Annotated in this window: 59 protein-coding genes and 1 other RNA gene (1 of these 60 only partly in view); 26 read left to right on the top strand and 34 right to left on the bottom strand. The window is 63.5% G+C overall.

What is annotated here, in order from left to right; translation table 11 throughout:
- Window positions 1-22: the 3' end of a thiamine phosphate synthase gene (locus O7A60_RS07180; protein WP_027141782.1), read on the top strand. It extends 626 nt beyond the left edge of the window; the window shows 22 of its 648 coding nt (coding positions 627-648); its start codon lies beyond the left edge, outside the window; it ends in the stop codon at window positions 20-22.
- 46 nt (window positions 23-68) lie between these two features.
- The gene (locus tag O7A60_RS07175; protein WP_415926806.1) at window positions 69-1064 is read left to right on the top strand and encodes a tetratricopeptide repeat protein; all 996 of its coding nucleotides are present in this window, start codon (window positions 69-71) and stop codon (window positions 1062-1064) included.
- 15 nt (window positions 1065-1079) lie between these two features.
- Here O7A60_RS07175 and O7A60_RS07170 read toward each other — a convergent pair whose 3' ends face one another.
- Window positions 1080-2096 (bottom strand): zinc-dependent alcohol dehydrogenase family protein, encoded by a 1017-nt coding sequence (locus O7A60_RS07170; RefSeq protein ID WP_337105672.1) that lies wholly within the window; start codon window positions 2094-2096, stop codon window positions 1080-1082.
- Between the two features lie 106 nt (window positions 2097-2202).
- Here O7A60_RS07170 and O7A60_RS07165 point away from each other — a divergent pair, with 106 nt between their 5' ends.
- From O7A60_RS07165 to O7A60_RS07135, 7 genes are all read left to right on the top strand, one after another.
- Window positions 2203-3072 (top strand): LysR family transcriptional regulator, encoded by an 870-nt coding sequence (locus tag O7A60_RS07165; protein ID WP_337105671.1) that lies wholly within the window; start codon window positions 2203-2205, stop codon window positions 3070-3072.
- A gap of 137 nt (window positions 3073-3209) precedes the next feature.
- On the top strand, window positions 3210-3776 hold the full coding sequence (gene efp / locus O7A60_RS07160) for an elongation factor P (protein WP_027141779.1): 567 nt from the start codon (window positions 3210-3212) through the stop codon (window positions 3774-3776).
- Window positions 3777-3862: 86 nt separating this feature from the next.
- On the top strand, window positions 3863-4663 hold the full coding sequence (locus O7A60_RS07155; protein ID WP_337105670.1) for an inositol monophosphatase family protein: 801 nt from the start codon (window positions 3863-3865) through the stop codon (window positions 4661-4663).
- A gap of 82 nt (window positions 4664-4745) precedes the next feature.
- Window positions 4746-5432, top strand: a complete 687-nt coding sequence (gene trhA, locus O7A60_RS07150; protein WP_337105669.1) for a PAQR family membrane homeostasis protein TrhA — start codon at window positions 4746-4748, stop codon at window positions 5430-5432.
- Between the two features lie 120 nt (window positions 5433-5552).
- Window positions 5553-6578 (top strand): MotA/TolQ/ExbB proton channel family protein, encoded by a 1026-nt coding sequence (locus O7A60_RS07145; protein WP_027141776.1) that lies wholly within the window; start codon window positions 5553-5555, stop codon window positions 6576-6578.
- 1 nt (window position 6579) lies between these two features.
- Window positions 6580-7611: a peptidoglycan -binding protein gene (locus tag O7A60_RS07140; RefSeq protein WP_140508938.1), complete on the top strand. Its 1032-nt coding sequence runs from the start codon at window positions 6580-6582 to the stop codon at window positions 7609-7611.
- Between the two features lie 251 nt (window positions 7612-7862).
- On the top strand, window positions 7863-8288 hold the full coding sequence (locus tag O7A60_RS07135; protein ID WP_337105668.1) for a hypothetical protein: 426 nt from the start codon (window positions 7863-7865) through the stop codon (window positions 8286-8288).
- Between the two features lie 97 nt (window positions 8289-8385).
- On the opposite strand, the gene O7A60_RS07130 is transcribed toward O7A60_RS07135, so the two are convergent.
- The gene (locus tag O7A60_RS07130; protein WP_140752573.1) at window positions 8386-8739 is read right to left on the bottom strand and encodes a DUF1304 domain-containing protein; all 354 of its coding nucleotides are present in this window, start codon (window positions 8737-8739) and stop codon (window positions 8386-8388) included.
- Window positions 8740-8881: 142 nt separating this feature from the next.
- On the opposite strand from O7A60_RS07130, the gene O7A60_RS07125 reads away from it, so the two are divergent.
- The gene (locus O7A60_RS07125; RefSeq protein ID WP_337105667.1) at window positions 8882-10366 is read left to right on the top strand and encodes a carboxypeptidase M32; all 1485 of its coding nucleotides are present in this window, start codon (window positions 8882-8884) and stop codon (window positions 10364-10366) included.
- Between the two features lie 21 nt (window positions 10367-10387).
- Here the strand turns inward: O7A60_RS07125 and O7A60_RS07120 are convergent, their stop codons facing one another.
- Window positions 10388-12187 carry an ABC transporter transmembrane domain-containing protein gene (locus O7A60_RS07120; protein ID WP_337105666.1) on the bottom strand — a complete coding sequence of 600 codons (1800 nt, stop codon included), beginning with the start codon at window positions 12185-12187 and terminating at the stop codon, window positions 10388-10390.
- A gap of 205 nt (window positions 12188-12392) precedes the next feature.
- Between O7A60_RS07120 and rpmE the strand changes: the two genes are divergently transcribed.
- Entirely contained in the window at window positions 12393-12614 is a 222-nt protein-coding gene (rpmE, locus tag O7A60_RS07115; protein ID WP_010912060.1) for a 50S ribosomal protein L31, read from the top strand.
- A gap of 84 nt (window positions 12615-12698) precedes the next feature.
- Here rpmE and O7A60_RS07110 read toward each other — a convergent pair whose 3' ends face one another.
- A complete protein-coding gene (locus tag O7A60_RS07110) occupies window positions 12699-13328 on the bottom strand; it encodes a TetR/AcrR family transcriptional regulator (RefSeq protein WP_140508923.1) in 630 nt (209 codons plus the stop codon).
- 144 nt (window positions 13329-13472) lie between these two features.
- On the opposite strand from O7A60_RS07110, the gene O7A60_RS07105 reads away from it, so the two are divergent.
- Window positions 13473-13952: an anthrone oxygenase family protein gene (locus O7A60_RS07105; protein ID WP_337105665.1), complete on the top strand. Its 480-nt coding sequence runs from the start codon at window positions 13473-13475 to the stop codon at window positions 13950-13952.
- 41 nt (window positions 13953-13993) lie between these two features.
- Window positions 13994-14191, top strand: a complete 198-nt coding sequence (locus tag O7A60_RS07100; RefSeq protein WP_337105664.1) for a hypothetical protein — start codon at window positions 13994-13996, stop codon at window positions 14189-14191.
- Here the strand turns inward: O7A60_RS07100 and O7A60_RS07095 are convergent.
- The 3 genes from O7A60_RS07095 to O7A60_RS07085 all read right to left on the bottom strand — a co-directional run bounded on the left by O7A60_RS07095 (window position 14164) and on the right by O7A60_RS07085 (window position 15748).
- Window positions 14164-14460 (bottom strand): Rdx family protein, encoded by a 297-nt coding sequence (locus tag O7A60_RS07095; protein WP_337105663.1) that lies wholly within the window; start codon window positions 14458-14460, stop codon window positions 14164-14166. The genes O7A60_RS07100 and O7A60_RS07095 overlap by 28 nt on opposite strands.
- A gap of 17 nt (window positions 14461-14477) precedes the next feature.
- Window positions 14478-15227: a YebC/PmpR family DNA-binding transcriptional regulator gene (locus O7A60_RS07090; RefSeq protein WP_027141768.1), complete on the bottom strand. Its 750-nt coding sequence runs from the start codon at window positions 15225-15227 to the stop codon at window positions 14478-14480.
- 197 nt (window positions 15228-15424) lie between these two features.
- Window positions 15425-15748 (bottom strand): ArsR/SmtB family transcription factor, encoded by a 324-nt coding sequence (locus O7A60_RS07085; protein ID WP_027141767.1) that lies wholly within the window; start codon window positions 15746-15748, stop codon window positions 15425-15427.
- 51 nt (window positions 15749-15799) lie between these two features.
- On the opposite strand from O7A60_RS07085, the gene O7A60_RS07080 reads away from it, so the two are divergent.
- From O7A60_RS07080 to O7A60_RS07070, 3 genes are read left to right on the top strand one after another with little or no spacing between them, the layout of a single operon-like run.
- Window positions 15800-16282 (top strand): SRPBCC domain-containing protein, encoded by a 483-nt coding sequence (locus O7A60_RS07080; RefSeq protein ID WP_337105662.1) that lies wholly within the window; start codon window positions 15800-15802, stop codon window positions 16280-16282.
- A gap of 17 nt (window positions 16283-16299) precedes the next feature.
- Window positions 16300-16662 carry a hypothetical protein gene (locus O7A60_RS07075; protein WP_337105661.1) on the top strand — a complete coding sequence of 121 codons (363 nt, stop codon included), beginning with the start codon at window positions 16300-16302 and terminating at the stop codon, window positions 16660-16662.
- 25 nt (window positions 16663-16687) lie between these two features.
- Window positions 16688-17155 (top strand): SRPBCC family protein, encoded by a 468-nt coding sequence (locus O7A60_RS07070; RefSeq protein ID WP_140508910.1) that lies wholly within the window; start codon window positions 16688-16690, stop codon window positions 17153-17155.
- Window positions 17156-17280: 125 nt separating this feature from the next.
- Here the strand turns inward: O7A60_RS07070 and O7A60_RS07065 are convergent, their stop codons facing one another.
- From O7A60_RS07065 to ssrS, 4 genes are all read right to left on the bottom strand, one after another.
- Window positions 17281-18048, bottom strand: a complete 768-nt coding sequence (locus tag O7A60_RS07065; protein WP_027141763.1) for a TerC family protein — start codon at window positions 18046-18048, stop codon at window positions 17281-17283.
- Window positions 18049-18116: 68 nt separating this feature from the next.
- Window positions 18117-18941, bottom strand: a complete 825-nt coding sequence (locus O7A60_RS07060; RefSeq protein ID WP_337105660.1) for a TIGR00282 family metallophosphoesterase — start codon at window positions 18939-18941, stop codon at window positions 18117-18119.
- A 63-nt stretch (window positions 18942-19004) separates the two neighbouring features.
- A complete protein-coding gene (locus O7A60_RS07055) occupies window positions 19005-19592 on the bottom strand; it encodes a 5-formyltetrahydrofolate cyclo-ligase (protein ID WP_027141761.1) in 588 nt (195 codons plus the stop codon).
- 83 nt (window positions 19593-19675) lie between these two features.
- A non-coding RNA gene (gene ssrS / locus O7A60_RS07050) (6S RNA) lies at window positions 19676-19831 on the bottom strand.
- A 165-nt stretch (window positions 19832-19996) separates the two neighbouring features.
- Between ssrS and O7A60_RS07045 the strand changes: the two genes are divergently transcribed.
- The 6 genes from O7A60_RS07045 (at window position 19997) to msrB (ending at window position 25235) form a co-directional block, all read left to right on the top strand.
- Window positions 19997-21145 carry an ISNCY family transposase gene (locus O7A60_RS07045; protein ID WP_337105659.1) on the top strand — a complete coding sequence of 383 codons (1149 nt, stop codon included), beginning with the start codon at window positions 19997-19999 and terminating at the stop codon, window positions 21143-21145.
- Between the two features lie 183 nt (window positions 21146-21328).
- Complete coding sequence (locus tag O7A60_RS07040) at window positions 21329-22168, top strand: AAA family ATPase (RefSeq protein ID WP_337105658.1); 840 nt, start codon at window positions 21329-21331, stop codon at window positions 22166-22168.
- Window positions 22169-22260: 92 nt separating this feature from the next.
- Entirely contained in the window at window positions 22261-22707 is a 447-nt protein-coding gene (locus O7A60_RS07035) for a GNAT family N-acetyltransferase (RefSeq protein ID WP_337105657.1), read from the top strand.
- Window positions 22708-22713: 6 nt separating this feature from the next.
- On the top strand, window positions 22714-23904 hold the full coding sequence (locus O7A60_RS07030; protein WP_337105656.1) for a vWA domain-containing protein: 1191 nt from the start codon (window positions 22714-22716) through the stop codon (window positions 23902-23904).
- An 18-nt stretch (window positions 23905-23922) separates the two neighbouring features.
- Window positions 23923-24720 (top strand): MBL fold metallo-hydrolase, encoded by a 798-nt coding sequence (locus O7A60_RS07025; protein ID WP_337105655.1) that lies wholly within the window; start codon window positions 23923-23925, stop codon window positions 24718-24720.
- Between the two features lie 110 nt (window positions 24721-24830).
- Complete coding sequence (msrB, locus tag O7A60_RS07020; RefSeq protein WP_027141754.1) at window positions 24831-25235, top strand: peptide-methionine (R)-S-oxide reductase MsrB; 405 nt, start codon at window positions 24831-24833, stop codon at window positions 25233-25235.
- A gap of 63 nt (window positions 25236-25298) precedes the next feature.
- Here the strand turns inward: msrB and O7A60_RS07015 are convergent, their stop codons facing one another.
- From O7A60_RS07015 to O7A60_RS06955, 13 genes are all read right to left on the bottom strand, one after another.
- Window positions 25299-25598, bottom strand: coding sequence for a hypothetical protein (locus tag O7A60_RS07015; RefSeq protein WP_337105654.1), 300 nt, complete (start codon window positions 25596-25598; stop codon window positions 25299-25301).
- The gene (locus O7A60_RS07010) at window positions 25595-26038 is read right to left on the bottom strand and encodes a hypothetical protein (RefSeq protein WP_337105653.1); all 444 of its coding nucleotides are present in this window, start codon (window positions 26036-26038) and stop codon (window positions 25595-25597) included. Before O7A60_RS07010 ends, O7A60_RS07015 begins: the two co-directional genes overlap by 4 nt.
- Before the next feature lie 191 nt (window positions 26039-26229).
- Window positions 26230-26490, bottom strand: coding sequence for a DUF2312 domain-containing protein (locus O7A60_RS07005; protein ID WP_015315223.1), 261 nt, complete (start codon window positions 26488-26490; stop codon window positions 26230-26232).
- 158 nt (window positions 26491-26648) lie between these two features.
- Window positions 26649-30107, bottom strand: a complete 3459-nt coding sequence (gene pyc / locus O7A60_RS07000; protein WP_337105652.1) for a pyruvate carboxylase — start codon at window positions 30105-30107, stop codon at window positions 26649-26651.
- 284 nt (window positions 30108-30391) lie between these two features.
- Window positions 30392-31510, bottom strand: a complete 1119-nt coding sequence (locus O7A60_RS06995) for a branched-chain amino acid ABC transporter substrate-binding protein (protein WP_027141750.1) — start codon at window positions 31508-31510, stop codon at window positions 30392-30394.
- Between the two features lie 137 nt (window positions 31511-31647).
- On the bottom strand, window positions 31648-31995 hold the full coding sequence (locus O7A60_RS06990) for a DUF6867 family protein (RefSeq protein WP_337105651.1): 348 nt from the start codon (window positions 31993-31995) through the stop codon (window positions 31648-31650).
- 16 nt (window positions 31996-32011) lie between these two features.
- Window positions 32012-32740 (bottom strand): ABC transporter ATP-binding protein, encoded by a 729-nt coding sequence (locus O7A60_RS06985; protein ID WP_140509918.1) that lies wholly within the window; start codon window positions 32738-32740, stop codon window positions 32012-32014.
- Entirely contained in the window at window positions 32740-34212 is a 1473-nt protein-coding gene (locus O7A60_RS06980; protein ID WP_337105650.1) for an ATP-binding cassette domain-containing protein, read from the bottom strand. The genes O7A60_RS06985 and O7A60_RS06980 overlap by 1 nt, the downstream gene beginning before the upstream one ends.
- On the bottom strand, window positions 34212-35807 hold the full coding sequence (gene livM, locus O7A60_RS06975; protein WP_337105649.1) for a high-affinity branched-chain amino acid ABC transporter permease LivM: 1596 nt from the start codon (window positions 35805-35807) through the stop codon (window positions 34212-34214). Before livM ends, O7A60_RS06980 begins: the two co-directional genes overlap by 1 nt.
- A gap of 4 nt (window positions 35808-35811) precedes the next feature.
- Complete coding sequence (locus tag O7A60_RS06970; RefSeq protein ID WP_337105648.1) at window positions 35812-36714, bottom strand: branched-chain amino acid ABC transporter permease; 903 nt, start codon at window positions 36712-36714, stop codon at window positions 35812-35814.
- A gap of 334 nt (window positions 36715-37048) precedes the next feature.
- Window positions 37049-38050: a 4-hydroxyproline epimerase gene (locus tag O7A60_RS06965; protein WP_337105647.1), complete on the bottom strand. Its 1002-nt coding sequence runs from the start codon at window positions 38048-38050 to the stop codon at window positions 37049-37051.
- A 14-nt stretch (window positions 38051-38064) separates the two neighbouring features.
- A complete protein-coding gene (locus O7A60_RS06960) occupies window positions 38065-39378 on the bottom strand; it encodes an NAD(P)/FAD-dependent oxidoreductase (RefSeq protein ID WP_337105646.1) in 1314 nt (437 codons plus the stop codon).
- A gap of 39 nt (window positions 39379-39417) precedes the next feature.
- Entirely contained in the window at window positions 39418-40311 is an 894-nt protein-coding gene (locus tag O7A60_RS06955; RefSeq protein WP_337105645.1) for a dihydrodipicolinate synthase family protein, read from the bottom strand.
- A gap of 69 nt (window positions 40312-40380) precedes the next feature.
- Here O7A60_RS06955 and O7A60_RS06950 point away from each other — a divergent pair, with 69 nt between their 5' ends.
- Entirely contained in the window at window positions 40381-41073 is a 693-nt protein-coding gene (locus O7A60_RS06950; protein WP_415926801.1) for a GntR family transcriptional regulator, read from the top strand.
- A gap of 13 nt (window positions 41074-41086) precedes the next feature.
- Here the strand turns inward: O7A60_RS06950 and O7A60_RS06945 are convergent, their stop codons facing one another.
- Window positions 41087-41392: a hypothetical protein gene (locus tag O7A60_RS06945; RefSeq protein WP_027141741.1), complete on the bottom strand. Its 306-nt coding sequence runs from the start codon at window positions 41390-41392 to the stop codon at window positions 41087-41089.
- Window positions 41393-41683: 291 nt separating this feature from the next.
- Window positions 41684-43180, bottom strand: a complete 1497-nt coding sequence (locus O7A60_RS06940; protein ID WP_027141740.1) for a CoA-acylating methylmalonate-semialdehyde dehydrogenase — start codon at window positions 43178-43180, stop codon at window positions 41684-41686.
- A gap of 212 nt (window positions 43181-43392) precedes the next feature.
- Here O7A60_RS06940 and O7A60_RS06935 point away from each other — a divergent pair, with 212 nt between their 5' ends.
- The 3 genes from O7A60_RS06935 (at window position 43393) to O7A60_RS06925 (ending at window position 47008) form a co-directional block, all read left to right on the top strand.
- The gene (locus tag O7A60_RS06935; protein ID WP_337105643.1) at window positions 43393-44274 is read left to right on the top strand and encodes a LysR family transcriptional regulator; all 882 of its coding nucleotides are present in this window, start codon (window positions 43393-43395) and stop codon (window positions 44272-44274) included.
- A 140-nt stretch (window positions 44275-44414) separates the two neighbouring features.
- On the top strand, window positions 44415-44858 hold the full coding sequence (locus O7A60_RS06930) for a hypothetical protein (protein WP_337105642.1): 444 nt from the start codon (window positions 44415-44417) through the stop codon (window positions 44856-44858).
- Window positions 44855-47008: a phospholipase D-like domain-containing protein gene (locus tag O7A60_RS06925; RefSeq protein ID WP_337105641.1), complete on the top strand. Its 2154-nt coding sequence runs from the start codon at window positions 44855-44857 to the stop codon at window positions 47006-47008. Before O7A60_RS06930 ends, O7A60_RS06925 begins: the two co-directional genes overlap by 4 nt.
- Before the next feature lie 88 nt (window positions 47009-47096).
- Here O7A60_RS06925 and O7A60_RS06920 read toward each other — a convergent pair whose 3' ends face one another.
- The 8 genes from O7A60_RS06920 to O7A60_RS06885 form a co-directional block, all read right to left on the bottom strand.
- Window positions 47097-48353: a D-amino acid dehydrogenase gene (locus tag O7A60_RS06920; RefSeq protein ID WP_337105640.1), complete on the bottom strand. Its 1257-nt coding sequence runs from the start codon at window positions 48351-48353 to the stop codon at window positions 47097-47099.
- Between the two features lie 114 nt (window positions 48354-48467).
- Window positions 48468-49013, bottom strand: a complete 546-nt coding sequence (locus tag O7A60_RS06915) for a nucleoside-diphosphate kinase (protein ID WP_337105639.1) — start codon at window positions 49011-49013, stop codon at window positions 48468-48470.
- Between the two features lie 14 nt (window positions 49014-49027).
- A complete protein-coding gene (gene rnk / locus O7A60_RS06910; protein WP_337105638.1) occupies window positions 49028-49447 on the bottom strand; it encodes a nucleoside diphosphate kinase regulator in 420 nt (139 codons plus the stop codon).
- Window positions 49448-49722: 275 nt separating this feature from the next.
- Entirely contained in the window at window positions 49723-50862 is a 1140-nt protein-coding gene (alr, locus tag O7A60_RS06905) for an alanine racemase (RefSeq protein WP_337105637.1), read from the bottom strand.
- A 92-nt stretch (window positions 50863-50954) separates the two neighbouring features.
- Window positions 50955-51470 carry an RNA pyrophosphohydrolase gene (locus tag O7A60_RS06900; RefSeq protein ID WP_140509947.1) on the bottom strand — a complete coding sequence of 172 codons (516 nt, stop codon included), beginning with the start codon at window positions 51468-51470 and terminating at the stop codon, window positions 50955-50957.
- 154 nt (window positions 51471-51624) lie between these two features.
- Window positions 51625-52803, bottom strand: coding sequence for a divergent polysaccharide deacetylase family protein (locus O7A60_RS06895; RefSeq protein ID WP_337105804.1), 1179 nt, complete (start codon window positions 52801-52803; stop codon window positions 51625-51627).
- A gap of 177 nt (window positions 52804-52980) precedes the next feature.
- Entirely contained in the window at window positions 52981-54312 is a 1332-nt protein-coding gene (locus tag O7A60_RS06890; RefSeq protein WP_027141729.1) for a S41 family peptidase, read from the bottom strand.
- Between the two features lies 1 nt (window position 54313).
- Window positions 54314-55663 (bottom strand): murein hydrolase activator EnvC family protein, encoded by a 1350-nt coding sequence (locus O7A60_RS06885; RefSeq protein ID WP_337105636.1) that lies wholly within the window; start codon window positions 55661-55663, stop codon window positions 54314-54316.
- Window positions 55664-55800 lie beyond the last annotated feature (137 nt).

The raw sequence follows: 55800 nt of genomic DNA, 5'->3' as shown, positions 1-55800 counted from the left end.
AGCGCCGCGCTTCGAGGATTGACGTGTCCCTGGCAAGGCTTTCCCTTCAGGCCCTGCTTGCGGCGGTGATGATCCAGGCCGCCGCCGCCGAAACCATACCCTTGCCGCAGCCCAAGCCTGAAACCGGCGTGCACACCGACAAGCCGATCGAAAACCAGCTGCCCCAGCCTGCCACCACGGCGGAGCCCGCACCGCTGCCCTCGGTCGACAGCGTCAATCCCGATCGTTTCGGCGCCAAGCCGGCCGACGCCGCCTATGGTGCCTTCCAGCGCGGGCTCTACAAGACCGCCTACAATCTGGCGCTGGTCCGTGCGCAGAATGGCGACCCGGCGGCGCAGACGCTGGTGGCCGAGATCCTGTCGCGCGGGTTGGGTGTGCCGTTGAACTCGGCCGAGGCCGCGAAATGGTACGCGCTTGCCGCCGAGCAGGGCGTGCCGGAATCGCAGTTTCAATACGCGCTGATGCTGCTCGACGGCCGCTACGTCAAGAAGGATGCGAAGGGGGCCTACGCCCTGATGCAGGCCGCCGCCGAAGCCGGCAACCAGCTGGCGCAATTCAATTTCGCGCAGATGCTGGTCCAGCAGGATCCCGGCGACGCCGGCCTGGCCAAGGCGGTTTCCTATTATGAGCGCGCTGCGGCGAGCGGTCTCGCCGATGCGCAATACGCCATGTCTCAGATCTATGCCAATGGCGTCGGCGGCAAGCCGCGCGACGACGCACAGGCACGGCGGCTGCTGGCGCAGGCCGCCCGTCAGAACTATGACACCGCGCAGATCGATCTCGCCGCCTGGATGATCGAGGGCCGCGGCGGCGCGCGCGACCTGAAATCGGCGTTCGGCTGGACGAAGCAGGCCGCCGAAGGCGGCAACGTCGCGGCCCAGAACCGCCTGGCAAAACTCTATATGCAAGGCATCGGCACCGATCCGGACCTCGTGCTCGCCGGCGCCTGGTACATCGTCGCCCGCCGCGCCGGCCTCATCGATCAGGAAATGGACGATTTCCTGCAAGGGCTGAGCGACGACCAGACCAAGCAGGCCCTGCAGAAGGCGAACCGCCTGCCCTGAGGACAGCGCGCACGCTTATTGCATGTGATCCAGGACGACTTTGCCGAAGGGCGAGCCGTGTTCGAGATGGCGGAAGGCGCTGGCTGCCTCACGCCACGGCAAGACCTTGTCGATCACCGGCGTCAACCGGTTGACGGCAAGAGCCCGGTTCATCGCCTCGAAGGATTCGCGCGAACCAACCGGTATCCCGCGTGCCCGGACCTGGCGGCGGAAGATGTCGAGCGGGTTGACTGCCCCTTCACTGCCGCCGAGATAGCCAATTACGTTGATCTGGGCACCCCGCGCCGAAGCCCTCAGCGACTGGGCGAAGCTTTGCGGCCCGCCGACTTCGATGATGTGATCGGCGCCCAGCCCACCGGTGAGCGCCAGCACGGCTGACGCCCAATCCGGGTCGCTGCGGTAGTTGATGCCATCATGGGCGCCAAGCGCTTTTGCGCGCGTGAGCTTGTCGTCGCTGCTTGACGTGACGATGACGCGTGCGCCGGCGGCGGCGGCAAACTGCACCGCAAACAGCGAGACACCGCCTGTGCCCAGGCTCAGCACCGTCTCGCCGGGTTTCAACCGGCCTTCGGTGAACAGCGCATGCCAGGCCGTCACGGCGGCGCAAGGCAGGGTCGCGGCCTCGACGTCGCTCAGGTGCTCTGGCGCAAGGACGGCCGCCTGTTCATCCAGCCTGGCTAACTCGCTGAGCAACCCGTCGATGGGACCGCCCCGTTGATAGGAGGGTTCGGCCATGGCGAAACTGCCGCCGATCCAACGCTGCCAGAATGTAGCGCAGACTCGGTCGCCGACCTTGAAACGGGTCACTTCGGCGCCAACGGCAACCACTTCGCCGACGCCGTCCGAAAGCGGAACCAATGGCAGCGCAAAGGCAGTGTGGTAACTGCCACGGGCGATTTCCACATCGCGGTAATTCAGTGCCGTGGCCTTGACCTTGATGATCATCTCCTGGCGGCCCGGTTCCGGCATCGGCCGCTCGACCAGCCTGAGATTGTCGATGCCGCCCGGGTGCTGCAATTCGATGGCCTTCATTGTCTTCTTTCCGTTTGGAGGTCCCTGGAAAGGAAAATCGCTTGCCTTGCTTATGATTTCAAATTCATAATAATCAGTATGATTATGCATTTGGAGCACCGCTAGAATGCTGGAGGAACTGCGCACGCTCGTTCTGTTCGCCGAGGAAGGCTCTATTCAGAATGTGGCCCGGCGCCTGCCTTTGACGCAGCCTGCCGTCACCCGTCAGGTGCAGCGACTGGAGGATATGCTCGAGACAACGCTTCTTGATCGCCGACAGAAGCCGCCGCGCCTGACCACGGCGGGACTGGAGGTGTTGGAGCGCGCGAAGGACATACTGGCGTCAATCGAGGCTCTGAAAGCCTTCGCCGCCGACACCGAACCGCAAGGCGTACTGCGTGTCGGCTTGGCACATGGCTTATCCGACGGGAGCGTTGCGGGCGGCATAGCTCGCGCGGCTGCGACGTTTCCAAAAATATCCTTGCGGCTCAAGACCGGTTGGAGCGCGGATCTGATCGAGCAGTTCGAGCGCGGCCTACTCGACATGGGGATTGTTCTACGACCCGCCGGTCATCAAGGCCCGGACGTGCTCGGCACCGAACGTCTCGCCGTCATAGCGCAGGCCGGCGCTACCAAATCCCGTCTTACGGACGCCGCCTGGGCTTCCATGCCTTGGGTGCTCAGTCCCGAGCCTTGCGACGCACGTCAGAGACTCCTCGCCATTTTGGGCGGCGAACGGCATCGGCTCGTTGTGGCGGCGGAAATTCAGGACCCGGCGATGCAGATGGAATGGGTACGTCGGGGACACGGCCTCGGCCTCATGCCGTCGCGGCTCGCCGCGCGCGGACTTCCCGACGACCTCGCGCTTGTCGATACTGGAGATTTGGACCTTTCATTGCAGGTCGTGGCACTACGCTCTCCTCACCTCAACCGCCTGGCGAAGGCCGCGCAGGCCATTGCAACGACCGTCGGCGACGTCCTCGATATCGAAACCTGATGCCGGCTTGCCGGCTGGCCGACCCGTCCTCCCTTGCCTCTCCGGGCGATTTGTGGTCTTGGAGCCCTAAATCGCTTGTCACGGCGAACATCCCAACCAACGGTCTGGCCGTTGGCAGCATCCCGGATCCCATCATCATGGCCAAGATCAATGGCAACGAAATCCGTCCCGGCTATGTCATCGAACACGATGGCGGCCTCTGGGTGGCGGTCAGGACCAACACCGTCAAGCCCGGCAAGGGCGGCGCCTATAACCAGGTCGAACTGAAGAACCTCATCAACGGCACCAAGCTCAACGAACGCTTCCGTTCGGCCGAGACGGTCGAGCAGATCCGGCTCGACCTGAAGGATTTTTCCTTCCTCTACGAGCAGGAAGACGCGCTGGTGTTCATGGATACTCAAAGCTACGAGCAGCTCGAACTGAACAAGGATTTCGTCGGCGACCGCGCCGCGTTCCTGCAGGACGGCATGATGGTGACGGTTCAGCTCTACGAGGAGCGGCCGATCGGCATTTCACTGCCCGACTATGTGACGTTGACCATCACCGAGGCGGATCCCGTGGTGAAGGGCCAGACGGCGGCGTCCTCCTACAAGCCGGCTGTGCTGGAAAACGGCATTCGGGTCCTGGTCCCGCCCTTCATCGGCGCCGGCGAACGCATCATCGTCGACACCAACGAAATCACTTACGTGCGCCGCGCCGACTGATGCATGTCGCCCAAAGGTGGCCCTGGTTTTGGGTCACCGGCATGTATCGAGACAGAGTTTAAAGCGCCGCACCAGGAAGAAGCACTATGGCACGCTCTGCCCTCCTCAACGTCATGGTCCAAGCCGCAATGAAGGCCGGCCGCTCGCTGTCGCGCGACTTCGGCGAGGTCCAGAACCTACAGGTCTCGATGAAGGGCCCTGGCGACTATGTCAGCCAGGCCGACCGCAAGGCCGAGGACATCGTGTTTGCCGAATTGTCGAAAGCGCGCCCGGGCTACGGTTTCCTGATGGAAGAGCGCGGCACGGTCATTGGCGATGACAGCCAGCACCGCTGGATCGTCGATCCGCTCGACGGCACCACCAATTTCCTGCACGGCATTCCGCTTTTCGCCGTCTCCATAGCGCTTGAGCGCCAGGGCCAGATCGTTGCCGGCGTCATCTACAATCCGGCCATGGATGAGCTCTATACCACCGAGCGCGGCGGCGGCGCCTTCATGAATGATCGCCGCCTGCGCGTCGCCGGCCGCACCAAGCTTGTCGACACGGTGATCGGCTGCGGCGTGCCGCATCTCGGCCGCGGCCATCACGGCAATTTCCTGGTCGAACTGCGCAACGTCATGGCCGAGGTCTCGGGCATACGCCGCATGGGCTCCGCCTCGCTCGATCTTGCCTATGTCGCCGCCGGACGCATGGACGGGTTCTGGGAGGTCGGCCTGTCGGCCTGGGACATCGCCGCCGGCCTGCTCTTGATCCGCGAGGCGGGCGGCTTCGCCTCCGACATGGATGGTGGGCAGGACATGCTGGACACCGGCACGGTCGTCGCCGGCAACGAGATCATCCAGCGCGCATTGCTGAAGACGGTGAAAAAGCCGCTCCCGCCGCGCTGAACCGCCGCAGTCGTAAAACCGCAAACAAAGCTTGAAATACTGTCCGTCGGTCGCCCAGATTAAGGGTGATGCAGGACGATAGATGACCGACACCCCGCCACAGATCGACATCCCGTTCATCGGACGCTGGCACTATTCGCGCGCCGAGATGATCGCCGACGGGATCGTCCATGCTGTTGGGATCGTGCTGGCGATAGCGGCCGGTTCGGCACTACTGGCGCTCGCCGCCTCCCGGGTCGGGCCCAGCGAATACATCGCAGCCGCCTTCTATGTCGTCTCGCTGCTCACGGTGCTTTCTGTGTCGCTGACTTATAATCTGTGGCCGGTGACCTCGCCCGCGAAATGGATTTTGCGGCGTTTCGATCATGCCGCGATCTATCTGTTGATCGCCGCCACCTACACACCCTTTCTCGCCCAGTTGGGAAACTCGCCGCTGGCGCGCTGGATGATCGTTCTGGTCTGGGTCGCGGCGGCAACGGGCATTGCCATCAAGGTGTTTTTCCCCGGCCGCTTCGACAAGCTGGCGATCGTCTTCTACCTTGCTATCGGCTGGAGCGGCATCGTCCTTGTCAAACCGCTTGTCGAGACGCTGCCGACCACGTCGATCGTGCTCATCGTCGCCGGCGGCGTCGTCTATTCCTGCGGCGTGATTTTCTTCGCCTGGAAGGCGCTGCGCTTCCACAACGCCCTGTGGCACGGCTTCGTCGTCACCGGCGCCGGCCTGCATCTGGCGGCCATGGTCGATTGCCTGGTCATCAACCGCCTTTGAAGCGCCGGCTCCAAAAGCCACCTGTGGCAATATTGCCAAGCACCATTCAATTTGGTCACAATTCCGTTTAGAGTCGCCAATTACGTGATCGGCGGCAGCGGCATCGGAAACGGGGCACGGATGGCTTTTCTCAGATCCTTCGGCATGGGCAGGCGCTCCGACGTGCTCATCTACGATCCGCACAAATTGTCGAGCCCTCAGGTCTTTCTGCTAACCATGGTCATCTTCCTGGCCATCGTCGCCTTCATCGCCGCCATCCTGACCCGCCAGGTCACGACGGCATTCGTCACCAATCCCGGCCTCAACGGCCTGATCGTCGGCGTGCTCGTCGTCGGTATCCTGCTGGCCTTCACGCAGGTCGGGCGGCTGTTTCGCGAGGTGCGCTGGGTCAACTCCTTCCGCGCCGGCTCCGAAACCACCGAACCGGTGCTGCTGGCGCCGATGAAGGCGATGATCGGTCGCTCGTCGTCCGTGGCCTTTTCGACCTCCTCGATGCGCACAATGCTCGATTCCATCGCCACGCGCCTCGACGAAAGCCGCGACACCTCGCGCTACCTGGTTGGCCTTCTGGTGTTCCTCGGCCTGCTTGGCACTTTCTGGGGCCTGTTGAATACGATCGGCTCGATCCGCGAGACGATCGAATCGCTCGATCCCGGCACGGGTGATGCCGCGGCGGTGCTCGATTCGCTGAAGCAGGGCCTGTCGGCGCCGCTGGCCGGCATGGGCACCGCCTTCTCGTCCTCGCTGTTCGGCCTCTCCGGTTCACTCGTGCTCGGCTTCCTCGACCTGCAGGCCGGCCGCGCCCAGACGCGCTTCTACACCGAGCTCGAGAACTGGCTGTCCTCGGTCACCGATCTGTCGTCCGACATCGTCGTTTCCGACCCGGCCAAGGCCGAATCTTCCGACGAGATCCGCGTCCTGTCGGAACGGCTGCGCAGCATGCAGGAGAACGGCGGCGGCTCCAATCCGCGCGTCGCCACCGCCATGGCCAATCTCGCCGACGGCATTTCCGGCCTGGTCAAGAACATGCGTTCCGAGCAGCAGATCATGCGCGATTGGGTCGAGGCCCAGTCCGACGAGCAGAAGGCGATGCGCAACACGCTGGAAAAGATCGCCGACGCGCTGAAGAAGCCCGGGGTGCACTAGCATGGCGCTTGCCAGGGGCCGGCGTACCGATCGCCGTATCGACTATTGGCCTGGCTTCGTCGACGCGTTGTCGACGCTGCTGCTCGCCATCATGTTCCTGCTCACCGTTTTCGTGTTGGCGCAGTTCCTGCTCGGCCGTGAAATCTCCGGCAAGGACACGGCACTGTCGCGCCTCAACTCGCAAATCAACGAACTGACCCAGCTTCTGGCGCTGGAGCGCTCGACGGCGCAGGACAAGGAGGATTCGCTCGCCAATCTGCAGGCGTCCCTGTCGGCGGCGCAGGCGGAAAAGAGCCGGCTCGAACAGTTGCTGGCGCAAGGTGCCGGCGCCGGCGACGCCGCCAACCAGCGTGCCGCGCAGCTGGGTGGTGAACTCGACAACCAGCGCCAGATCAGCCAGCAGGCGCTGAGCCAGGTCGAGATCCTCAACCAGCAGATCGCGGCCTTGCGCAAGCAGATCGGCGCGCTTGAGGATGCCCTCAACGTCTCCGAAACGCGCGACCGCGATTCCAACACCAAGATCGCCGATCTCGGCCGTCGCCTGAACGTGGCGCTGGCGCAGCGTGTGCAGGAATTGAACCGCTACCGCTCCGATTTCTTCGGGCGCCTGCGCGAAATCCTCGCCGACCGCGAGAACATCCGCATCGTCGGCGACCGCTTCGTGTTCCAGTCGGAAGTGCTGTTCCCGACCGGCTCCGAAGTGATCAACGACGCCGGCAAGGTCGAGATGAAGAAGCTCGCCGATGCCATCATTGAATTGCAGAAAGAGATCCCGCCGGAGATCAACTGGGTGCTGCGCGTCGATGGTCACACCGACAACAAACCGCTGTCCGGCAACGGCCGTTACCGCGACAATTGGGAGCTGTCGACGGCGCGCTCGACCTCGGTGGTCAAGTTCCTGATCGAGAACGGCGTGCCGGCCAACCGGCTCGTCGCCGCCGGCTTCGGCGAGTTCCAGCCGCTCGACCCCGCCGACACCGACGAAGCGCGTAACAAAAACCGCCGCATTGAACTGAAGCTCACCGAACGTTGATCCATCCTCACGCGAACTCACGCGAATTTGTTCGCCGGCTCAACTCTAGGGCGCAAGCGGCGGCCGGCAAGGCCTGAAAAGATTATCTTTTTTTAATTACACTTCGCGCGGAAGCGCTCCTAGCTTGCTGCGCAGGGCCGAGAACCGCCGGCGATGCCTCCCATCGCGACGCGACGGAACTGGACGACCCAAACAAGTCGGAAGGCGAAGCGGCGCGGCCGCTCTCCCTTCCCGGCAGGAGGAACCTCCCCATGAGCACTTCAGCATCTCTCAAGACTGCAACCCTTGCCGCGATTCTGATCGCGGCAAGGGTTGCCGGCGCCTATGCCGCGGGCCACCACAAGGGCGCACTCGATGCGACTGATCCGACCGATTTGACGGGCCCGCGTGTCGAGGCGCTCATTGAACAGGTTCGGGGTGTCCATCAGGGCATCGTCGATGCCAGGCGAGCCAACAACATCACCCCGGCCGTCGCGGAGCGCCTGGAAATGCGCACCGCCCGTATCGGTCGGGCCGCCGAGAAGGTAGCCGCGTCGGATCACGGCAGGATACCGGCCGCGCAATACCATGACCTGCTGCGCCAGCTCGACACCGTCGACCAGCGTCTGATGGTCAACACCGGCAGCGGTTTCCTGATGGGCGATGGCGCTGACGGCGGAAACTATCCGAACGGCTGAGGCGATCCTGACTGAAAGTTCCAGGAGGAAGGGATCAACTGGCGCCTTCGGTGACCCCAATCCCGCAGGCGTCCTTTTCCTTACCAGCCCATCCTGCCTACCAACCGAGCCAGACCGCGATCAGGGCGGCCGCCGCCGGCACGGTCTGGATGTAAAGGATCTTGCGGCCGACCGTTGCCGCGCCATAGAGACCGGCAATGGCCACGCACAACAGGAAGAAGACCTTGACCTGGAACCCGCCGGCGCCGAGGTAAAGCCCCCAGATCAGGCCGGCGGCGAGAAATCCGTTGTAGAGGCCCTGATTGGCGGCGAGCACCTTCGAGGCACTGGCGAATTCCGGCGTCAGGCGGAATGTCTTGTGCCCGCGCGGCGTGTCCCAAAGAACCATCTCGAGATAGACGATGTAGACATGGATCAAGGCCACCAGCCCAACCAGGATGTTGCCGATCATTCTGCTCCCCCTGCATGCGTCGCCGGCAGCATTTCATGCTCGACCTCGCCTGCGCAAGCTGCATCTGCTGAATGGGATCTGAGGGTTGCCAAGGCTTTTGCGTTGGTGTCTTTTCGCGCCGTCCTCAATCACGGAAGCCGCCATGTCCTTTCACAAACTCGACGACCTCGGCCACAAGCTCGAAGCGCTTGAGCATGCGCTGGCCATCCTCGGCGCCGATGAAGCGACCCATATGGCCGTTGGCGGTGGCGAGAAGCGCGCCGAGGCGATGGCGGCACTGGCCGGCATGTATCACACCAGGGCGACCGCGCCGGAAATATCGGACTGGATCGCGGCCGCCGAAGCCGAGGCATTGGACGATGAGCAGCGCGCGGCCTTGACCGAACTGCGGCGGCAGTACACCAACCTGACCTGCCTGCCGGTCGAATTCGTCGAACGCCAGACAACGGCGCGCATGCGTTGCGAGCAGCTATGGCGCGACCTGCGCGCCAAGAACAACTGGGCTGGCTTCCAGCCGGCGCTCGAGGGCGTGGTGGCGCTGGTGCGCGAAGAGGCGGCCCTGCGCTCCGACGTGCTCGGCCTCGCGCCCTATGACGCGCTGATGGAACAATACGATCCCGGCAACCGCACGGCGGACATCACTCCCGTCTTCGCCGACCTGAAGGCCTTCCTTAGAGGCTTCGTGCCGGAGGCGCTGGCGATCCAGGAAGCGCGGCTGCGCAGGCATCCGCTGAAGCCGCTTTCGGGCACCTATGCCATCGACCGGCAACGCGAACTCGGTCTCGCCATGATGGTGGCGGTCGGCTTCGACCTGACGCACGGCTCGCTGTCGGTGTCGCACCATCCGTTCTGCGGCGGCGTGCCCAGCGACGTGCGCATCACCACCCGCTACAAGACATCGGACTTCCTGTCGGCGCTGATGGGCGTGCTGCACGAGACCGGCCATGCGCTCTATGAGCAGAATCTGCCGAAGGCATGGTCGCACTGGCCGCTCGGCAAGGCCCGCGGCATGGCCGTGCATGAAAGCCAGAGCCTGTTCGTCGAAAAGCAGATCGGCCGCAATCCTGCTTTCTGGCACTGGGCGCTGCCGGTGGTGGAAAAGCATCTCGGCGAAACCTGGTCGCTCGATGATCTCCTGCCGCATGTGCATCGCGTCGAGCGCGGCCTGATCCGCGTGGATGCCGACGAAGTAACCTATCCGCTGCATGTCATCCTGCGCTACGAACTGGAGCAGGAACTCGTCTCGGGCAGGCTGGAGGTGGCTGACCTACCCGAAGCCTGGGACGCCAAGATGCGCGACTATCTCGGCCTCTCCACCATCGACAATCCGGCCGATGGGCCGATGCAGGACGTGCACTGGCCGGGTGCCGCCTTCGGCTATTTCCCCTCCTACACGCTTGGCGCGATGATGGCGGCGCAGCAATGGGCCGCGCTGGTGCGCGAACACCCGTCAGCCGACGACGACCTGGTGAAAGGGAATTTCGCGGCCATCAACGACTGGCGCCGCAAGAAGATATGGGCGCAGGGATCGCGCTGGACGACGCCGGACCTGCTCGAACGCGCCACCGGCGAAAAACTCAACGCCGTTTATTTCGTCAATCACCTGAAGCAGCGCTACGGTGGATGAGACCGGCCATATCGAGCCCCGCTATTCCGCCGCGCCCCTGAAGGCGCTGGCGCCGGTCTCGAATTGCAGCTTGGCCAGCCGCGCATAGATGCCGCCCTTGACGACCAGGCTCTGATGCGTGCCTTCCTCGACGATGCGGCCGCCATCCATGACCAGGATCCTGTCGGCCTTGAGCACGGTCGCCAGGCGGTGGGCGATGACGATGGTGGTGCGGCCTTGCATCAGCCGCTCGAGCGCTGTCTGCACCAGCGTCTCGCTTTCGGCGTCGAGGGCCGAGGTCGCCTCGTCGAGCAACAGGATCGGCGCGTCGCGCAGGATGGCGCGGGCGATCGCTACCCGCTGGCGCTGGCCGCCTGACAGCGTCACGCCGCGTTCGCCGACCTGGCTGTCGTAACCTTTCTCAAGCTTGAGGATGAATTCGTCGGCCAACGCATCCTTCGCCGCCGCCTCGATCTCGGCCTCGCTGGCGCCTGGCCGGCCAAAGCCGATATTGTCGCGCGCGCTCGCCGCGAAGATGGTGACATCTTGCGGCACGATGGCGATGCGCTGCCTGACCGCGATGGGATCAGCCTCACGCACGTCGATGCCGTCGATCAGGATCTTGCCGGTTTCGGGATCGTAGAAGCGCAGGATCAGCGAAAAGACGGTGCTCTTGCCGGCACCCGAGGGACCGACGATCGCCACCGTCTCGCCGGGTTTGACCGAAAAACTCAAGCCATGGACGGCGGCGCGGTCGGGCCCCGCCGGATAAGAGAACGAGACGTCGTCGAAGATGATCGCGCCCTTCACGATTGCCGGCATCGGCTTCGGCTCGGCCGGCGCCTGGATCGCCGGCGTCTCGGCCAGGATCTCGGTCAGCCGTTCGGCCGCACCCGCTGCTTGCGCGAGTTCGCCCCAGACTTCCGACAGCGCGCCGAGCGCGCCGGCGGCGAACACCGAATAGAGCAGGAACTGGCCAAGGGTGCCGGGTGACAGATTGCCGTCGAGCACGTCGCGCGAGCCGAACCACAACACCGCGACGACCGACGAGAAAATGGTGAAGATGGCGAAGAAGGTGAGGAAGGAACGCGCGAAGGTCGAGGCACGTGCCGCCTCGAAGGCGGCTTCCACCGCGCCCGAAAAACGACCGGTGACCAGTTTCTCATTGGTGAAGGCCTGCAGCGTGCGCACCGCGCCGATCTGCTCGCTGGCATAGGCTGTCGCCTCGGCGAGCGTGTCCTGTGCCTGCCGGGATTTGCGCCTCACGGAGCGGCCGAAGGCGACCAGCGGCAGCACGATGATTGGAATGGCCGCTATGACCAGGCTGGACAGTTTTGGGCTGGTGACAACCATCATCGCCACGGCGCCGAGCCCAAGGATGACGTTGCGCAGCGCGACCGAAGCCGTGGCGCCTACCGCCGACTTGACCTGCGTGGTGTCGGCGGCGAGCCGCGACACGATCTCGCCCGACTGGGCAGTGTCGAAGAAGGCCGGCGACAGCGTCGTCACATGAGCGAAAACGTCGCGCCTGATATCGGCGACGACGCGCTCGCCGAGCGTGATGACGAAATAGTAGCGGCCGGCCGAGGCGGCCGCCAAAAGCGCCGCCATGGCCACCAGCGCGGCGAAATATTCAGCGATGATGGTGGATCCCGCCGGCGTGAAGCCATGATCGATCATGCGCCGCACCGCCAGCGGCAGCGCCAGCGTTGTCATCGCCGCGACTGCCAGCGAGACGACGGCGCCCGCCACCATTTTCCGGTAGCGGCCGATGTAAGGGAACAGGCGCCTGAGCGGCTTGAGCGAGCGGCGGCGCTCGTCTGCGCTGCTGGATTGCGCCATCCCGGTGTTTCCTCTAGCCGCCTTGTTGTATGCGCCTCAATATGCGCGAGCCACGGCCTTGTGATTCAATTTCGGCTGATGTATAGCCACGCCGACCGTTTTAGAAGCCGTGGCTCCTCAATAGCTGCGGCTTCGAGTTTTAAAAAGGGGCGCATCGACGCAGGCTTATGCCAGTCAGCCGCGCCAGCAAGCCAGGAACCGAGCCATGAAGAGCGCTATTCATCCCGATTACCACACCATCAAGGTCGTCATGACCGACGGCACCGAATACACGACCCGTTCGACCTGGGGCAAGGAAGGCGATACGATGAACCTCGACATCGACCCGACCACCCACCCGGCCTGGACCGGCGGCCAGCAGACCCTGCTCGACCGCGGCGGCCGCCTGTCGAAGTTCAAGAAGCGCTTCGAAGGTTTCGGCCTCTAAGGCAAGAGCTTTTTCGCAGATCAAAAGCCCGCCCTCGTGGCGGGTTTTTTGTTGCCTGGCCGAAGGCTGAGTTTTCGGCTCTCTCTATTCCGCCAGCAGTTCCCTGAGCGCCATGCGCTTATAGGCTGCGACAAGCCTGTCGCCCTCCTGCCGCTCGACCGAGATCGCCAGCCGCATGGCCGCCTCGCCCATCTGCCAGACGAGAAAGGCCGTGGTCTCCAGGGAGACGGGGTCGGCGCCGGGACGTAGCCGCTTCAGCACCGCACCGAGGAATTCGGCATTGGCCCGGCTGTCGGCGAGCTCGAGCCGGCGCAGCGCCTTGTCGGCCTGCGTGCCCGACCAGATGTCGCGCATCACCGGTTCAGCGAGGAACAGTCGGTAGTAGATATCGACCAGCTCCGAAAACGCTTGGCCCAGCCCCTCTGCATCCGTAACATCCTTGAGCGCCGCCGAGATGCAGGCCTGGCTCTCCACCGTGTAGCGCTCTGCCAGCGCCCAGACGATCGCCCGCTTGTCCGGAAAGAACTGGTAGAGCGATCCGATCGACACCCCTGCCCGTTCAGCGACCTCCCCCATACGCATGGCATCGCTGCCTTGCTCGGCGATCAGCGCCGAGGCGGCGGCCAGCATGCGCTCGACCCGCTCGCGGCTGCGCTGCTGGCTTGGTGCCCGGCGCGGCGAAGCGATCTGCTCGTTGGCCGGCGTGCCTTCCATGACTGTCTCCAACAAACGCGCCCGGCAATCGCCTCGAATGACTTGACTCTCAAAATACGAGGGTTTATCACATTTTGCAAATGTGAGGACCACTCACATTGCAAACAGAGGAACCCGCCGCAACCGGCGCTTGGAGCAACCGACATGATTGTCAAACTTCTTCCCATCCTCACCTTCATCGCGGCCCTGGGCGCAGGCGTGGTCGGCGGCGTGTTCTTCGCCTTCTCCAACTTCGTCATGCCGGCGTTCGCTCGCCTGCCGGCGGCGGGCGGCATCGCCGCCATGAATTCGATCAACGTCACCGTCATCACGCCGATGTTCATGACGGCACTCTTCGGCACCGGGCTGGTCTGCATCGTGCTCATCGCCGGCGCCATCATCGGCTGGAACCAGCCGGGTTCGTTCTGGCTTCTGGCCGGCGCGCTGATCTATCTCGCCGGCAACCCGATCGTGACCATGGCCTTCAACGTGCCGCTCAACGATGCGCTGGCCGCCGTCGATCCGGCCAGCAGCAACGGCGCCGCCGTATGGACCAGCTTTCTCCGGGACTGGGTGATGTGGAACCACGTTCGCACCGTCACCGCCATCATGGCCATGGCATCCTTCTGGTTCGCCTCGCGTTGACATGTTTGCGGGCGGCCATAAGCATTGTCGGGAGAAGAGCCGTGAACGATCCCTATTCGACCATGGCCGGCGTCGGCCTCGGCGCTGCCCTCGGCGTGGCGATGGATGACCCCGCCGTCGGCATCGGCATGGGCATAGCGATCGGCGCCGGTATCGGTGCTGTTTCGGAAAGAGGCGCGGCAAGGGAACGTCCCGCTTTCGCGGGAAGATATCAGCTCTTCGCCTTCCGGTCGGCGTGACCGAGATCACGATCCGGATCGATCACGTCGCGGACCAGCTGCTTGAGTTTCGCCGCGTCCGGAAAGCCACCGTCGCGCTTGCGGTCCCAGACCAGTACATCGTTGCACGAGATGGTGAAGATGCCGCCGGTGCTTGGCACCAGCGTCACCTCACCGAGATCGGTGCCGAAGGTGGAGAGCAGCTCCTGCGCCATCCAGCCGGCACGCAACAGCCACAGGCATTGCGTGCAGTAGGTGATGCGGATGGCGGGCAACCGAGCTTTGCTCATGTCGGATCGGGCTTCACTCACGCCGCGCTGAGCCTGGCCAAGGTTTCGTCGTCAACTTCGAAGTTGGCGTACACGCTTTGCACGTCGTCATCGTCCTCGAGCGTCGCAACTAGCTTCATCAGCGACTGCGCCCGCTCTTCGTCGACCGGGACATTGTTCTGCGGCTTCCAGATCGCCTTGACCGATTCGGCCTCGCCGAGCGAGGCTTCAAGCGCCTTGGACACCTCGCCAAGAGTCTCGAAGGCGCAATAGATCGTGTGGCCTTCCTCGTCCGATTCGACATCGTCGGCACCGGCTTCGATGGCCGCGTCCATGATCTTGTCGGCACTGCCGGCGGAAGCCGGATAGTAGATTTCGCCGGCGCGGTCCCACATGAACGACACCGATCCGGTTTCGCCGAGCGCGCCGCCGGCCTTGGTGAAGGCGGCACGGACATTGGACGCCGACCGGTTGCGGTTGTCGGTCAGTGCCTCGACGATCACGGCGACGCCGCCCGGCCCATAACCTTCGTAGCGCACGGCTTCATAGTTTTCGGCATCGCCCATCGAGGCCTTGTTGATGGCGCGCTGGATGTTGTCCTTCGGCATCGACACCGCCTTGGCGTTCTGGATCGCCAGGCGCAGGCGCGGGTTCATCGATGGATCGGGCGTCCCGCTCTTGGCGGCAACGGTGATTTCGCGCGCCAGCTTGGAAAACATTTTCGACCGCACCGCGTCCTGACGGCCCTTGCGGTGCATGATGTTCTTGAACTGTGAATGGCCAGCCATGGCACCCCTGTCGTGTTCGGCTAGAGCGTCTTGCCGCGAGGTGCGTCACCTCGCCTTTGCAAAAGGCCCGAATTCAAAATTTCAGAACGTCCTGATGCGTCAATGGACGCGCGGCGCTCTTTGTCGGAATGGCCGGCTTATAGATAAATCGGCTCAATTCGTCCAGCCGCGCCGTGCTGCGGCGATCCCGGCCGTGCCTATGCTTCCAGATCGGACTTCAGCCGGTCGATGATGCTGAGCGCATGACCGGCATACTGGCTGATCCAGCGGTCGTGGATCTGCTTGATCGGCAGCGCGTTGAGATGGTTCCAGCGCTCGCGTCCATCACGGCGCGCGACGATCAGATCTGCCTCCTCCAGCACCTTGAGATGCAGCATGACGGTGCAGCGGTCGATGTCGGGAAAGGCATCGCACAGCATCCCGGTGGTCCTGGGCTCGTCTTTCAACCGATCCAGCATTTCGCGCCGGCGCGGATGCGCCAGCGCCTTGAAAACATTGTCGTCCTGCGATCGGCTTGACATGTTATATTTATATAACCTATCGTTGTCGCGATCAAGCAAGGAGCTGTGGATATGTCTCTTGGATTCAGGGTTTCAGGGCGCATCGGCAAACCGGTCGCCGAAGTCTTCGACGCGGTCGTCAATCCGAAGAAGCTCAGCGGTTATTTCACCACCATCGGCGGCGCCAGCGCGCCATTGGTTGCCGGTTCGGGTGTCGTCTGGTGGGGCAAGGTGCCGGTCGAGGTCGACGAAGTGGTCAAGGACAGCCGCATCGTGTTGCGCTGGGATGCTACCGACGCCGACGGCAAGCCCGCCTACAAGACCCGCATCGAGATGAATTTCGAGCCGCTCGCCGATGGCGGCACCTTCGTCACCATCGCCGAGAGCGGCTGGCAGGAAGGCGCGGTCGGCCTGAAGAAGTCCTACCTGAATTGCGAGGGCTGGTCGCAGATGCTGGCCTGCATGAAGGCCTATGTCGAATACGGCATCAATCTGCGCGACGGTTATTACCGCAGCGAGATGAAGGGCGAACCGGCCAGCGAAAACAACATTTGAAAAAACGGAGCCCAGCCATGACCGTGAAGATCACCGGCGGCATCAACATCGCCATGAAGGTGCCATCGCACCAGTACGAAGCGACGGTCGCCTTCTACCGCGACGTCGTCGGCCTCAAGCCGTTCACCACCAAGGCGCCGGCCATCGGCTTCGAACTTGGGCCTGTCAGGCTGTGGATCGACGAAGCGGCGATGATGAGCCAAGCCGAGATCTGGCTGGAGCTTTTCACGCAGGATTTTCCGGGCGCCGCGGATCATCTGGCCAAGGCGGGCGTTGTGCGTTGCGATGCCATTGAGCCATTGGGCTTGGGTTTCCGAGGTGGCTGGATCACCAATCCGGCCAACATCATTCACATGGTACGCGAACCCGACGCCTGGTGAGCGCGTATTCGAAAAGGAGATCGCCATGGAAATCCGTGAAACACCGACAGCCGAAGCCGCCATGCTGATCCGGCGGCCGGTCGCTGATGTTTTCGAAGCCATCGTCGACCCGGCGATCACGACCCAATTCTGGTTCACCCACGGCAGCGGCCGGCTTGATGGCGGCAAGCCGGTTCAGTGGGAGTGGCGCATGTATGGCGTCTCGACGACCGTCGATGTCAGCGAGATCGTCAGGGACAAGAAGATCGTCATGACGTGGAGCGATCCGCCGACCACGGTGGTCTGGACCTTCACCGAAATGCCTGGCGAGGCGACCTTCCTCGAAGTCCACAATTTCGGCTTTGCCGGCAAGGGCGACGAGCAGGTGAAACAAGCGGTCGGCTCAACCGGCGGCTTTGCGCTTGTGCTCGCCGGCGCCAAGGCCTGGCTGGAACAGGGCCTGACGCTGGGCCTGATCGCCGACCGCCACCCGAAGGGCGCTCCGGGGCATTAAATCAATTCCGAACGCAAAAGTGCGAAGCGCTTTTGCGTTCGGAATTGCGTAAAGCAAAGAGATAGCGCATTGGAGGCGATCCTGTTCTCGCCGGAAATGCCGAGGCTCGCCCGATCCGGTCGGTCTCAGTGCCCGTCGCCGGATTTCGCTTTCTTGCGCCGTCGCGCCAGCATGTTGAGTCCCTCGACCAGCGCCGAAAAACCCATCGCGGCGTAGATGTAGCCCTTGGGCACATGGTAGCCCATGCCGTCGGCGATCAGTGTCATGCCGATCATCAGCAGGAAGCCCAGCGCCAGCATGACGATGCTCGGGTTCTTGGCGATGAAGTCCGCCAGTGGTCCGGCGGCAAGCATCATCGCCGTGACGGCCACGATGACCGCGATGTACATAATGGCGATCTCGTCGGTCATGCCGACGGCGGTGATGATGGAATCGATAGAGAAGACGAGGTCGAGCAGCAGGATCTGGAAGATCGCGCCGGCAAGCGAGATCTTGAGCGTTTCGCCCAGCATCGTGTCCTGATGGTCGTCGGGATCGACCGTGTGGTGGATTTCCTTGGTCGCCTTCCACACCAGGAACAGGCCGCCTGCGATCAGGATCAGGTCGCGCCAGGAGAAGCCGTGGCCTAAGGCCGTGAACACCGGCGTCGTCAGCTGGACGATGATGGAAATGGTGGCAAGCAGCACCAGGCGCATGATCAGCGCGGCCGAGATGCCAAGGCGGCGCGCACGAGCCCTCTGCTCCACGGGCAGCTTGTTGGTCAGGATGGAGATGAAGATCAGATTGTCGATGCCGAGCACGATCTCGAGCACCACCAGCGTCAGCAACGCGACCCAGGCGGTCGGGTCGGAAACGAATTGAAAATGCGGCGCCAGGAATTCGATAAGCTGCATGGAGGTCGTCCCCTACGATCTAGAGCAGTGTCGCCGGCAATTGGGTATTGCGAACGCTTATATCAATGTCACGACCAGAAGGAGGGGGCCGTTTCCTCCAGCCGGGGGCCGCGACGAAACGGCGCGATCTTCTCGGTCAGCCCGGTGCGGTCGGAAATATTCACGCCGACCCCGCACAATGTCGCCGGGCCGATCGCCGCTTCGAAACGGCCTTTCGGCACCTTCGACAGGAACCGGTTGAGCGGTTCTTCCTTGTCCATGCCAAGCGAGGAATCGTAGTCGCCGCACATGCCGGCATCCGACAGGTAGCCGGTGCCGCCATTGAGTATCTGGTGATCGGCGGTGGGCTGGTGCGTGTGGGTGCCGACGACCAGGCTGGCACGGCCGTCGACAAAATGCGCGAAGCACATCTTTTCCGAGGTTGCCTCGGCGTGGAAGTCGATCACCACCGCATCCGCCTGCTCGCCGAGCGGACAGGCCGCAAGCTCGCGTTCGCCGGCCTGGAACGGATCATCGAGCTCGGGATGCATGAATACCCGGCCCATGATGTTGGCGACCAGCACACGCGCGCCGCTCCTGGCGATATAGACGCCGGAGCCGCGCCCTGGCGTGCCTTTGGGAAAATTGGAGGGCCGCAGGAAACGCTGCTCGCGCGGCGCGAAGGCCAGCGCGTCGCGCTGGTCCCAGACATGATTGCCAGTGGTCACGACATCGCAGCCCGACGCGATCGTCTCGCGAAAAATCTCTTCGGTGATGCCGAAGCCGCCGGCGGCGTTCTCGCCGTTGACGATGACGAAATCGAGTTTGAAGTCGGAGATCAGGCCAGGCAGTTGTTCCCACACTGCGGTACGGCCCGTCTTACCGACCATGTCCCCGAGGAAGAGAAGTCTCATCTATGCCTGATCCCGAAAAGTTGCATGACTTTTCGGCAAAGATCATGCGTTTCAAAGAACTATCTACAATTTTGGTGCAAAGCGGCGCAACCCGCTCTCGGTGAGTATTTCCGCGATGACCACGTCATGGGGTTCGTCCGGAACTTGCGAAACTTCTTGGCAGTCGAAGGCGATGCCGACTAGCCGGGGCGCATGCCCCTTGTCGACGAGCTTCGCGATCGCGCGATCGTAATAGCCCGCGCCATAACCGATGCGGTGGCCGCGCGCGTCGAAGGCGGCGAGCGGCACCAGCATGACGGAAGGGTCGAGAACTTCGGCCTCCGCGTGCGGTCCGACCGTGCCAAAGCCCATGTCGACCATCGGCGCGCCACGCACCAGCTCGCGAAAGACGATGGTGGTCTTGTCGAGAATGGCGGGCAGGCAGAGCCGTGCGCCCTTCTCGCGCAAGGCGAACATCAATGGCCTGACATCAACCTCCGAGCGCATTGGCCAGAAACCGGAGACGATCTGACCGGACCCGACCTCCAGACGGTCGCGCGCCGTCTCCGCCATTTCGAGCGCGGCCTCGACCCGCCAGAATTCATCAAGCGCGTCGCGGCGGGCGAGTGCCTCGAGGCGCAGCCGTTTTTTTAGGTCTTTGGGAGAGGTCATGCGGCCAAGGTAGAAAAGGTCAGAACTGCGTGAGGTCTCAAGAGCGGCGTTATCCACACGATGCGTGGACGCCTTGCGACAAGTGACGATCCACACAACCGGTGGAGAGGTCGATCCCGGGTGCCTACAAAGTAGGTGGGCGCCGTGTGAGAAAACCCACGGGTCTTCCCAGGGACAGCTCCCTAAGGATCATTAAGGCCCCGGGGAAAAGTGTCTCCTGCCGGGAAGCGCAGACCGCCTCCGCCAATATAGGCCGATGGTGGCCCATGCGCCAGAGAGACGGTGCTCTTTTGTCGTAAGCACGTGAGTTGTCCGGATTAGAGGTAGCACGTGAGTTGTCCGGTTTGATTTCCAGCGAATGGAGGCTGGGGATGAAACGGGCATCATGGCTACAGGACCGGAGAATGCAGAAGTTTCGGGATGTGTTGAGCCGCTGGGATCGCGGCGATTTGTCGATGCTAGAGGCTGGGGAGTTGCTTGGGATGTCGGAACGGCAGTTCCGGCGTTACCGCGACCGCTACGAGGAGGCTGGTGAAGCCGGGCTTGTCGATCGTCGTTTGGGCAAGGTTTCGGGGCGGCGCGTGCCGGGGGAGATGGTGGAGGAGATGCTCAGGCTTTACCGGGAGCGGTACCGTGGCTGGAACGTGAAGCATTTTCACGAACACCTGGTTCGCGACCACAATTTCAGCTGGGGCTATACCTTCACCAAGGCGCAGTTGCACGCAGCCGGTCTGGTGGAGCGGGCCAAACGGCGTGGCGCGCACCGCCGCAAGCGACCGCGCAAGCCTTGCGAGGGCATGATGCTGCATCAGGACGGCAGCCGGCACGCATGGCTGGCGGACGAGCCGGAGCTGGACCTGATCGTAACGATGGACGATGCGACGAGCACGATCTATTCGGCCTTCCTGGTCGAGGAGGAGGGCACGGCGTCGAGCTTCCAAGGCCTGATGGAGACGTTTTGCGGCCATGGCTTGCCGTCGAGCCTCTACACTGATCGCGGCAGCCACTATTTCGTGACGCTGAGGGCTGGCGAGGCGGTCGACAAGACGCGGCCAACCCAAGTTGGACGCGCGCTGCAAAGGCTCGGCATCGAGCATATCCCCGCCTATTCGCCCGAAGCGCGGGGGCGGTCGGAACGGATGTTCTCGACACTGCAGCAGCGACTGCCAAGGGAGCTGGCGCTGGCCGGCCTTCGCGACATCGCGGCCGCCAATCGCTTCATCGCCGACGTCTACCTGCCGGCCCATAATGTCCGCTTCGCCAGGCCGCCCGAGATCGCCGACAGCGCCTTCGTCGCCGCCGACCCGGACCAGTTGGCTGAGATCCTGTGCGTCGAGGAGGAGCGCATCGTCGGTCGCGACAACACCATCGTCTTCGGCCGCCTGAGGCTGCAACTGCCGCCAAGCCCGATCCGACACCATTTCGTCAAGGCCAACGTCAGAGTTCGTCGCTATCCCAACGGCGCCATCGCCGTCTTCCACGGCCCCCGACGCATCGCGCAATACAGTCCCGATGGTGCCCCGATCGAGCCGAAACTTAGAACTGCCGCGTGAACCGCTTCGACGCATGACAGAAGCGGACAGATGATGTGCTACCAAAACCGGACAACTTGAAAAGCTACCGACAGAGAGACGGTGCTCTTTCCGCGCCGATTTGGCATCATCGCCGTTGCAAACCCGCCCTTGCGCGGACCAGAGGGCCTCCTTACGGTCCCCGGAACGAACCGAGGAGCAAAAATGCGTTTCGAAGGCACGGCGGCCTATGTCGCCGACAAGGATCTGATGGTGGCGGTCAACGCGGCGATCGCGCTGGAGCGGCCGTTGCTGGTCAAGGGCGAGCCCGGCACCGGCAAGACGGAACTTGCCCGCCAGGTGGCGGCGGCACTCGGCCTCGACCTCATCGAAAGGCATGTCAAATCGACGACGCGGGCGCAGCAAGGTCTTTACGAGTACGATGCGGTGTCGCGGCTGCGCGACAGCCAGCTCGGCGATCTCAGGTTCAACGACATCAAGAACTACATCAAGCGCGGCAAGCTTTGGGAGGCATTCGCGGCCGGCAAGAAGGTCGTGCTTCTGATCGACGAGATCGACAAGGCCGACATCGAGTTCCCCAACGACCTGCTGCAGGAACTCGACCGGATGGAGTTCTTCGTCTACGAGACCGGCGAGACCATCCGCGCTGCGGTGCGGCCGATCGTCATCGTCACTTCCAACAACGAGAAGGAACTGCCGGACGCCTTCCTGCGCCGCTGCTTCTTCCACTATATCCGCTTTCCCGATGTCGACACGCTGCACAGGATCGTCGATGTCCACTATCCCGGCATCAAGCAGAACCTGGTGCGCGCGGCGCTGACCCAATTCTACGAAATCCGTGACGTGCCGGGGCTGAAGAAAAAGCCGTCGACATCGGAGGCGTTGGACTGGATCCGCCTGCTGGTCGCCGATGACATCGCGCCAGAGGATTTGCGCGCCGACGCCAAGAACGCGCTGCCCAAGCTGCACGGCGCCCTGTTGAAGAACGAGCAGGACGTGCACCTGTTCGAGCGGCTGGCCTTCATGGCCAGACGGCAGCAATAGGACCGCAGCAATAGCGCTTTCCTCGGTTGTGGACCGTTGCCGCCGGCCGAAGAGCACGTCAGCTTCGGCCAGAACCCTTCGGAGGAGATAAAATGTCTGAGATTGTTGTCCGCCCGCTCGCGCAATCCGACCACGCCGACTGGCGCCGCTTGTGGACCGACTATCTGACCTTCTATGAAACCAAGCTGCCGGAAGAGGTCTACGCCGTCACCTGGAAACGGCTGTTCACCGAAGGCGAGTTCGAGCCGAAGGGTTTTATCGCTACCCTCGACGGCAAGGCGGTCGGCCTCACCCATTATCTTTACCACCGCTCCGGCTGGTCGGAGAAAAACAACTGCTACCTGCAGGACCTGTTCGCCGACCCGCAAGTGCGCGGCAAGGGCATCGGTGCCGCCCTGATCGAGGCGGTGAAGCAGGAGGCCGGCAAGATCGGGGTGAAAAACGTCTATTGGATGACGCACGAGACCAACACCACCGCGCGCAAGCTCTACGACCGGGTCGCGCGCCGCACCGGCTTTATCGAGTATGATTTGCTGTAACCGGCCATGTTCATCCCCTTCTTCCTCGAACTGAAGGCAGCGCGTGTTCCCGTTTCGCTCAGGGAATACCTCTCTCTGCTGGAAGGGCTGGAAGCCGGACTGGTCGACTATGATGTCGAGGGATTTTACTACCTTGCCCGCGCCACCCTGGTGAAGGACGAGCGTCATATCGACCGCTTCGACCAGGTGTTCGCGCATGTCTTCAAGGGCATCGAAGCGCTGGGTGGCCCGGATGCCGTCAATGTCGCCGACATTCCCGAGGAATGGCTGCGCCGGCTCGCCGAGAAACACCTGACCGAGGAGGAGAAAAAGCTGGTCGAGGCGCTTGGCGGCTTCGACAAGCTGATGGAGACGCTGAAGCAGCGGCTCGAGGAGCAAAAGGGCCGCCACCAGGGCGGCTCGAAATGGATCGGCACCGGCGGCACCTCGCCCTTCGGCGCCTATGGCTACAATCCCGAAGGCGTCCGCATCGGCCAGCATGAAAGCCGCAACCGCCGCGCGGTGAAGGTCTGGGACAAGCGCGAGTTCAGGAATTTCGACGATGCCATCGAACTCGGCACCCGCAATATCAAGGTCGCGCTGAAGCGGCTGCGCCGCTGGGTCCGCGAAGGCGCGGAGGAAGAGTTCGACCTGCCCGGTACCATCCACGCCACCGCCGAGCACGGCTACCTCGACGTCAAGACACGGCCCGAGCGCCGCAATGCCGTGAAGCTCCTGATGTTCTTCGATGTCGGCGGCTCGATGGACGACCATATCAAAAGCGTCGAGGAACTGTTTTCGGCCGCCCGCGCCGAATTCCGCCAGCTCGAATATTTCTATTTCCACAACTGCATCTACGAAGGCGTGTGGAAGGACAATCGCCGCCGCCATGCCGAGGTGATTCCGACCTTTGACCTCCTCCACAAATATGGTCCGGACTATAAGGTCATCGTCGTCGGCGATGCCTCGATGAGCCCATACGAGATCGCCCACCCCGGCGGCTCGGTGGAACACTGGAACCCCGAGGCCGGAACCGTTTGGCTCGGCCGGCTGCTGCAGCAATGGCCGAACGCGGTGTGGCTTAACCCCGAGAGCGAAAAGAACTGGGGCTTTACCCATTCGATCGCGATGATCCGTGACATCTTCGGCGGCCGCATGTTTCCGCTGACACTGGCCGGGCTCGAAGGTGCTACGAAGCAGCTTTCAAGAAAGCACTGAAGGACCACGGGAGATCAGATGACCTGCTTCCTCTGCTTGCAGTGCGGCGTCCAGTTCGCGGCGACGGAAACGCCACCACGACACTGCCCGATTTGCGAGGACGAACGGCAGTATGTGCGCTGGGAGGGCCAGGCCTGGACCACGCCGCAACAACTCGCCGCCGCGCATCGGCTGGTGATGAAGGACGACGCCGGCGTGCTCGCGTTTGGCATCGAGCCGCGCTTCGCCATCGGCCAGCGGGCGCTGCTGGCGCAAACGCCGCACGGCAATGTGCTATGGGACTGCATCTCGATGGTAAGCGACGAGGCGGTGGCGGAGATCAACCGCCGCGGCGGCCTTGCCGCGATCGCCATCTCGCACTGCCATTACTATTCGGTGATGGTCGAATGGAGCGAGGCGTTTGGCGGCGTGCCGATCTATCTCCATGCCGACGACCGGCAATGGATCATGCGGCCGCATCGCTCGATCGTCAGTTGGCAAGGCGAGACGCTGGCCATCAACCCGTCGCTGACACTCATCCGCTGCGGCGGCCACTTTGCCGGCGGCCAGGTGCTGCACTGGAAACGCGACGGTGCCGATGCCCTGCTGACCGGCGACATCCTGCAGGTGACGCCGACACGCCGCCATGTCAGCTTCATGTACAGCTATCCGAACCAGATCCCGCTCAATGCTGCCGCCATACACCGCATCGCGGCAGCCCTTGCGCCGTTCGCCTTCGACGACATCTACGGCGCATGGTGGAACCAGAACATCATCGGTGATGCGAAGACGGCGCTGGCCGCCTCCGTTGCGCGCTATCTCGCGGCGATCGCCTGAGAATTCCAGGTGGTCCGCTCGAAAATGCGGGCAAATGCCGTAACAAACGCCTATCTTGTTGCGAATATCCGTTGCAACCAAGAACGAGCCGCCAAGGCTGAGGAGATCAAATGGACACCCACACCTACCCCGTTACCCGAACCGACGCCGAATGGCGCGCCCGGCTGACGCCGGAGCAGTACGCGGTCATGCGCAACCATGGCACCGAGCGGCCGGGGAGCTGCGCCCTGCTCTATGAGAAGCGTGCCGGCACTTTTTCCTGCGTTGGCTGCGACCAGCCGCTGTTCCAATCCACGCTGAAGTTCGAGAGCGGCACCGGCTGGCCGAGCTTCAACGATCCCGTTCCGGGCTCGGTCGAGAACACGGTCGACCGCAGCTACGGCATGGTCCGTACCGAATGCCACTGCTCTCGTTGCGGCAGCCATCTCGGCCATGTCTTCGAGGACGGCCCGCCGCCGACCGGCCTGCGCTACTGCATCAATGGCGTGGCGCTGAAATTCGAGCCCGCGGCCTGAACAGGCGTAATCATTTCTCGCGAAGGGCGGCTCCGGCCGCCCTTTTTCGTACGGGTCGCCTCGTCAGGCGACGATCGTGGCGATCAGCCAGAGCGCTGATCCCAGCATGAAGAGCGAAGCCCTGGCACCGCCGGCCTTCTCAGCCGTGCGCCAGACCGCCAAAGTCAGGAAGACGTTGTAGGGCACCGGTGCAAAATGCACCGCCAGGACAAGACCGAGCGGCATCTTCAGCCCAAGCAGGATCAGCGCCGCAGCAGACGACGCAATATTGATCACGGTCCCGACAAGCATCATGTCACGCCAGAACAGCCGGTCGACCGGCACCTCGCCAAGCCAACGCGAGCGGAAGAAATCCGCGATCACTTACCCTGCCCCAGCACTTCGGTTACGGCGCGCTCGACTCGTGAGCATTCCGTCACCAGCCAGTCGGTCATGGCAGGCCAGTTGTCCTCGGGAAAGCAATTGACCCGCCACATCGAATTGATGCCGAGGCCTTCGCAGCTTTGTTCCGACCTGAGTTTCAGCCTGTCTTCGATCGCCGGCCGGAACGGCTCCAGCCGCGACCAGCTTTGCGTGGCGCCGAACTTCTCGTTGCGGCCGAAGAAGACGCCGACATGGTTCTGCGCCGGCGCGACATACATGGAAAGGACCAGTGCGAAGTCGGGCAGCCCGCGCTGCCAGAACCAGGGTCCGCGCCGCGCCAGCCGGGCCCTTTCTTCCGGATGCCGTTCGGCAAACAGCGACCAGAAGCCGCGATGGCGGAATTCCGAGGCGCGACGGCCGCCGAAGTCGAATTCGCTCATGGTTAGATGCCGCTCCAGCATCACCCGGGTTAAGACCGCTGCTGAGCCTTAGAGGCTGTTTCGAAATTCGCTCCGGTCGGTCATGTGATGGTGGTTTCGAGAACCGTAGCGCAGCGGACATTGGCCGTGAGCAACGGAAGCGCAGAAAACGCCATCAGATGGCCGCCAGAGTAGAATTTCCAAACAGGCTCTTAGACCATGCCGAGCGCGGCCATGTACAGATCGAGGATGGCATCCTCCTCCTGGCGCTCGGCCTGGTCCTTCTTGCGCAACCGGATGATGGTGCGGATTGCCTTGGTGTCGAAGCCGGTGCCCTTGGCCTCGGCGAAGACTTCCTTGATGTCGTCGGAAATCGTCTTCTTTTCTTCCTCGAGCCGCTCGATGCGTTCGATCAAGGCACGCAGCTGGCCGGCGGCAACAGTCTGGCTGGTCTCGGTGATATCGTCGGCCATGTTTTCTCCAAAATCGGTTCCGCGCCGCGACTCGGGGAACGTGCCGCGGCGAATTTCAGCGGTTCGATGCCCGACCAAGGCCGGCGGGTCAAGCCGTTATCGAACAGCTCGCCAAGCCTGCCGCCAGAAGCCGACGCCTGCTCGTTTCTCGCGAGCTCTCAGTTGAACGCGATCAGCAGATCCTTCGCATCGATCTGGTCGCCGGCCTTGACCAGCACCTCGGCAACCGTACCGTCGCGCTCGGCGTGCAACGCCGTCTCCATCTTCATCGCTTCGATGGAGAGCAGCACGTCGCCGGCCTTGACCGCCTGGCCGGCGGCGACCGCAAGCGCCGAAACCACACCCGGCATCGGCGCCCCGACATGCGCCTCGTTGCCGGGCTCCGCCTTGCGGCGCGCCTTGGCTGCCGAGGCACCATGCGCACGGTCGGGCACCTTCACACGTCGCGGCTGGCCGTTGAGCTCGAAGAACACGGTGACCATGCCCTTCTCATCGACATCGCCGAACGCCTGGCAGCGCACGACCAAGGTCTTGCCCCTTTCGATATCGACGAAAATCTCGTCTTCCGATTTCATGCCATAGAAATAGGTCGGCGTCGGCAGAACGCTGACCGGGCCGTAGGTTTCCTGCGCGGCGACGAAGTCGGAAAACACTTTCGGATACATCAGCCACGAGGCGAACTCGTATTCCGACAGCTTGCGCTCGAGCTTGTCCTCGATCTCCTTGCGGCTCTTCTTGAGGTCGGCCGGCTTCAGCAACGAACCGGGCCGCGCCGTGATCGGCTTGTCGCCTTTCAGTGCCTTCTTCTGCAGCACCCGCGGCCAACCGCCCGGGGACTGGCCGAGGTCGCCGCGCAGCATCGAGACGACCGAGTCCGGGAAGGCGATATCGCGGGCCGGGTTCTCGACATCGGCAACGGTCAGGTCCTGGCTCACCATCATCAGCGCCATGTCGCCGACGACCTTCGAGGACGGCGTCACCTTGACGATGTCGCCGAACATCAGATTGACGTCGTGATAGGTCTGCGCCACTTCGTGCCAGCGTGTCTCTAGCCCCAGCGAACGGGCCTGTTCCTTCAAATTGGTGAACTGCCCGCCCGGCATTTCGTGCAGGTAGACCTCGGAAGCCGGACCTTTCAGGTCGCTCTCGAAGGCGGCGTATTGGTTGCGAACGGCTTCCCAGTAGAACGAGATCTTGCGGATCCATTGCGGGTCGAGGCCGGGGTCGCGTTCGGTGCCCTTCAGTGCTTCCACGATCGAACCGAGACATGGCTGCGACGTGTTGCCGGAGAAGGCGTCCATCGCCGCGTCGATGGCGTCGACGCCGCTTTCCACCGCCGCCAGCACGGTTGCCGCCGACAGACCCGATGTGTCGTGGGTGTGAAAATGGATCGGCAGGTCGGTCGCCTCGCGCAGCGCCTTGAACAGCACGCGGGCGGCACTCGGCTTCAACAGGCCCGCCATGTCCTTGACCGCGATGATATGGGCGCCGGCGGCCTGTAATTCCTCGGCCAGTCCGACATAATATTTCAGGTCGTACTTGGCCCGCGCCGGATCGAGGATGTCGCCGGTATAGCACATCGCCGCTTCGATCAGCTTGCCCTCGGCGCCCACGGCGTCCATGGCGACGCGCATGTTCTCGACCCAGTTCAAGCAGTCGAAGACGCGGAAGATGTCGATGCCGCCGCTTGCCGCCTGCTTGACGAAATGCTGCACGACATTGTCGGGATAATTGGTGTAGCCAACGCCGTTGGCGCCGCGCAGCAGCATCTGCAGCAACAGGTTGGGGGCTGCTTCCCGCACCAGCGACAGCCGCTCCCACGGATCCTCGGTGAGGAAGCGCATGGCGACGTCGAAAGTGGCGCCGCCCCAGCATTCGAGCGACAAAAGCTGCGGCAGGGCGCGCGCATAGGTGCCGGCGATCCCGGCAATGTCATGCGTACGCACGCGGGTGGCGAGCAGCGACTGGTGGCCGTCGCGCATCGTCGTGTCGGTGACCAGCACTTCCTTCTGCTCACGCATCCAGGCGGCGAACTTCTCCGGCCCGAGCACGTCGAGCTTCTGCTTGCTGCCGCTCGGCACATTGCCGTTGAGATAGGGCACCACGGGCGGCGCCGCGTCGGCCTTTGGCGTCGGCCGCCCGCGCGTCTCGGGATGACCGTTGACGCTGACGTCGGCCAGATAGTTGAGCAGCTTGGTGGCGCGGTCCTGGCGCTTGACCTGCTGGAACAGCTCCGGCGTCGTGTCGATGAACCTCGTCGTATAGGAATTGTCGGCGAAGCTCGGATGATTGATGATCGCTTCGAGGAAAGTGAGGTTGGTGGCGACGCCGCGGATGCGGAACTCGCGCAAGGCGCGGTTCATGCGGGCGATCGTCTCTGCCGGCGTCGGCGCCCAGGCCGTGACCTTCTCCAGCAGCGGATCGTAGAAGCGGGTGATGACCGCGCCGGAATACGCCGTGCCGCCGTCGAGGCGGATGCCGAAGCCGGTGGCGCCGCGATAGGCGGTGATGCGGCCGTAGTCCGGAATGAAATTGTGTTCGGGGTCTTCGGTGGTGATGCGGCACTGCAAGGCATGGCCGTTCAGCCGGATGTCCCTCTGCGTCGGTACGCCCGATTCCGGCGTGCCGATGGCGAAGCCGTCGAGGATATGGATCTGCGCCTTCACGATGTCGATGCCGGTCACCATCTCGGTGACGGTGTGCTCGACCTGGATGCGGGGATTGACCTCGATGAAGTAGAATTTGCCGGTATCGGCGTCCTGCAGGAATTCGACGGTGCCGGCGCCGATATAGCTGGTCTCGCGCGCGATCTTCAGCGCGTAGCCGCAAAGTTCCTGGCGCAGGTCCTCGCTGAGATAGGGCGCCGGCGCGCGCTCGACGACCTTCTGGTTGCGGCGCTGGATCGAGCAGTCGCGCTCGAACAGGTGCACGGCATTGCCGTGAGTGTCGCCAAGCACCTGCACTTCGACATGGCGAGCGCGCTCGATCAGCTTTTCGAGATAGACCTCGTCCTTGCCGAAGGCGGCTTTCGCCTCCCGCTTGCCTTCCATGACCTCGCGAGCGAGATCGGCCTCGGAACGGATGGCGCGCATGCCGCGGCCACCACCACCCCACGAAGCCTTCAGCATGACCGGATAACCGACCGTCTTGGCGAGTTCCTTGACCGCCTCCAAATCGTCCGGCAACGGATCGGTGGCCGGCACCACGGGCACGCCGACCTCGATGGCGAGATTGCGCGCGGCGACCTTGTTGCCCAGCCGGCGCATCGTGTCGGGGTTCGGCCCGATGAAGGTGATGCCTGCTTGCGCGCAGGCCTCGGCGAATTCGGGGCTTTCCGACAGCAGCCCGTAGCCGGGGTGGATGGCATCGGCGCCCGAAAGCCTGGCGACGCGGATCACCTCCTCGATCGACAGATAGCTCTCGATCGGCCCCATGTCCTTGCTGAGATGCGGTCCGCGCCCGACCTGGTAACTTTCATCGGCCTTGAAGCGGTGCAGCGAATATTTGTCCTCCTCGGCCCAGATCGCCACGGTTTTGAGGCCCAGTTCATTGGCCGCGCGAAAGACACGGATTGCGATTTCTGACCGGTTGGCGACGAGGATCTTCGTGATGGCCAAGGACTGGGCTCCAGCAGCGGAAGGGACGGGAGATCGAGGCAATGATTAACGTGAAAATGCTGCAGTGCAAACAAAATCGACGCTGGTTTAAACCGATTTAAATCAATTATCCGGCCAACACTCGCATGCATTCGTTCGAACGGACGGAACAATGGCGACAATTTCGATCCTGGATGCGATCTTCCCAACCAAGGAAAGCTGACGGGGATGTCACCGCTGCCGGCGCGTCAAAGAAAATGCCCGGCGCGAGGCGCCGGGCATCGTTGGTTTCGGATCCGAATGAATTACGACTTCGGGAACCAGGAATACTTCCCGTCGTCCTTCTTCTTCCATTCGTACATGATGTAGCCTGGCAGCTTCGGATCGCCCTTGGCGTCATAGGCGAGGTCGCCCAGAACGGAGGGGAACGGCCCGTTTTCATGCATCGCCTTGGCGACGGCCTGCGGATCATTCGTCTTGGCGGCGGCGGCCGCCTCGGCGACCACCTGCACGGCGGCATAGGCGTAGAGCGTGTAGGCTTCCGGCTCGAAACCCTGCGCGCGGAACTTCTCGACGAGTTCCTTGTTGGCCGGGATCAGCCGCGGGTCGGGGCCGAACGTGTTGAGTGTGCCGGCGACGGCGTCGCCCGCGATGGCGGCGAGTTCGTCCGTCACAATGCCGTCACCCGACATCATCGGCGCCTTGAGGCCCTGGTCCGCGGACTGACGGATGATCAGGCCGGCCTCGGTGTGCAGGCCACCCCAGTAGATCAGGGTGACGCCGGCTTCCTTCATCTTGGCGATCAGCGCCGAGAAGTCCTTGTCGCCGACATTGACGCCTTCATACATCACTTCCTTGACGCCCGCGGCGTTCATCGCCTTCTTGGTTTCGTCCGCGAGGCCCTGGCCGTAAGGGGTCTTGTCATGGATCACGGCGACTTTGGCATCCTTGAAGTTCGCGGCGATATAGGCGCCGGCGATGCTGCCCTGCTGGTCGTCGCGTCCGCAGGTACGGAACACATTCCACAGGCCGCGCTCGGTGAACTTCGGGTTGGTCGCGGCCGGCGTGATTTCGACGATATTGTTTTCAGCATAGACTTCGGAGGCCGGGATCGACACGCCCGAGTTGAAGTGTCCGATCACAAACTTGACGCCGTCGCCGACGAACTTGTTGGCGACCGAGATGCCCTGCTTCGGATCGGAGACGTCGTCGCCGACTTCGAGCTTGATCTGCTCGCCATTGATACCGCCCTTGGCGTTGATATCGGCGACCGCCGCTTCGGCGCCCTTCTGCAGCTGTGCGCCGAAGGCCGCGTTCGGACCGGTGATCGGCCCGGCGACCGCGAACATTACATCAGCCCACGCGTTGCCGCCGAACGCGACGAGCGCGGTCAGGGCTACGGCGGACAAAAGTGACTTTTTCATTTAAACGCTCCCATTAACGGAGTGGGCGTGGATGAAGCTTTCATGCGATGCCCACCCTTATCGCAGAAAGCATAGTTTGCCGATTTTCAGGCACTTGTCACGCCGATTCATCCCTGACGCGGCGTTAATGATGAACGTCAATCTTTCGGTTTCCAGCTCAAGATGGAAGCTCTTTCATAGAGCCAATTATACTGTGTGACCATCTGGTTGGTTCGTGTGTATTGATAGCCGACGAAGCCCAGTATCATCAGCACGATGGTATCGACGATATAGTAATGCAGCGAGAACATCGTGCCGTCGAACAGCGCATGATGGATGAAACGGATACCGATGCCGAGGCCGAGCATATAGGCGAACAGCTGGATGAAGCTGCGCCATGTCTGGGCACTGGCCTTGCCGGTCATCCAGGCCGCCCAGCCGCCGAGCAGGCAGGTGACGAAGAAGAACTGCCAGATCGACGGTTCCTCGTAGAGAATGCCTTGCATGGGAAGTCTCCTGAACTCAGTGATGTCCGCCTTCGAGATAGGCGGCGCGCACTTCCGGATTGGCGAGCAGTTCCTTGCCGGTGCCGCTCATCGTCACATTGCCGTTGACCATGACATAGCCGCGCGTGGCGAGCTTGAGCGCGCCGAACGCGTTCTGCTCGACCAGGAACACGGTCAGCCCTTGGGTGCGGTTCAATTCGCGGATGGCATCGAAAATCTGCTTGACGATCAGCGGCGCCAGACCCAGCGACGGCTCGTCGAGCAGAAGCAGTTTCGGCCGCGCCATCAGTGCGCGTCCGATCGACAGCATCTGCTGTTCGCCGCCCGACAAGGTCCCGCCACGCTGGGCGATGCGCTCCTTCAGTCTCGGGAACAGCGTGAACACCTTCTCGACGTCCTCGCCATAGTATTTGAGGTTATCGAGGCTGGCGCCCATCTGCAGGTTTTCCATCACCGTCATGCGCGGGAAGATGCGCCGGCCCTCGGGTGACTGTGCGATGCGCATGCGTGCGATTTCGTGCGTCGGCAACTGGGTAATATCGGCTCCGGCGAAGGTGATGGTGCCCGTGCGGGCCCGTGGAGCCCCGAAGATGGTCATCATCAGCGTCGACTTGCCGGCGCCGTTGGCGCCGATCAGCGCCACGATTTCACCTTGCTTGACGGTGACGTTGACACCGTTCAGCGCACGGATGTTGCCGTAATAGGTCTCCACGCCCTTGATATCGAGCAGCGTTGTCGTGGCCATCACTTGCCCCCTCCACGCTTGCCCTGAACGGGCTTGCCTGTGCCCGCGGCCTTGCCGGAAGCATGACTGGTCGCCACCTTGCCCGCATCGACGCGGCGCGAGAATTGCGTATCCTTGCCCTGACCGAGCAGCTTCGCCTGCTTGACCCATTCCTCTCGCGCGATGCGTCCGTCAAAGGCGAGATAGGCCTCGACCGCCTCGACATCGGCCTTCTTCCAGGCGCCGATCTGGTCGAAGTGGAAGATGCCGTGTTCGTTGAGCTTCTTCTCGTTTACCGTACCGATGCCCTTGATGCGGGTCAGATTGTCGGCCTTGCCGCCCCGGGGGGCAGCGAGGCGGTTCGAAACGCCTTCGGACTTCGCGGCAGGCGCCTTGGCGGCCGTTTTCCTTGGTGCCGCTTTCTTCGGCGCGGGCTCGGCTGGCGCCGGTGCGACAGGCCTGCTTGCCACGGTGGCGGCGCGGGCGTCGACCTGTGCTGCCTTCGAAGCGCCCTTCGACACGGTCACCCGCTCGCCTTCGCTATGGCCGACGGTGTCGCTCACCGGCCCGGCAAGATACGACGACGACGTCCCCGGGCCATGCGCCGAGTCGGGACCGATATCGAGCTGTTCGATGACGTCCTCGTCACCGACTTCGGTGAGCGCGGTCTCGACCTCCTCGTCGTCGACGCCGAGATAGGCGGCGATGACGCGCGGGTCGGTGCGCACCGACTGCGGATTGCCGTCGGAGATCTTGCGGCCATATTCGAGCACCACGACGTGGTCGGAAATCTGCATGACCACCGACATGTCGTGCTCGATCAGCAGGATCGAGGTGCCGGTCGTGTGCTTGATGTCCATCAGCAGTTCGTTCAGCGCCGCCGATTCCTTCGGGTTGAGGCCGGCCGCCGGTTCGTCGAGGCAAAGAAGCTCAGGACCGGTGCACATGGCGCGCGCGATCTCGAGCCGCCGCTGCGCGCCGTAGGGCAAGTCGCCGGCCGGATCGTCGGCGCGATCGACGAGGTCGGCCTTTTCCAGCCAGTGCTTGGCAAGCTCCACCGATTCGGCCGAGGCCTTGCGGTAGCCGCTGAAGCCGAACAGGCCCAGGATCGTATAGCCCGAAGCCTTCATCAGCTTGTTATGCTGGGCGACGAGCAGGTTCTCCAGCAGCGTCATCCCCGAGAACAGGCGGATGTTCTGGAAGGTCCGCGCCACCTTGGCGCGCGCCGGGATCTCATGGTTGGGCAGCCGTTCCAGCAAGTAGCTGGAACCATCGGCCCGGTTGAGCGTGATCATGCCCTCCGACGGTTTGTAAAAGCCGGTGATGCAGTTGAACACGGTGGTCTTGCCGGCGCCGTTGGGGCCGATCAGCGCCGTGATTTCGCCGCGCCTGGCGGTGAAGGACAGGTCGCCGATGGCGACCAGGCCGCCGAACTTCATCGACAGATGATCGACCTGCAGGATGGCATCGTTCATTTGCGTGGTCGCATTCATCAGCCGTGGCCCTCCTTGGTGAAGGAGCCTGAGACAGCTCTTCGTTCCCTGAGGAAGGCTGTCGGTTCACGGCTGCCGACGAAGCCGCGCGGCTTCCACAGCATGACGATGACCATGGCCATGCCGAACAGAAGCATGCGGTAGAGTTCCGGTGTGAAATCGGGCCCGAAGACCTGCTTGAGGAAGTCGAGTTCGCGCAGCGCCTCGGTGCCGCCGATCATCACCATCGCGGCGACGGCGATGCCGACCAGCGAGCCCATGCCGCCGAGCACGACGATGGCGAGGATAATGGCCGATTCCAGGAAGACGAAGGATTCGGGGCTGACGAAACCTTGCCGCGCGGCGAAGAACGAACCGGCGAAGCCGCCGAACATGGCACCGGTGGCAAAGGCCGTCAGCTTGGTGGTGGTGGTGTTGATACCGAGCGAGCGGCAGGCGATCTCGTCCTCACGCAAGGCTTCCCAGGCGCGGCCGACCGGCAGGCGCCGCAGCCGGATGGTGACGAAGGCGGTTAGCAGGCAGAGCCCAAGGATCAGGTAGTAGAGGAAGATCTTGTAGTAGGCGCTGGACGTGGCGATGTTCAGCACCTTGGCGATGTAATTCGGGTCCGACACGTTGAACGACATCAAGCCGAAGAAGCTGACCTTGGGAATGCCGGAGATGCCGGCCGACCCATTGGTGACCTCGCGCCAGTTGATCAGCACGAGGCGGATGATCTCGCCGAAGGCGAGCGTCACGATCGCCAGATAGTCGCCGCGCAGGCGCAGCACGGGAAAACCGAGCAGCACCCCCCAGAGCGCGGCCATGGCGCCCGCGGCGGGCAACAGTATCCAGAACGACAGGCCGAAATGCGTGGCGAGAAGCGCATAGGCATAGGCGCCAAGCGCATAAAAAGCGACGTAGCCGAGATCGAGCAGACCGGCGAGGCCGACGACGATGTTCAGTCCCCAGGCCAGCATCACATAGATCAGGATCTGGATGCCGAAATTATCGACCCATTTCAACGAACCCTGCAGCCCGGTGGCGACCGACCAGGCGTTGAGTGACAGCACCGCGACGACGAGGATCGGGTACAGCACCAATGCCGAGATGCCCAATTTGGTGAAGTTGGCATGGATGAAGGCGCGGAAGTAATAGATCACGCAGGCCAGCACATAGATGACCGCCAGGGCACGCAGGAATTGCAGGTAGCCGGCCGGTTCTGCCCCAAACCATCCGGCGAGAGAGCTGTTGAACACGAACAGCAGCACCATGGCGATGACTGCTCCGATGAAGGTCGGCAGGGTGAAGAAGCGGGATGCCACACTTGCCGGCATGAGCCCGGTGGCGACATCGGCGATCTTCTGGTTAGCCATGAAGGGCTGGCCGTAGGCGACATAGAGGAAACGCCCGACGGCCGTGGCGATCACCACCGCGGCAAGCAGGCCCCAGCGCTGCACCACGACCAGTTCGTTGGAAATGTTCTGGTCGGTCCTGAGGCCGATGAACAGCACGAACAGGCCAAGCGCTATCGCGCCGGCATAGAAAGCCTCGCGCAGCGCGCGCTGCATGGGGCTGGCGACGGTGTCGCGCTCTGGAGATACGGTCACGGCCATGGTCTCAGACCTTTTCGACTTCTGGCCGGCCCAAGATGCCGGAAGGCAGGAAGATCAGGACGATCGCCAGGATCGAGAAGGCGGCGACGTCCTTGTAGTCGATCGAGAAATAGGCCGACCACATGCTCTCGATGAAGCCGATCAGGAGGCCGCCCAGCACGGCACCTGGCAATGAGCCGATGCCGCCAAGAACCGCCGCCGTGAAAGCTTTTACCCCGGGCGTAAAGCCGTCCGAGAAGGCGATGACGCCGTAATACATCAGGAACAGCGTGCCGGCGACGGCGGCAAGGGCCGCGCCCATGATGAAAGTGATCGAGATGGTGCGATCGACGTCGATGCCGACCAGTGCGGCCATCTTGCGGTCCTGCTCGCAGGCGCGTTGCGCCCGGCCGAGCGAGGTCTTGTTGACCAAGTACCAGAACAGCGCCAGCAGCAAAGCGGTGACGATGACGATGATGATCTGCTTCAGCGACACGCTGACGCCGTTGATGTTGTAGACCTGGCTGACCATCGGCGGGATCGGCTTGTTGCGCGGGCCTTGCGTCACCTGGACAAAGTTCGACAGCGCGATCGACATGCCGATGGCGGTGATCAGCGGCGCCAGCCGGAACGAACCGCGCAGCGGCCGGTAGGCCACCTTCTCGATCGTCCAGTTGTAGAGGCTGGTGAGCAGCATCGCCACGATCATCATGACCAGCAGCGCGATGACCACGGGCACCGAATAAAACAGCGCGCCGAGGATGAGGAAGACGATCAGTGCCGTGAAGGCGCCCACCATGAAGATATCGCCATGGGCGAAATTGATCATGCCGATGATGCCGTAGACCATCGTGTAGCCGATTGCGATCAGCCCATAGATCGATCCCAGCGTCAGCCCATTGATAAGCTGCTGGACAAAGTACTGCATGTGTACATGGCTCCCCTGGAATGTCGCCCCTGCAGACGCATTCCTTTTCGTATTTCCCCTAGTCGTAAAGTTTCGAGCCCGGATTGCAACGTGATTTTTCGACCGCTCCGCGTGGTTCCAAGTCACGTCTTCCCGATCGCCCGTTTTTCGCACCCAGCCCCTGGACTATGGCGGACCCTATCATTGGCATAACGCAATGTCTTTGACGATTGGGCCGCATCATGCGCTCCGTTTCGAAGAAATCACCGTCAAGATTGGGTGATGAGAAGAATCGTTGCGTTCCTGACATGGTTCGTTTTTTCGTCACACTCCTTTCCGCGACGTCAGGATTCTCCTACTTGACCACGAAACCATGCGCGAACGGGTCGCGGTCGTCGATGAAGATGGTGTTCAGTCCGGTCATGCGTGCCCAGCCGCCGATCGAGGGGATGATCGCCGGCTTGCCAGCCACGGTGACCTCTTTTTCGACCTTGCCCTTGAACAGCGAGCCGATGATCGATTCATGGACGAAGGCGTCGCCTGCCTTAAGCTTGCCCTTGGCATGAAGCTGCGCCATGCGCGCCGATGTGCCAGTGCCGCAGGGCGAGCGATCGATCGCCTTGTCGCCGTAGAAAACGGCATTGCGGGCATCGGCGCCCTCGACCGTCGGCTTGCCGGTCCACAGCATGTGCGACAATCCGGCAATGCCTGGATTCTCCGGATGCACGAAGGAATACTTCTCGTTGAGCCGCTGCCGCACCACCGGGCTCCAGGCGATGAAGTCGCCGGCGGAATAGTCGGCCATGTCGCGATAGTTCGCCTGCGGTTCGACGATGGCATAGAAATTGCCGCCATAGGCGACGTCGACGGTTATTTCGCCCAGCCCTGGACATTCGACTGTCAGCCCTTCGGCATGGAGGAAGGACGGCACATTGGTGATGCGCACCTCCTCGACATGCTCGCCGACCTGCTTGTATTCGGCGATGACCAGGCCGGCCGGCGTGTCGAGCCTGAGCACACCCGGCGTCTTCGGCTTGATCAAGCCGTGCTCGATGGCCATCGTCACTGTGCCGATGGTGCCGTGGCCGCACATGGGCAGGCAACCGGACGTCTCGATGAACAGGATGGCGATGTCGCAATCCTCGCGTGTTGGCGGATAGAGGATCGAGCCGGACATCACGTCATGGCCGCGCGGCTCGAACATCAGGCCGGTTCGGATCCAGTCATATTCGGCGAGGAAATGCGCGCGCCGTTCCATCATCGTCGAGCCCTGCAGCAGCGGCCCGCCGCCGGCGACCAGCCGCACCGGGTTGCCGCAGGTGTGGCCGTCGATGCAGAAGAAGGATTTCTTGGCCATGTCGCTCCTCAAGATCAAAACCGTTGTGGGCTGAAGGGGGCCAGATCAACGGACGAAGTCTGCCCCAGAACGAATTCCCTGATCAACCGCCCGGTTGCCGCGGCCTGGGTCAGGCCGAGATGGCCGTGACCGAAGGCGTAGATCACCGAACGGCTTCGCGTCGCCTTGCCGATGACGGGCACCGAATCCGGCAGCGAGGGCCGGAACCCCATCCATTCGCTTCCGCCCGAGGGATCGAGCCCCGGCAGGAATTTCTGCGCCTTCTGCAGGAGCGCTTTCGACCTGTTGAAATTGGGTGGTCGTTCGATGCCGCCGAGTTCCACGGCCCCGCCGACGCGCAGGCCCGTTTCGAGCGGGGTGATGACGAAGCCATGACCGGAAAAGATCAGCTGCCGCGTCACGTCGAAAGCGCTCGTCGGCAGCGTCGTGTTGTAGCCGCGCTCGGTCTCCAGCGGAATGCGATCGCCGAGTTGCCGCGCCAGCAGGTGCGACCAGGCGCCCGCGGCAATGACGATGTACCTGGCTTGTCTTATCGAGCCGTCGGCCAGCGTCAGTGTCGCACCATCCTGATTCGCGGCGACGCGGTCGATGCGGGCCATCTCGAAGCGGGCGCCTTTGGACTGCGCGTAAGCCCACACGGCCTTGCCGAGCAGTTTTGGATCGGCGACCGTCTTCCATCCCGGCACGAAGGTGCCCTTGACGAAGCGCGGTGACAACCCAGGCTGCAAGCCCGCGAGGTTTTCACCTTCTACATGGCGGAAGCCGATGCCGAAGCGCTCGCGCGCCGCCCAGCCCGACAGTGAGGCGCGGAACTCGGCTTCGCTTTCGTAGAGCTCGAGCGAACCGTCCTCGCGCAGCATCGGCCGCGTGCCGGACCGATCGAGCAGATCCATCCATTCGGCCTCGGCAAGCTTCATCATGCCGGCCTGGGCCGTCAGGCTCGCCTCGTATTTCCCTGGCGCGCCGGCGCGCCAGAACCGGATCAGCCAAGGCAGCAGCTTGGGCAGGTAGGCGGGCGGGATGCTGAGCGGGCCGAGTGGATCGGCGAGCCATTTCGGCAGCTGCCTGATCATGCCCTTGTGCGCCAGCGGCAGCACGTCGGAAAAAGCAAAGGCGGCGGCGTTGCCCGAGCTCGTCTCCTCGCAGATACCGGTGCGGTCGAAGACCGTGACATCCAGCCCGGCCTCGGCAAGGAAGGCAGCTACGCAAATACCGATGATCCCGCCACCGACGATGGCGATGTCTTTCCCTTCTCCCCGTTCACGGTTAGAAGGCGCCCGAAGGGCGGGGCGGCTCCCCTCGTCTGTCGATTTGGTACTTCCTGTCACGTGGGCGCTGCCCTTCACCTGGCTGCCGGCATCTTCTCCTTAGAATTGCGGCAGCGTTGGCCGTACCGCCAGTGCATCCTTGACGATCTTCTCGACGGTCTTGCGGCGTTCGCCCGACAGTGGCATGCGCGGCATGCGGACGCGATCGTTGGTGTTGATGGCGAACACTTCGGCAAGCTTGATGTTCTGCACCAGATAGGTCGAGACATCGAGGTCGAGCAGCGGCCGGAACCAGCGGTAGATGGCGAGCGCCTCTTCGCGGCGGCCCTGCTTCATCAGTTGGTAGACGGCGACGGTCTCGCGCGGGAAGGCGGTGACCAGGCCGGCCACCCAGCCGATGGCACCTACGGACAGCGCCTCGAAGGCGAGGTTGTCGACACCGGTGAACAGGTCGTAGCGGCTGCCCAGGCGGTTGATGATCTCGGTCGGGCGGCGGATGTCGTCGGAGGATTCCTTGATGGCGACGAAGCGCTTGTCCGATGCCAGCTCCTCCATCTGGTCGACGGTGACGTCGACGCGGTAGGCGAGCCGGTTGGAATAGATCATGACCGGCAGGTCGCCGGCCTCGGCCACGGCGCGCAGGGCGGCCACGGTCTCTTCCGCGTTGGTGTGGTAGATCGGGCTCGGCACCACCATCAGGCCGTTGGCGCCTTCCTTGGCGGCGCGCCTGGCGATGCTGGTCGCCTCGCGGGTGCCGGCCTCGTTGACGGTCAGCAGCACCGGCTTCTTGCCTGCGATCTTCTGCGCGGTCTTCAGCACCTCGATCTTCTCGTCAGGCGACAGCATCGGCCCTTCGCCGAGCGAGCCGCAGACGATGATGCCGTCGCAGCCGGCCTCCATCTGCAAGCTGAAGCAACGCTCCATTTCGGCGTGGTCGAGCCGGTCGTCGGTGGTGAATTTGGTCGTGACGGCGGGGAAAACTCCGGTCCACATGGCTATTTCTCCATCTGATATATCAGCCGTATATCTGTTAGGGAAGCCGCTGTCAATGCGGAGTCCGTTATGATATATTCTAGATATATCAGGAGACCGGCTTTGATATTCATGGAAGCAAGCACCCTGTCCGAGCCCGCGGCGACCAAGGCCTACCGTGTCCTTGAGCACATGATCGTCACGCTCGAACTGGCCCCGTCGAGTTTTGTCACCGAGGGCTCCTTGATCGAGCGGCTGGCGCTCGGCCGCACGCCGGTGCGCGAGGCGATACAGCGGCTGGCCTGGGAAGGGCTGCTCGACGTCAGGCCCCGCGCCGGGATCGCGATCGCGCCGCTGCATCCCGGCGACTGGCTGCGTGTGCTCGATGCCCGCCGCGGCGTCGAGGTGGTGCTCGCACGATCAGCCGCCCGTTTCGTCACCCGCGAGGCCGCCGACCTGTTTCACGAGGCGGCGCTCGCCATGCAGAAAGCAGTGATATCAGGCAATGTGCTTGCCTTCATCCAAGCCGACAAGGCGCTCGACGAGGCGCTGGCGCTGGCCGCCGACAACCCGTTCGCCGCCCGGCTGGCCGCCCCCCTGCAGACCCACAGCCGCCGCTTCTGGTTCCGCTACAAGGCGGACACTGGGCTGGCGGAATCCGCCGAGCACCATGTAGCACTGATCCGCTCGATCCTGGACGGCGACGAGGACGGCGCCGCCAAGGACGCCAAGAAACTGATGGCTCTGCTGCGCGGCCATGCCGAGGTGGCCGCGACGCGCTAACTGCAGAAATAGTTCAAGCGCCCGGCAACGCCGCCTTGATGGTTGGGCTGTCCCAGCCCTCGCCGACCGACAGGATGCAACTCTGGCCCTTCGTGTCGGAAGCCAGAACCGTCCAGCTGCCTTGATCGGAAACGAACACTTCGAGGACCACATTGGGATTGATCAGGCCGCGCCCGGCTTCGCTTTCGTGGAAGTTCTCACCGAGCGCTTTCACGATATCGGCGCGTGCCGCGCATTGTCCGGCCGCATTTGCCTGAGCAGCGCCGGTGCACATCGCCATCGCCGCAACGAACAGTGTCGCCGTAAGACGTCGTGTCATCTGACACCTCCTTGCGCCGGACGATGCAATGCCACCGGCCCGCCGTGCGGCGCCCTGGTTGTCTGCCGCGCCTCCTCCACGGCAGGATTGCAGCCCTAAGTCCCGCGAGCCCCGCCGGTTCCATCACATTAGCGTTTGCAAAAACAAAAGGCCTAAGTCCGGGGACTTAGGCCTTGAGTAAAATCGCGTCTTCTCGTCCGGTCGGTTCATCGTCCGGATAACGAATTCAGCGCCATCCTTGATGCCTGCCCGCGCCCCCAGCAAGGACACGCAGACGAAGAAAACGTCCGGTCAGTTCATCGTCGGGATGACGAATTCAGCCCCATCCTTGATGCCGGACGGCCAGCGCGAGGTCACCGTCTTGGTCTTGGTGTAGAAGCGGAACGCGTCCGGGCCGTGCTGGTTCAGGTCGCCGAAGGAAGACGCCTTCCAGCCGCCGAAGGTGTAGTAGGCGATCGGCACCGGGATCGGCACGTTGACGCCGACCATGCCAACCTGAACACGGCTAGCGAAGTCGCGCGCCGCGTCGCCGTCGCGGGTAAAGATGGCGACGCCATTGCCCATCTCGTGATCGTTGGCGAGCTTGATGGCGTTCTCATAGGTCGGTGCGCGCACCACCGAGAGCACCGGTCCAAAGATCTCTTCCTTGTAGATGCGCATGTCCGCCGTCACGTTGTCGAACAGGCAACCGCCCATATAGTAGCCGTCCTCATAGCCCTGCATCTTGAAGCCGCGGCCGTCGACGACGAGCTTGGCGCCTTCCTTGACACCGGTATCGACGTAACCCTTGACGCGCTCCAGCGCCTGGGCGGTGACCAGCGGGCCGAAATCGGCGGCTGAGTCCGTCGACGGTCCGACCTTCAGGCTCTCGACGCGCGGGATCAGCTTTTCCATCAGCCGGTTGGCGGTGTCGTTGCCGACCGGCACCGCCACCGAGATCGCCATGCAGCGCTCGCCGGCCGAGCCGTAACCGGCGCCGATCAGCGCGTCGACGGTCTGGTCCATGTCGGCGTCGGGCATGATGATCATGTGGTTCTTGGCGCCGCCGAAGCACTGCACGCGCTTGCCGGCCGCCGTGCCGCGCGAATAGATGTAGTGGGCGATCGGCGTCGAGCCGACAAAGCCGATGGCCTTGATGTCGGGATCGTCGAGGATAGCGTCGACGACATCCTTGTCGCCGTTGACGACGTTGAGGATGCCAGCCGGCAGGCCGGCCTCGATGAACAGCTCGGCAATGCGCATCGGCACGCCCGGATCACGCTCCGAAGGCTTCAGGATGAAGGCGTTGCCGCAGGCGATCGCCGGTGCGATCTTCCAAAGCGGGATCATCGCCGGGAAATTGAACGGCGTGATGCCGGCGACGACGCCGAGCGGCTGGCGCATCGAATAGACGTCGATGCCTGGCCCGGCGCCGTCGGTGAACTCACCCTTCATCATATGCGGCGCGCCGATGCAGACCTCTACGACTTCGAGGCCGCGCTGGATGTCGCCCTTGGCGTCGGCGATGGTCTTGCCGTGTTCGCGCGCCAGGATCTCGGCCAATTCGTCATAGTCGCGGGCGACCAGTTCGAGGAATTTCATCAGCACGCGCACGCGGCGCTGCGGATTGGTCGCCGCCCATTTGGGCTGCGCGGCCTTGGCATTCTCGACCGCCGCGCGCAGTTCCGCCTGCGAGGCCAGCGCCACCGTGCCGCGCACCGTGCCGTCCATCGGCTGCATGACGTCCTGCTTGCGGCCGCTGGTGCCGGCGACACGCTTGCCGCCGATGAAATGACCGTAATCGATCATGATTTCTCTCCCTTGTTTGTGATGCCGTATTGTCCGCCTTTGCGGCGGCGAAGGCAACGCGAGGGAGAACGCAACCGTTGTGCGGAAAATAGATAACAAGCGAGACCTGTGCATCAATTGCCGCAAATGGTAAGGTATGCTGGACATCACTGGTATGGTTATATTGGATTCTGTGGAACGCGCCGTTGACGATTGCCCCCGGGAGCATTCCCATGAACTGGGATGACGTCCGCATCTTCCTCGCCGTGGCGCGCGCCGGCCAGATTCTTGGCGCCGCGCGCCGGCTTGAGCTCAACCATGCCACCGTCTCGCGCCGCATCGCGGCCCTTGAGGAAGCACTGAGGACAAAACTCTTTCGCCGGCTGACCACCGGCAGCGAGTTGACGCCGGCCGGCGAGCGCTTCCTCGATATCGCCGAGCGCATAGAAGGCGACATGATCGCCGCGCGCTCGACCATATCAGGCGAAGGAGATGACGTGTCCGGCACCGTGCGCATCGGCGCACCCGACGGCTTCGGCGTCGCCTTCCTGGCCAAGCGGCTGGGCGAACTCACCGCCCTTCACCGCGAACTCACCATCCAGCTCGTGCCGGTGCCGCGCTCCTTCTCGCTGTCGCGGCGCGAAGCCGATATCGCGATCACCGTCGAACGGCCGACCGAAGGCCGGCTGGTGGCGGGAAAATTGGTCGACTATTCGCTCGGCCTGTTCGCCTCCCGCGGCTATGTCGACGCGCATGGCCTGCCCAAAACCGCCGCCGAACTCGGCCAGCACACACTGATCGGCTATGTGCCTGATCTCATCGTCAGCCCTTCGCTCGACTATGCCGCAGAATTCAGCGCGGACTGGCGCACCAGCTTCGCCATCTCCTCGGCGCTCGGCCAGGCCGAGGCCGTGCGCTCGGGCGCCGGCATCGGCATCCTGCACACCTTCGTCGCCCGCTCGATGCCGGAGTTGGTGGCCGTCGATGTGGTCGCGCCTATCCGCCGCGCCTACTGGCTGGTCTATCACGAATCGGTCAGGCCGCTGCGCCGCGTCCAGATCGTCGCCAGCTTCATCACCAAGGCGGTCGAGCGCGAGCGGGGCCTCTTCCTGTAGAAGCGCCGTCACGGCAAAACAGCCAGGTTTCCACACGCCGCCTTTTCCTTGCCACAAAACCGCACAGTGTGGCATCACCGGTCGCCGGCCATGGTGGGTGCCGGGTGGAGAAATCTTTCAGAAAGCTGGCGCGGATAGACATGCGAGCCGTTCTTGCCATCCTGCCGCTGCTGCTCGTCTCCGCATGCGCCAACCCATGGACAAAAGTGCCGGAAGCCGAATTGCCCAAACCGATCCGCTACGTCATGGCGCGCCCCTCGCCTTTCGTCATCGGCAATTACTGCGGTCCCGGCACCCGCACCGGCGATCTGTCGGCCCGGCCGGTCGACCGCCTCGACGCCGTTTGCCGAACCCATGACGCCTGCTACATCGCTCGCCGCAACCATTGCGACTGCGATGGCGCCCTGATTGCCTCGGCGAGCGCAATCCGCGACGACAAGACGGCGCCCCGCAAGATGCGCAGCGAGGCGGAACTGCTGATTGCCACCTTCACCATCCCTGTCTGCAAGGTTTTTCCGCAAGGTTTCATGCCGCCGCGCGACCCGGCGCAGTTGAGCGCCATGAAGGCCGGAGCCGCCGGGTGAACGTCCGCACGGCCGTCATCCTCGTCCTGTTCGGACTGGCCGCCCTTGCCGGCTGTGCCGACGCAGGCGGCAATGCCTGCGACCTCCTGGCGGGACAGGAGGCTTGCGCGCGGCCCTCGCTGTCGGCCAGCACGCCCGGGGCACAGGTCGCGGCGGCGCAGTTTTTCGGAGATACCGGCGACAGCGACTACGAAAGAGGGTTCCTGACGCTGCTCGCCAACAACCAGCTCGGCGCCATGGACCGTGCCAACAGCACCGGCCCCTTCGGGCGCAACCGCCGCGATGTTCAGAACCGCGATTTCCAGGCGACGTATTCGACGCTACGGCAACTGGCCGGACCGATCGCCAAGGCGCATCTGCCGCCGGCCGGCATAGGCAGCGGCGACGGTCATTTCGACGGCCGCTGGCGGGTGTCGCGGCAGACGCTCTACATCGATGCGGCGGCGCGTCCTTCGGCGCCCAAGACTTTCGATTTCTCCGGCCTGCAGGCGCGCAGCACCGAGATCGTCGTGCGGCAGGCAGGCAGGCAGCCGGCCGACATCGAGGGCACTTGCGACGGCGCATTGGCGATCCGTGCCGCGGGAACCTCACGCATCATCGCCGCCGGCGCGGCATTCGGCTTTCGCCTGTCGGGCGAGGACGACACGGTCAGCCTGTTTCCGGGTGACAGCCTGAACCGGTGCACGGCAAGGATCCGCTCCAGCCTTGCTCCCACCGGCGCGCCCCTCACCATCCGGCGCGAAGAGACCGCCGATCCGGCGCTCGCCAGCTTGGACAGCCGCTACCAGCGCTGCCCGGTCCCCAGCGGCGCCGACATCGACGCCCTCGAGCGCGCTTTCTATGCTAGCCGCTGGCTGTCGCAGACCTGCGCCATGCCGATCGGCGAGCCCAGGCTGCTGCGCAAGTCGCGCGACGGCTTCAACGCCAAGGTCGAGGCGCTGATGGGCGCGCCGCTGTCCGATGCGACAATAGACAAGGGTGACCCCGAACTGCCGCTCGATTTCTCGAAGGCGCCAACGCTGAAGCTGATCTATCTGTCCTCGCTCGAGTTCAAGGCGGACTTTTCCGGCCGTATCATCGAACGATTGATCCGCCATCATGCAGCGCTTGGCACCAAGGTGCGCATCATGATCACCGACGTGCTGGAACGCGACAAGGACGACGCCATGCTGCACCGCCTGGCGGCCGAATTCCCCAATGTCGAATTGCAGGAATATCGCTGGCAGGCGGACCATGGCGCGCCGATCGACGAGCAGATTTCACAATTGCACAAGGTCCATCATATCAAAATGCTGGCGACGCTAGCGCAGGACCCCGCGCGTTCGCGCGTCATCATCGGCGGCCGCAACATCCATGACGGCTTCCTGTTCCATCAGCCGGTCGACCTGTCGCGCTATCCGGACCTCGAGCAATACGGCAAGACCGACGGATTTTCGCTGAACTACTATTCGAACTGGAGCGACTTCGACATCGAGTTCGCCGACCGGGCGACGGTCGAGAGGCTGGCCGCGCATCTGTCGACGATATGGCTGCGCGACGCAGACACCAACCTGGCGCGCCCCTTCTCCGTCCCGGTCCACGGAGATGGCCGCCCCCAAGGCAATGCCCGGCATTTCATCTCGGTGCCCTATGAGGATGATCATGCGCTGGAGGCCTATTTCGTCGAGCTTGTCGATGCCGCCCAGCACCGTATCCAGATCGTCAACCCTTACCTCAATTTGACCCCCAGCCTCGCCGAGGCCTTTGACCGGGCACTCGCCCGCGGCGTCAGGATCGACATTGTCGGCCGCATCGACCTCAAGGGCGACATCGGCGGCAAGTTCCTTACCGCGCTGAACAAGCTGTTCGTCGAGAAATATGGCGACCGCATCGACATCCGCGAGTTCAAGGCGCCTGACGTGGTGCTGCATTCCAAGATCATGATGATCGACGAAAGGCTGGTCGCCATTTCCTCGGTCAACCTCAACAACCGCAGCTTCTTCCACGATTCGGAGAACGGCATGATGGTGCTCGACCCCGCCTTCTACGCCAGGATGAAGCCGGTCTATGACGACTACCTCGCGCACTCGAACCCGGTTTCCACCAAGGTGACGATCCCGTGGGCCTACCGGCTGCTGTTCGACGAGGCGTGGGTCAGGCAGGCGTTCTGATGCATGTCGCCCAAAAGCGGCTCCGGTTTTGGGGCAACGACATGCATCAAAGCAAGAACAAAGCGCGTCGGCCAGACGCGCGGGCCGCTTATTTCAGATAGCGCTCCTGCGCCAGGGCGCGCACGTCGATGTCGGGTACCCGGTTCGACATGATGTCGGCCAGCACCTTGGCCGAGCCGCAGGCCATGGTCCAGCCGAGCGTGCCATGGCCGGTGTTGAGAAAGAGATTGGAAAGTTCGGTGCGGCCGATCAGCGGCGGTCCGTCCGGCGTCATCGGCCGCAGCCCGCACCAGAAAGTCGCTTCGCGCATGGCGCCGGCGCCGGGAAAGAGATCGCCGACCGAGTGTTCGAGGGTGCGGCGCCGCGATTCGTGCAGCCTGAGATCGAAGCCGGAAATCTCGGCCGTGCCGCCGACGCGGATGCGGTCGCCGAGCCGGGTGATCGCGACCTTGTAGGTTTCGTCCATCACCGTCGACACCGGTGCGGCGGCGGCGTCCTTGATCGGCACCGTGATCGAATAGCCCTTGACCGGATAGACCGGGATCGGCCGCTTCATCCGGCGCATGAGGCCCGCCGAGTAGCTGCCCAGCGCCATCACATAGGCATCGGCGGTCTTGAAACCCTTGCTCGTGCTGAGATTGGCGACGCGATTGCGGCTGCGGATGACGCGCCAGATGGTCATGTCATATTCGAACTTGACGCCGCGCGCCACGCAGAGCTCGGTCAGCCTGTCGGTGAACATCTTGCAGTCGCCGGTCTCGTCATGCGGCAGCCTCAACCCGCCGACGAACTTATCGCGGACCCCGGCCAGCGCCGGCTCGGCCGCGATACAGCCGTCGGGATCGAGCACTTCGTAGGGCACGCCATATTTCTTCAGCACCTCGACATCGCCTGACGTGCCGTCGAGCTGCTTTTGCGTGCGAAACAGCTGCAGCGTGCCCTGGGTCCGCTCGTCATAGGCAATGCCCGTTGCTTCGCGTAGCGCCTTCAGCGTGTCGCGACTGTATTCCGCCAGCGGCACCATGCGCGATTTGTTGATGGCGTAGCGCTCGGCGGTGCAGTTGCGCAGCATCTTGACCAGCCATGTCCACATATGCGGGTCGAAGGCCGGCCGCACCACCAGCGGGCCATGCTTCATCAAGAGCCACTTGACCGCCTTGAGCGGGATGCCGGGACCGGCCCAGGGCGAGGCATAGCCGGGCGAAATCTCGCCGGCATTGGCAAAGCTGGTTTCCAGCGCCGGGCCTTTCTGGCGGTCGATCACCGTCACCTCATGGCCGGCCTCGGCGAGATAATAGGCCGTGGTCACCCCGATGACGCCACTGCCCAGCACCATGATCTTCATTCATTCACTCCTTACGCCATGTCCTTCATGCCGATGGACATGGCCGCATCTGCGATTCGCACACGATCGCCGGCGAAAATCGATGCCGATCTTCGCGACCTTGCGCCATGGCTTTCATGCCGCCGAGGGACCGGGGTCGTCATCTCTCTCTGTCTGCCGCATTCCTGCCGTCCCGCCAAGAGGCCGGATGGAAATGTCGGCGCTGTAGACGAGGGTCAGTCCGTGCGGCCGGGGTCCGCCAGCGGCGGCTCTTTCCCGGGCTGCCCGCCGCGCGGCTTCCGGCTGATAGAGCACCGCCTTGATCCGGATCGATTCGCGCCTGCCGTCGGGGTGCTCGAGCGAAGCCGTCTGGCCTTGCGCCATGCCAAGCATGCACAGCCCGCGCCTGGTTGCCACCGACAGGCTGGAGCCGACTGGTCCACGTATTTCGCTCTGCACCAGGGTGCGCGTCTCGGCCACACCGGCATCGACGCAAAACACCACCCGGCTGTTCAGCGTCACGATATCGGCTTCGATCGACTCGATGGGCATGACGCCGGCATTGGAAAGCTTTTCTTCGATCATCCGGACCATCGGATCCGCGAAGGCCCGTCGGCGCTCAAGTATCACTTCCAGGACGGCGAAATCCTTCGTCGTCAGGCGGCAGCTTCCGTTTTTCATCACCGCCTCCACGATCAGTACTCGCCGCCGCAGACGGGCGTATCGACGGCCTCCACGGTCACCGACAGTTTGCGGCCGCCTCGACCGCTCCAGCGCACCACCTGCCCGATGCTGGCGCCGACCAGCGCCGTTCCCATCGGCGTCAGCACCGAAATCCGGTTTTCGGCAATATCGGCGTCGCCTGGATAGACCAGCGTGATGTGCTTGATATCACCGCTTTCGCCGCGAACCGTGACCGTCGATCCCATTCGCACTACGTCGGCCGGCATTGCCTCCGCTTCCGTGATCACCGCCCGATCCAGCTCCGCGAGCAACTCTTCAGCCGTCTCGGGGGCGCGGTCGAGCACGGTGCTCGCCAGACCGGTCAACCTGTCATGGTCGGTGTCGCTGATCAGAATCTGTGCGGATGGACGCAGTCCCGTTGCATGTTGCATGACAAACCTCATGGATCGGCGCATCGAGCAGATGCGCGCTTGCCGCCGCGCTGACGGCGGCCTGATGAAAGCCGGCAGCCGCGGAAAGCGGTGCGGCTTGATGGCGATGGGTGGATGTATGGATGCCCCGGGACGGACGAACGCCGGAAGGCGGCCGCGCCGGGGCTACGATCCCGCGATCGGGCAGACCCTGAACAAGGTTCTGATATAAGCGAGGTTGCTCATGCGCCGAACCTTGCCGACAGGCGTCCGCTTGTCAAGCGCGGCCAAACCGCTCAACCGCCGACATAGCGCCGGTGGAAGCGCGTGCCGAGACTGGCCAGGATTTCGTAGCCGATGGTGCCGGCATGGCCGGCGGCGTCGTCGACGCTTTGCGAAGGACCGAGCAGTTCGACGAGATCCCCTTCGCGAAGCTTGCCGGGCGGCAGGGCGGAAATGTCGAGAATGATCGAATCCATCGACACGCGCCCGAGGAAGGGCAGGCGCGCGCCCTCGAACCAGGCGGCCGACGCTGATCGCCGCAACCAGCCATCCGCATAGCCGAACGAGATGGTCGCCAGGCTGAGCGGCCCTTCCGCATGATGGGTGTGGCCATAGCCGATGCCCGTGCCCTGTTCCACGCAGCGCGTCTGCGCCACCTTGGCCTGCAGCCGCACCACGGGCAGCATCGGGTTGGGTTCGGCAGGCGTCGGATTGATGCCGTAGAGCGCTGCGCCAGGGCGGGCGAGATCATAATGATAGGACGGTCCGAGAAAGATGCCGGAGGAGTTGGCGAGCGAGGCGGGCGCCTCGGGCAGCATCGCGCGCAGCCGCTCGAACGCCAGCCGCTGCTGTTCATTGGCGGGGTGGTCAGGCTCGTCGGCGCAAGCCAGGTGGCTCATCACATATCTGACGTCGATGCCGTCGATAGCGGTGGCATCACCAGCCATCGCCTCGACTTCGGCTGGTGCCATGCCAAGCCGCGACATGCCGCTGTCGACCTGGATGGCGGCCGGAAGTTTTCGGCCAACGCGATGTGCCGCCGCGCGCCAGGCTTTCAACTGCGCGCCACTGTTGACGACCGCGCAGAGATCGGACGCGACCGCTTCCGGCTCGGAGCCCGGCGGCAGTCCGTTCAGCACGTGGATCTCAGGTCCGGCCCCGATCGCCTTCCGGAGCGCGATGCCTTCGGCCAGCAGCGCGACGAAGAAGACGTCACAGCCTTCTCTCGCCAGCGCCGATGCCACTTGGCTCGCGCCGAGACCGTAGCCGTCGGCCTTGACCACGCCGGCGCAGCGCACGCCGCCCAGCCTTGCCTTCAGCCGCCGGTGGTTTTCGCGGATCGCACTGAGATCGATGGTGAGAATGGCCCCGGCCGCCGCCTCGCTTACGGCAGCGCCATCATCGGGCAGCAATCTTGTGGGGGCGTCGTTCATGGCGACCCTCCTTGTAGCGGATAAGATATCAATAGGACCGCTGGGCCGACACGGCAACAGCGGCCCTCGAACCACGGCCGACGCGCGACATACTAGGGAACCAGATGCCGGAACGCCGCCACCACATCTTCATAGACCTGACGCTTGAACGGCACGATAAGGTCGGGAAGGTCCTGCATCGGCCGCCACGACCACTTGTCGAATTCGGCGGTGTGGCCGCCCGGCGGCGGGTTGATCTGGATCTCGCTGGTATCGCCATGGAAGCGGAAGGCGAACCATTTTTGCGTCTGGCCGCGATACCTGCCCTTGAAGGCGATGCCGACGAGGTGGTCCGGCAGATCGTAGTTGATCCAGTCCGGCGCTTCGGCCAGCATCGAGACGCTGCGCATGCCGGTCTCCTCATAGAGCTCCCGCTCCGCCGCCTGCAGCGGCTCCTCGCCCATGTCGATGCCGCCTTGCGGCATCTGCCAGAGCTGCGTCGTACCGGCGAATTCGCTGTCGGGTTCGGCAATGCGATGCCCGACCCAGACCAGCCCCTCGCCATTGAGGATCATCAACCCGACACAGGGGCGATAGGGCAGCGTTTCGCGGTCGACTTTTTTGGCCATAGGTGAGGTTCCAGCCGTTTTGAGAATTCGCTCTGGTGAGGCAGGTGGCGAGTGATTTCGAGAACCGGAGCGGAGCGTACTTAAAGTACGCGAGCACCGGAAGCGCGGAAAGCGCCGCCAGATGCCCGCCCGAGTGGAATTATCAAGACGGCTGTTAGCCTTTTTGTGGATCGACGGCCACCGCTGAAATCGGCACGATCTCGATGCCGCGCTTCTTGGCCTCGGCCACCCATGACGACACCGTGTCGACCGTCAGGTCGAAAGCCGAGCCGATGCCGACGGCGGTGCCCTTGGCACGCGCGGTCGCTTCGAGACTGTCGAGCTTCTTCAGGATGGCGCCGCGATCCTGCACCGCGTCGATCACCGTGTCGCCGGCGACGAAAGGCACGCCATCCTTCAGCGCCACGTCTGGCGCCAGGCTGCGCGCCGACGAGCCATCGTCGATATAGGCGAGGCCCCTTTTGCCGAGCTCGGCCATGAACGGCTGCATCGCCGCCGCGTCGGAGGAAAACCGCGCGCCCATATAGTTCATGACGCCGGTATAGTTCGTCGTGCGCGACAGCGCCCAGTGCAGGTTTTTCAGATTCTCGTCGGGGGTCGCCGCCACCGTCAGCGTGTTGCGGCCGGGGTTGACGTTGGGATAATCGAACGGTTCGAGCGGCACCTGCATGACGATCTCATGGCCGCTCTGCCTCGCTGCCTGCATCCAGCGGCCGATGCTATTGCCCTGTGGCGCGAAGGCCAGCGTCACTTCCGCCGGCAGCTTGGCAATGGCCGCCTGGGTGCCGGTCTGTGAAACCGCGAGGCCGCCGATGACGATTGCCACACGTGCGCCGCGTGTGCCGGACCATGGCCGCGCATAAACGTCGAACGGCCGCCGGCCATCGGCGGAGCGCATCGGCAAGGGTCCGGTTTCACTGGTTTCTATCAGCGCCCTGTCGGGAATATGCGCGATCTTGAGGTTCTGGCCGACGGTCGACGGATCGCGAATGACGATTGCCGCCTTGGGCGGGCCATCGCCTTCTTCCGTCTGCACATGGATGATCTGCGGACCGCCCGTCTTCGCCGGCGTATCCACTTTTGGCGTCGCCGCCGGGGCCAATGCGGGAGACGCGGCCGGCTCGGCCGCCGCAGTCACTTTCGGCGTCGAAACGGCGACTTCCTGCGGTTTTCGAAACGGCTTTTCCCTGAGCGCGATCGCGGCCGAGACGCCGACCACGGCCAGCACGACCGCGCTCGCCGCGATCACGCCTACGCTGATCTTGCCGGCGGCACGCGGCACCCGGACAGTCTGTCCAAGCGGGCGTTCGATGTCCTTGCCGATATCAGCCAAGCCCTGTCCCCGGTGCACGGTTCCGAAGACGACCTCCTTCGGCAACAGATGCACGCATTCATCAATCCTGGCGCCCGCCTGGAGGCCTGGTCCTGCCCCCCGAATCAAACTGCCGGAACCTTTCGGTCCCGGCAGCATCGCATTGCTTCGTTCAACCGGCCAGACCGGTTGCCGACCTTACTGGTTGAGCACGGCCTTTTCCGGATTGGGCGGGAAGGACGGATCGGTCTTCTGGCCGCGCAGCAGCTGCTCGGCATAGATGAGCTGCAGGTCGTTCTTCGGATCCGGCGGCACATAGGCTGCGGAACCGGAGCCGGTCTTGCTCTCGTCGGCACCCTTGATATGGCCCTTGAGATCGGATTCGCCGCGCGTCAGGTCCCTGCCCTGCAGTTCCGGCGGCAGCGGCTGGTCGACCTTGATGTCTGGCGTGATGCCCTTGCCCTGGATCGATTTGCCCGACGGCGTGTAATAGAGCGCCGTCGTCAGCCTGAGCGCGCCATTCTCGCCGAGCGGGATGATGGTCTGCACCGAGCCCTTGCCGAAGGACTGTGTGCCGACCACCGTGACGCGGCGCAAGTCCTGCAGCGCGCCGGCGACGATTTCCGAAGCGCTGGCCGAGCCGCCATTGACGAGCACGATCATCGGCTTGCCGTTGATGTCGTCGGTCTGCTTCGGCTTGGCGTCGAAGCGGGTGACGTCCTTCGGATCGCGGCCGCGCGTCGAGACGATCTCGCCGCGCTTCAGGAAGGCATCCGACACGCTCACCGCCTGGTCGAGCAGGCCGCCCGGATTGAGGCGCAGGTCGAGCACATAGCCCTTGAGCTTGTCGTCCGGCACCTGCTTCTTGATGGTGTCGATGGCGTTCTCGAGGTCGTCATAGGTCTTTTCGGTGAAGGAGGTGATCTTCATGTAACCGATGTCGTTCTCGACCCGGAACTTGACCGCCTTGACCTTGATGATGTCGCGCACCACCGTCAGCTCGATCGGCTTGTCGGCGCCCTGGCGCAGGATGGTGAGCTTGATCGGCGTGTTGACCAGGCCGCGCATCTTGTCGACCGCGTCGTTGAGCGTCAGGCCGCGAACCTCCTCGCCGTCGATCTTGGCGATATAGTCGCCGGCCAGCACGCCCGCCTTGGCAGCCGGCGTGTCGTCGATCGGCGTGATCACCTTGACCAAGTCGTTCTCCATGGTGACCTCGATGCCGAGGCCGCCGAACTCGCCCTTGGTCTGCACGCGCATGTCCTGCGCCTGCTCGGCGTTCATGTAGGAGGAATGCGGGTCTAGCGAGGAAAGCATGCCGTTGATGGCGTTCTCGACCAGCGACTTGTCGTCGGGCGGGGTCACATACTGCGCCCGCACCCGCTCGAAGATGTCGCCGAAGATCGCCAGTTGCTTGTAGGTCTCCGACCCTGCAGCGTTCGCCGCCGAGCCGGGTGCGCCATAGACAAGGCTCATGGCGGAGGCGCCCATCAGCGCACCGGCAATCAGAAGCGACAGTTTCCGCATCATTTCACGTCCTTCCAGAAAAACGGTCCGCCCACCATGGGGCCGGATCGACGGGTTTTCCATCCTTGCGGAACTCGACATAGAGTTCCGGCGTGGCATTTCCATTCTTCGAAACCGAGGTGCTTGCCACCCGGGCTTCTCCCATCGCACCGACCGGCTCTCCTGCGAGCACTGACTGGCCAGTCGCGACGCTGATTCTGCTCATCCCAGCCAGGACGACATGATAACCGTCGCCGGCATTGAGGATCAAGAGCTGACCATAGGAGCGAAACGGCCCCGCATAAAGCACATTCCCATCCGCCGGCGCGGTAACGATGGCTCCCGATTGTGTCGCAACCATGTCCCCAAGCATCAAGGCGCCGTTACCGTCGTCGACGCCGAAACGGCGTTTGATGCGGCCGGTGACCGGCAAGGCGATCTGTCCCTGCAGTGCCGAGAAAGGCGTCGCCGCGGTCAACCTGTTGCCTTCGGGAACCGGCAGCGATGCCGTCTGGTCGCCACCGGGCTCGGTGCCCCCGGTCTTTGCCGCATCGGCTGCCTTCGCGGCATCCGCGGCCTTGCGGTTCTTGTCGGCCTGCGCCTCGAGCGAAGCGATCAGATCCTTCAGGCTGCTGGCCTTGGCCGCCAACTGCTCGGAACGCTGCTGTTCGGCCGCCATCTGCGCCTTCGTGTCGGCCTCGAGCTTCTGCTTGGCCTCCAGCAGCATGCCGAGCCGCTTCTTCTCCGCCGCCTGGTCGCCGACCGCTGCCGTCAGCCGCGTCCGCTCGGCCTCGATCGACGCCGTCACCCGGGTCTGCTCCTTGAGGTCGGCCAGCAGCGCATCGGTCTGCTGGCGCAATTCCGGCACCACGGCCCCGAGCAGGATGGCGCTGCGCACCGACGACAGCGCGTCCTCCGGCTTGACCAGGATCGCCGGCGGCGGATTGAGCCCCATGCGCTGCAGGGCGCCCAGCACTTCGGCCAGCACGTCGCGCCGCGCCGCCAGTGAAGCGCGGATCTTCTGTTGCTGGCCCTTCAGTCCTTCCAGCTTGGCGCCGATGTCCTCGATGTCCTGGCCAAGCTTCTGCTCGGTCATCGCCGACTGAATCAGCGCGGCGGTGATCGAGGCGTGGTCCTTCTTGACCGTGGCGATATCGGCGGCGAGCTTCGCCAGCCGTTCCGACGACAGCGTTATTTCCTTGGAAACCTGCTCGTATTCGGCGCGGCTCTGGTCCGGATCGGGCGCCATGTCGAGCGTGTTCTCGGCCCGCACCGCATGGAGCGACAGAAGCACCGCCGCCGCCGCGATACCGCAGCGCGCGCGCCAGGAGCTCCCGGTCGATGAGCCCGTCGTCGATTTCCAGCCTTCAGACATTCGCGATCGATTCTATCCGCGGCTTCGTTAACGAATCATCAACTATGTTAGCGCCTGTCGTCCAAAGGGTTCGCAATAACACCCTGCAAAGCAAAGGCAGCCCCAAAATGAATTTTACGCGGCATTGGGGCTAAATT

The sequence above is a fragment of the Mesorhizobium salmacidum (SeqCode) genome (genome assembly GCF_037179605.1).
Classification (GTDB): Bacteria; Pseudomonadota; Alphaproteobacteria; order Rhizobiales; family Rhizobiaceae; genus Mesorhizobium; species Mesorhizobium salmacidum.
This window is presented reverse-complemented; position numbering and strand designations above follow the sequence as displayed.

Coding starts and splice junctions, on each gene's coding strand:
- O7A60_RS07175 (WP_415926806.1), top strand. CDS start 69: ATGATCCAGGCCGCCGCCGCCGAAACCATACCCTTGCCGCAGCCCAAG.
- O7A60_RS07170 (WP_337105672.1), bottom strand. CDS start 2,096: ATGAAGGCCATCGAATTGCAGCACCCGGGCGGCATCGACAATCTCAGG.
- O7A60_RS07165 (WP_337105671.1), top strand. CDS start 2,203: ATGCTGGAGGAACTGCGCACGCTCGTTCTGTTCGCCGAGGAAGGCTCT.
- efp (WP_027141779.1), top strand. CDS start 3,210: ATGGCCAAGATCAATGGCAACGAAATCCGTCCCGGCTATGTCATCGAA.
- O7A60_RS07155 (WP_337105670.1), top strand. CDS start 3,863: ATGGCACGCTCTGCCCTCCTCAACGTCATGGTCCAAGCCGCAATGAAG.
- trhA (WP_337105669.1), top strand. CDS start 4,746: ATGACCGACACCCCGCCACAGATCGACATCCCGTTCATCGGACGCTGG.
- O7A60_RS07145 (WP_027141776.1), top strand. CDS start 5,553: ATGGCTTTTCTCAGATCCTTCGGCATGGGCAGGCGCTCCGACGTGCTC.
- O7A60_RS07140 (WP_140508938.1), top strand. CDS start 6,580: ATGGCGCTTGCCAGGGGCCGGCGTACCGATCGCCGTATCGACTATTGG.
- O7A60_RS07135 (WP_337105668.1), top strand. CDS start 7,863: ATGAGCACTTCAGCATCTCTCAAGACTGCAACCCTTGCCGCGATTCTG.
- O7A60_RS07130 (WP_140752573.1), bottom strand. CDS start 8,739: ATGATCGGCAACATCCTGGTTGGGCTGGTGGCCTTGATCCATGTCTAC.
- O7A60_RS07125 (WP_337105667.1), top strand. CDS start 8,882: ATGTCCTTTCACAAACTCGACGACCTCGGCCACAAGCTCGAAGCGCTT.
- O7A60_RS07120 (WP_337105666.1), bottom strand. CDS start 12,187: ATGGCGCAATCCAGCAGCGCAGACGAGCGCCGCCGCTCGCTCAAGCCG.
- rpmE (WP_010912060.1), top strand. CDS start 12,393: ATGAAGAGCGCTATTCATCCCGATTACCACACCATCAAGGTCGTCATG.
- O7A60_RS07110 (WP_140508923.1), bottom strand. CDS start 13,328: ATGGAAGGCACGCCGGCCAACGAGCAGATCGCTTCGCCGCGCCGGGCA.
- O7A60_RS07105 (WP_337105665.1), top strand. CDS start 13,473: ATGATTGTCAAACTTCTTCCCATCCTCACCTTCATCGCGGCCCTGGGC.
- O7A60_RS07095 (WP_337105663.1), bottom strand. CDS start 14,460: ATGAGCAAAGCTCGGTTGCCCGCCATCCGCATCACCTACTGCACGCAA.
- O7A60_RS07090 (WP_027141768.1), bottom strand. CDS start 15,227: ATGGCTGGCCATTCACAGTTCAAGAACATCATGCACCGCAAGGGCCGT.
- O7A60_RS07085 (WP_027141767.1), bottom strand. CDS start 15,748: ATGTCAAGCCGATCGCAGGACGACAATGTTTTCAAGGCGCTGGCGCAT.
- O7A60_RS07080 (WP_337105662.1), top strand. CDS start 15,800: ATGTCTCTTGGATTCAGGGTTTCAGGGCGCATCGGCAAACCGGTCGCC.
- O7A60_RS07075 (WP_337105661.1), top strand. CDS start 16,300: ATGACCGTGAAGATCACCGGCGGCATCAACATCGCCATGAAGGTGCCA.
- O7A60_RS07070 (WP_140508910.1), top strand. CDS start 16,688: ATGGAAATCCGTGAAACACCGACAGCCGAAGCCGCCATGCTGATCCGG.
- O7A60_RS07065 (WP_027141763.1), bottom strand. CDS start 18,048: ATGCAGCTTATCGAATTCCTGGCGCCGCATTTTCAATTCGTTTCCGAC.
- O7A60_RS07060 (WP_337105660.1), bottom strand. CDS start 18,941: ATGAGACTTCTCTTCCTCGGGGACATGGTCGGTAAGACGGGCCGTACC.
- O7A60_RS07055 (WP_027141761.1), bottom strand. CDS start 19,592: ATGACCTCTCCCAAAGACCTAAAAAAACGGCTGCGCCTCGAGGCACTC.
- O7A60_RS07045 (WP_337105659.1), top strand. CDS start 19,997: ATGCAGAAGTTTCGGGATGTGTTGAGCCGCTGGGATCGCGGCGATTTG.
- O7A60_RS07040 (WP_337105658.1), top strand. CDS start 21,329: ATGCGTTTCGAAGGCACGGCGGCCTATGTCGCCGACAAGGATCTGATG.
- O7A60_RS07035 (WP_337105657.1), top strand. CDS start 22,261: ATGTCTGAGATTGTTGTCCGCCCGCTCGCGCAATCCGACCACGCCGAC.
- O7A60_RS07030 (WP_337105656.1), top strand. CDS start 22,714: ATGTTCATCCCCTTCTTCCTCGAACTGAAGGCAGCGCGTGTTCCCGTT.
- O7A60_RS07025 (WP_337105655.1), top strand. CDS start 23,923: ATGACCTGCTTCCTCTGCTTGCAGTGCGGCGTCCAGTTCGCGGCGACG.
- msrB (WP_027141754.1), top strand. CDS start 24,831: ATGGACACCCACACCTACCCCGTTACCCGAACCGACGCCGAATGGCGC.
- O7A60_RS07010 (WP_337105653.1), bottom strand. CDS start 26,038: ATGAGCGAATTCGACTTCGGCGGCCGTCGCGCCTCGGAATTCCGCCAT.
- O7A60_RS07005 (WP_015315223.1), bottom strand. CDS start 26,490: ATGGCCGACGATATCACCGAGACCAGCCAGACTGTTGCCGCCGGCCAG.
- O7A60_RS06995 (WP_027141750.1), bottom strand. CDS start 31,510: ATGAAAAAGTCACTTTTGTCCGCCGTAGCCCTGACCGCGCTCGTCGCG.
- O7A60_RS06990 (WP_337105651.1), bottom strand. CDS start 31,995: ATGCAAGGCATTCTCTACGAGGAACCGTCGATCTGGCAGTTCTTCTTC.
- O7A60_RS06985 (WP_140509918.1), bottom strand. CDS start 32,740: ATGGCCACGACAACGCTGCTCGATATCAAGGGCGTGGAGACCTATTAC.
- O7A60_RS06980 (WP_337105650.1), bottom strand. CDS start 34,212: ATGAATGCGACCACGCAAATGAACGATGCCATCCTGCAGGTCGATCAT.
- livM (WP_337105649.1), bottom strand. CDS start 35,807: ATGGCCGTGACCGTATCTCCAGAGCGCGACACCGTCGCCAGCCCCATG.
- O7A60_RS06970 (WP_337105648.1), bottom strand. CDS start 36,714: ATGCAGTACTTTGTCCAGCAGCTTATCAATGGGCTGACGCTGGGATCG.
- O7A60_RS06965 (WP_337105647.1), bottom strand. CDS start 38,050: ATGGCCAAGAAATCCTTCTTCTGCATCGACGGCCACACCTGCGGCAAC.
- O7A60_RS06955 (WP_337105645.1), bottom strand. CDS start 40,311: ATGTGGACCGGAGTTTTCCCCGCCGTCACGACCAAATTCACCACCGAC.
- O7A60_RS06950 (WP_415926801.1), top strand. CDS start 40,381: ATGATATATTCTAGATATATCAGGAGACCGGCTTTGATATTCATGGAA.
- O7A60_RS06945 (WP_027141741.1), bottom strand. CDS start 41,392: ATGACACGACGTCTTACGGCGACACTGTTCGTTGCGGCGATGGCGATG.
- O7A60_RS06940 (WP_027141740.1), bottom strand. CDS start 43,180: ATGATCGATTACGGTCATTTCATCGGCGGCAAGCGTGTCGCCGGCACC.
- O7A60_RS06935 (WP_337105643.1), top strand. CDS start 43,393: ATGAACTGGGATGACGTCCGCATCTTCCTCGCCGTGGCGCGCGCCGGC.
- O7A60_RS06930 (WP_337105642.1), top strand. CDS start 44,415: ATGCGAGCCGTTCTTGCCATCCTGCCGCTGCTGCTCGTCTCCGCATGC.
- O7A60_RS06920 (WP_337105640.1), bottom strand. CDS start 48,353: ATGAAGATCATGGTGCTGGGCAGTGGCGTCATCGGGGTGACCACGGCC.
- O7A60_RS06915 (WP_337105639.1), bottom strand. CDS start 49,013: ATGAAAAACGGAAGCTGCCGCCTGACGACGAAGGATTTCGCCGTCCTG.
- rnk (WP_337105638.1), bottom strand. CDS start 49,447: ATGCAACATGCAACGGGACTGCGTCCATCCGCACAGATTCTGATCAGC.
- alr (WP_337105637.1), bottom strand. CDS start 50,862: ATGAACGACGCCCCCACAAGATTGCTGCCCGATGATGGCGCTGCCGTA.
- O7A60_RS06900 (WP_140509947.1), bottom strand. CDS start 51,470: ATGGCCAAAAAAGTCGACCGCGAAACGCTGCCCTATCGCCCCTGTGTC.
- O7A60_RS06890 (WP_027141729.1), bottom strand. CDS start 54,312: ATGATGCGGAAACTGTCGCTTCTGATTGCCGGTGCGCTGATGGGCGCC.
- O7A60_RS06885 (WP_337105636.1), bottom strand. CDS start 55,663: ATGTCTGAAGGCTGGAAATCGACGACGGGCTCATCGACCGGGAGCTCC.